The organism is Microcoleus sp. Pol14D4, from assembly GCF_036701245.1.
Classification (GTDB): domain Bacteria; phylum Cyanobacteriota; class Cyanobacteriia; order Cyanobacteriales; family Microcoleaceae; genus Microcoleus.
On record NZ_JAUBQM010000010.1, the window covers coordinates 1 to 57,148 of the forward strand.

The 57,148-nt window shown below is 46.3% G+C and carries 54 protein-coding genes and 1 pseudogene (1 of these 55 cut by a window edge); 31 read left to right on the plus strand and 24 right to left on the minus strand.

All coding sequences use genetic code 11. The features are described 5' to 3' along the window. The first annotated feature begins 761 nt into the window (after positions 1–761). Together QUA33_RS06555 and QUA33_RS06560 are read left to right on the plus strand one after the other, a co-directional pair. Complete coding sequence (locus tag QUA33_RS06555) at positions 762–1,301, plus strand: group 1 truncated hemoglobin (protein ID WP_333147457.1); 540 nt, start codon at positions 762–764, stop codon at positions 1,299–1,301. 1 nt (position 1,302) lies between these two features. After that, positions 1,303–1,644, plus strand: a complete 342-nt coding sequence (locus QUA33_RS06560; protein ID WP_333147459.1) for a hypothetical protein — start codon at positions 1,303–1,305, stop codon at positions 1,642–1,644. A gap of 84 nt (positions 1,645–1,728) precedes the next feature. Here the strand turns inward: QUA33_RS06560 and QUA33_RS06565 are convergent, their stop codons facing one another. Next, positions 1,729–1,923, minus strand: a complete 195-nt coding sequence (locus tag QUA33_RS06565) for a hypothetical protein (protein WP_172190590.1) — start codon at positions 1,921–1,923, stop codon at positions 1,729–1,731. A gap of 232 nt (positions 1,924–2,155) precedes the next feature. After that, positions 2,156–2,368, minus strand: a complete 213-nt coding sequence (locus tag QUA33_RS06570; RefSeq protein ID WP_006631306.1) for a helix-turn-helix domain-containing protein — start codon at positions 2,366–2,368, stop codon at positions 2,156–2,158. Positions 2,369–2,551: 183 nt separating this feature from the next. Here QUA33_RS06570 and QUA33_RS06575 point away from each other — a divergent pair, with 183 nt between their 5' ends. The 3 genes and pseudogenes from QUA33_RS06575 to QUA33_RS06585 all read left to right on the plus strand — a co-directional run bounded on the left by QUA33_RS06575 (position 2,552) and on the right by QUA33_RS06585 (position 3,558). Then, on the plus strand, positions 2,552–3,022 hold the full coding sequence (locus tag QUA33_RS06575; protein WP_333147462.1) for a hypothetical protein: 471 nt from the start codon (positions 2,552–2,554) through the stop codon (positions 3,020–3,022). A 98-nt stretch (positions 3,023–3,120) separates the two neighbouring features. Then, positions 3,121–3,219 (plus strand): annotated as a pseudogene (locus QUA33_RS06580) (type II toxin-antitoxin system HicA family toxin); the annotation flags it as partial. A gap of 120 nt (positions 3,220–3,339) precedes the next feature. Then, the gene (locus QUA33_RS06585) at positions 3,340–3,558 is read left to right on the plus strand and encodes a type II toxin-antitoxin system HicB family antitoxin (RefSeq protein WP_333078499.1); all 219 of its coding nucleotides are present in this window, start codon (positions 3,340–3,342) and stop codon (positions 3,556–3,558) included. Here QUA33_RS06585 and QUA33_RS06590 read toward each other — a convergent pair. The 8 genes from QUA33_RS06590 to QUA33_RS06625 form a co-directional block, all read right to left on the minus strand. Then, positions 3,555–3,761 carry a hypothetical protein gene (locus QUA33_RS06590; RefSeq protein ID WP_333037052.1) on the minus strand — a complete coding sequence of 69 codons (207 nt, stop codon included), beginning with the start codon at positions 3,759–3,761 and terminating at the stop codon, positions 3,555–3,557. The two genes, QUA33_RS06585 and QUA33_RS06590, sit on opposite strands and share 4 nt — an antisense overlap. Before the next feature lie 272 nt (positions 3,762–4,033). Continuing rightward, positions 4,034–5,356 carry a CO2 hydration protein gene (locus QUA33_RS06595; protein ID WP_333096761.1) on the minus strand — a complete coding sequence of 441 codons (1,323 nt, stop codon included), beginning with the start codon at positions 5,354–5,356 and terminating at the stop codon, positions 4,034–4,036. A gap of 177 nt (positions 5,357–5,533) precedes the next feature. Then, positions 5,534–7,090, minus strand: coding sequence for an NADH-quinone oxidoreductase subunit M (locus QUA33_RS06600; protein ID WP_333147464.1), 1,557 nt, complete (start codon positions 7,088–7,090; stop codon positions 5,534–5,536). A gap of 115 nt (positions 7,091–7,205) precedes the next feature. Continuing rightward, complete coding sequence (locus tag QUA33_RS06605; protein ID WP_333147466.1) at positions 7,206–7,922, minus strand: carbonic anhydrase; 717 nt, start codon at positions 7,920–7,922, stop codon at positions 7,206–7,208. Positions 7,923–8,026: 104 nt separating this feature from the next. Beyond that, positions 8,027–9,886 carry an NAD(P)H-quinone oxidoreductase subunit F gene (locus QUA33_RS06610; protein WP_333147467.1) on the minus strand — a complete coding sequence of 620 codons (1,860 nt, stop codon included), beginning with the start codon at positions 9,884–9,886 and terminating at the stop codon, positions 8,027–8,029. A gap of 324 nt (positions 9,887–10,210) precedes the next feature. After that, entirely contained in the window at positions 10,211–11,215 is a 1,005-nt protein-coding gene (locus tag QUA33_RS06615) for a glycosyltransferase (protein WP_333147469.1), read from the minus strand. 339 nt (positions 11,216–11,554) lie between these two features. Then, a complete protein-coding gene (mraY, locus tag QUA33_RS06620; protein WP_333147471.1) occupies positions 11,555–12,670 on the minus strand; it encodes a phospho-N-acetylmuramoyl-pentapeptide-transferase in 1,116 nt (371 codons plus the stop codon). A gap of 130 nt (positions 12,671–12,800) precedes the next feature. Further along, positions 12,801–13,040 (minus strand): DUF3134 domain-containing protein, encoded by a 240-nt coding sequence (locus QUA33_RS06625; RefSeq protein ID WP_006631296.1) that lies wholly within the window; start codon positions 13,038–13,040, stop codon positions 12,801–12,803. 411 nt (positions 13,041–13,451) lie between these two features. On the opposite strand from QUA33_RS06625, the gene QUA33_RS06630 reads away from it, so the two are divergent. Together QUA33_RS06630 and QUA33_RS06635 are read left to right on the plus strand one after the other, a co-directional pair. Continuing rightward, the gene (locus tag QUA33_RS06630; RefSeq protein WP_333147473.1) at positions 13,452–15,128 is read left to right on the plus strand and encodes a glycosyltransferase family 4 protein; all 1,677 of its coding nucleotides are present in this window, start codon (positions 13,452–13,454) and stop codon (positions 15,126–15,128) included. Positions 15,129–15,191: 63 nt separating this feature from the next. Continuing rightward, the gene (locus tag QUA33_RS06635; protein ID WP_333147475.1) at positions 15,192–15,776 is read left to right on the plus strand and encodes a PAP/fibrillin family protein; all 585 of its coding nucleotides are present in this window, start codon (positions 15,192–15,194) and stop codon (positions 15,774–15,776) included. A 118-nt stretch (positions 15,777–15,894) separates the two neighbouring features. Here the strand turns inward: QUA33_RS06635 and QUA33_RS06640 are convergent, their stop codons facing one another. Further along, positions 15,895–16,134 carry a helix-turn-helix transcriptional regulator gene (locus QUA33_RS06640; RefSeq protein ID WP_333147477.1) on the minus strand — a complete coding sequence of 80 codons (240 nt, stop codon included), beginning with the start codon at positions 16,132–16,134 and terminating at the stop codon, positions 15,895–15,897. A 164-nt stretch (positions 16,135–16,298) separates the two neighbouring features. Between QUA33_RS06640 and QUA33_RS06645 the strand changes: the two genes are divergently transcribed. The 7 genes from QUA33_RS06645 (at position 16,299) to QUA33_RS06675 (ending at position 25,838) form a co-directional block, all read left to right on the plus strand. After that, on the plus strand, positions 16,299–16,523 hold the full coding sequence (locus tag QUA33_RS06645; protein ID WP_333147478.1) for a hypothetical protein: 225 nt from the start codon (positions 16,299–16,301) through the stop codon (positions 16,521–16,523). Between the two features lie 312 nt (positions 16,524–16,835). Next, the gene (locus QUA33_RS06650; RefSeq protein WP_333147480.1) at positions 16,836–17,096 is read left to right on the plus strand and encodes a type II toxin-antitoxin system ParD family antitoxin; all 261 of its coding nucleotides are present in this window, start codon (positions 16,836–16,838) and stop codon (positions 17,094–17,096) included. Between the two features lie 26 nt (positions 17,097–17,122). After that, positions 17,123–17,365, plus strand: a complete 243-nt coding sequence (locus tag QUA33_RS06655; RefSeq protein ID WP_333147482.1) for a type II toxin-antitoxin system RelE/ParE family toxin — start codon at positions 17,123–17,125, stop codon at positions 17,363–17,365. Positions 17,366–17,539: 174 nt separating this feature from the next. Next, positions 17,540–18,355, plus strand: coding sequence for a PD-(D/E)XK nuclease family protein (locus tag QUA33_RS06660; protein WP_333147484.1), 816 nt, complete (start codon positions 17,540–17,542; stop codon positions 18,353–18,355). 219 nt (positions 18,356–18,574) lie between these two features. After that, complete coding sequence (locus QUA33_RS06665; RefSeq protein WP_333147486.1) at positions 18,575–21,130, plus strand: DHH family phosphoesterase; 2,556 nt, start codon at positions 18,575–18,577, stop codon at positions 21,128–21,130. Between the two features lie 350 nt (positions 21,131–21,480). Further along, positions 21,481–23,784: a serine/threonine phosphatase gene (locus QUA33_RS06670; protein WP_333147488.1), complete on the plus strand. Its 2,304-nt coding sequence runs from the start codon at positions 21,481–21,483 to the stop codon at positions 23,782–23,784. Between the two features lie 812 nt (positions 23,785–24,596). Beyond that, positions 24,597–25,838: a protein kinase domain-containing protein gene (locus QUA33_RS06675; protein ID WP_333147490.1), complete on the plus strand. Its 1,242-nt coding sequence runs from the start codon at positions 24,597–24,599 to the stop codon at positions 25,836–25,838. A gap of 158 nt (positions 25,839–25,996) precedes the next feature. Here QUA33_RS06675 and QUA33_RS06680 read toward each other — a convergent pair whose 3' ends face one another. Next, positions 25,997–26,215 carry a DUF4327 family protein gene (locus tag QUA33_RS06680; protein WP_006631282.1) on the minus strand — a complete coding sequence of 73 codons (219 nt, stop codon included), beginning with the start codon at positions 26,213–26,215 and terminating at the stop codon, positions 25,997–25,999. A 643-nt stretch (positions 26,216–26,858) separates the two neighbouring features. Between QUA33_RS06680 and QUA33_RS06685 the strand changes: the two genes are divergently transcribed. Further along, the gene (locus QUA33_RS06685) at positions 26,859–27,839 is read left to right on the plus strand and encodes an aspartate carbamoyltransferase catalytic subunit (RefSeq protein WP_333037021.1); all 981 of its coding nucleotides are present in this window, start codon (positions 26,859–26,861) and stop codon (positions 27,837–27,839) included. Positions 27,840–27,976: 137 nt separating this feature from the next. Here the strand turns inward: QUA33_RS06685 and QUA33_RS06690 are convergent, their stop codons facing one another. Further along, a complete protein-coding gene (locus QUA33_RS06690; RefSeq protein ID WP_333096793.1) occupies positions 27,977–28,369 on the minus strand; it encodes an SH3 domain-containing protein in 393 nt (130 codons plus the stop codon). A 636-nt stretch (positions 28,370–29,005) separates the two neighbouring features. On the opposite strand from QUA33_RS06690, the gene QUA33_RS06695 reads away from it, so the two are divergent. From QUA33_RS06695 to QUA33_RS06705, 3 genes are all read left to right on the plus strand, one after another. After that, complete coding sequence (locus tag QUA33_RS06695; RefSeq protein WP_333147569.1) at positions 29,006–29,497, plus strand: molybdenum cofactor biosynthesis protein MoaE; 492 nt, start codon at positions 29,006–29,008, stop codon at positions 29,495–29,497. A gap of 123 nt (positions 29,498–29,620) precedes the next feature. Then, a complete protein-coding gene (locus QUA33_RS06700; protein WP_006631278.1) occupies positions 29,621–30,280 on the plus strand; it encodes a sigma-70 family RNA polymerase sigma factor in 660 nt (219 codons plus the stop codon). Between the two features lie 139 nt (positions 30,281–30,419). Next, the gene (locus QUA33_RS06705) at positions 30,420–31,025 is read left to right on the plus strand and encodes a zf-HC2 domain-containing protein (RefSeq protein WP_333147492.1); all 606 of its coding nucleotides are present in this window, start codon (positions 30,420–30,422) and stop codon (positions 31,023–31,025) included. Between the two features lie 166 nt (positions 31,026–31,191). Here the strand turns inward: QUA33_RS06705 and QUA33_RS06710 are convergent, their stop codons facing one another. Continuing rightward, positions 31,192–33,720: an NACHT domain-containing NTPase gene (locus QUA33_RS06710; protein WP_333147494.1), complete on the minus strand. Its 2,529-nt coding sequence runs from the start codon at positions 33,718–33,720 to the stop codon at positions 31,192–31,194. A 222-nt stretch (positions 33,721–33,942) separates the two neighbouring features. Between QUA33_RS06710 and QUA33_RS06715 the strand changes: the two genes are divergently transcribed. Then, a complete protein-coding gene (locus tag QUA33_RS06715; RefSeq protein ID WP_333147497.1) occupies positions 33,943–34,533 on the plus strand; it encodes an ATP-binding protein in 591 nt (196 codons plus the stop codon). 52 nt (positions 34,534–34,585) lie between these two features. After that, positions 34,586–35,305 (plus strand): response regulator transcription factor, encoded by a 720-nt coding sequence (locus tag QUA33_RS06720; protein WP_333147499.1) that lies wholly within the window; start codon positions 34,586–34,588, stop codon positions 35,303–35,305. A gap of 20 nt (positions 35,306–35,325) precedes the next feature. Here QUA33_RS06720 and QUA33_RS06725 read toward each other — a convergent pair whose 3' ends face one another. Beyond that, a complete protein-coding gene (locus QUA33_RS06725; RefSeq protein WP_190740133.1) occupies positions 35,326–35,730 on the minus strand; it encodes a gamma-glutamylcyclotransferase family protein in 405 nt (134 codons plus the stop codon). 120 nt (positions 35,731–35,850) lie between these two features. On the opposite strand from QUA33_RS06725, the gene QUA33_RS06730 reads away from it, so the two are divergent. Further along, positions 35,851–36,450 carry a glyoxalase-like domain protein gene (locus QUA33_RS06730; RefSeq protein ID WP_333066237.1) on the plus strand — a complete coding sequence of 200 codons (600 nt, stop codon included), beginning with the start codon at positions 35,851–35,853 and terminating at the stop codon, positions 36,448–36,450. 129 nt (positions 36,451–36,579) lie between these two features. Here QUA33_RS06730 and QUA33_RS06735 read toward each other — a convergent pair whose 3' ends face one another. The 3 genes from QUA33_RS06735 to QUA33_RS06745 form a co-directional block, all read right to left on the minus strand. Next, positions 36,580–37,857, minus strand: coding sequence for a bifunctional sterol desaturase/short chain dehydrogenase (locus tag QUA33_RS06735; RefSeq protein WP_333147503.1), 1,278 nt, complete (start codon positions 37,855–37,857; stop codon positions 36,580–36,582). A gap of 73 nt (positions 37,858–37,930) precedes the next feature. After that, complete coding sequence (locus QUA33_RS06740; protein WP_333147506.1) at positions 37,931–38,554, minus strand: restriction endonuclease subunit R; 624 nt, start codon at positions 38,552–38,554, stop codon at positions 37,931–37,933. 122 nt (positions 38,555–38,676) lie between these two features. Continuing rightward, positions 38,677–39,576: a polysaccharide deacetylase family protein gene (locus QUA33_RS06745; RefSeq protein ID WP_333147508.1), complete on the minus strand. Its 900-nt coding sequence runs from the start codon at positions 39,574–39,576 to the stop codon at positions 38,677–38,679. Positions 39,577–39,677: 101 nt separating this feature from the next. Between QUA33_RS06745 and QUA33_RS06750 the strand changes: the two genes are divergently transcribed. Beyond that, positions 39,678–40,382, plus strand: a complete 705-nt coding sequence (locus QUA33_RS06750; protein ID WP_333147510.1) for a Uma2 family endonuclease — start codon at positions 39,678–39,680, stop codon at positions 40,380–40,382. A gap of 38 nt (positions 40,383–40,420) precedes the next feature. On the opposite strand, the gene QUA33_RS06755 is transcribed toward QUA33_RS06750, so the two are convergent. The 4 genes from QUA33_RS06755 to QUA33_RS06770 all read right to left on the minus strand — a co-directional run bounded on the left by QUA33_RS06755 (position 40,421) and on the right by QUA33_RS06770 (position 47,578). Then, positions 40,421–42,064 carry a family 10 glycosylhydrolase gene (locus QUA33_RS06755; RefSeq protein WP_333147512.1) on the minus strand — a complete coding sequence of 548 codons (1,644 nt, stop codon included), beginning with the start codon at positions 42,062–42,064 and terminating at the stop codon, positions 40,421–40,423. A 474-nt stretch (positions 42,065–42,538) separates the two neighbouring features. After that, positions 42,539–42,937, minus strand: a complete 399-nt coding sequence (psb27, locus tag QUA33_RS06760; RefSeq protein WP_333147513.1) for a photosystem II protein Psb27 — start codon at positions 42,935–42,937, stop codon at positions 42,539–42,541. 147 nt (positions 42,938–43,084) lie between these two features. Further along, complete coding sequence (locus QUA33_RS06765; protein ID WP_333147571.1) at positions 43,085–44,338, minus strand: DNA replication/repair protein RecF; 1,254 nt, start codon at positions 44,336–44,338, stop codon at positions 43,085–43,087. A 417-nt stretch (positions 44,339–44,755) separates the two neighbouring features. Then, the gene (locus tag QUA33_RS06770) at positions 44,756–47,578 is read right to left on the minus strand and encodes a cation-transporting P-type ATPase (protein WP_333147515.1); all 2,823 of its coding nucleotides are present in this window, start codon (positions 47,576–47,578) and stop codon (positions 44,756–44,758) included. 688 nt (positions 47,579–48,266) lie between these two features. Between QUA33_RS06770 and QUA33_RS06775 the strand changes: the two genes are divergently transcribed. From QUA33_RS06775 to QUA33_RS06815, 9 genes are all read left to right on the plus strand, one after another. Beyond that, positions 48,267–48,623, plus strand: a complete 357-nt coding sequence (locus QUA33_RS06775; protein WP_333147517.1) for a hypothetical protein — start codon at positions 48,267–48,269, stop codon at positions 48,621–48,623. Between the two features lie 327 nt (positions 48,624–48,950). After that, complete coding sequence (locus tag QUA33_RS06780) at positions 48,951–49,469, plus strand: phycocyanin subunit beta (RefSeq protein ID WP_332948147.1); 519 nt, start codon at positions 48,951–48,953, stop codon at positions 49,467–49,469. Positions 49,470–49,573: 104 nt separating this feature from the next. Next, positions 49,574–50,062: a phycocyanin subunit alpha gene (cpcA, locus tag QUA33_RS06785; protein WP_015175793.1), complete on the plus strand. Its 489-nt coding sequence runs from the start codon at positions 49,574–49,576 to the stop codon at positions 50,060–50,062. A 148-nt stretch (positions 50,063–50,210) separates the two neighbouring features. After that, positions 50,211–51,026: a phycobilisome linker polypeptide gene (locus QUA33_RS06790; protein ID WP_333099157.1), complete on the plus strand. Its 816-nt coding sequence runs from the start codon at positions 50,211–50,213 to the stop codon at positions 51,024–51,026. 193 nt (positions 51,027–51,219) lie between these two features. Continuing rightward, positions 51,220–52,089, plus strand: coding sequence for a phycobilisome linker polypeptide (locus tag QUA33_RS06795; RefSeq protein ID WP_333099158.1), 870 nt, complete (start codon positions 51,220–51,222; stop codon positions 52,087–52,089). A 108-nt stretch (positions 52,090–52,197) separates the two neighbouring features. Then, a complete protein-coding gene (locus QUA33_RS06800) occupies positions 52,198–52,470 on the plus strand; it encodes a phycobilisome linker polypeptide (protein WP_333066256.1) in 273 nt (90 codons plus the stop codon). 236 nt (positions 52,471–52,706) lie between these two features. Then, on the plus strand, positions 52,707–53,546 hold the full coding sequence (locus QUA33_RS06805) for a HEAT repeat domain-containing protein (protein ID WP_333147519.1): 840 nt from the start codon (positions 52,707–52,709) through the stop codon (positions 53,544–53,546). Positions 53,547–53,945: 399 nt separating this feature from the next. Continuing rightward, entirely contained in the window at positions 53,946–55,796 is a 1,851-nt protein-coding gene (locus tag QUA33_RS06810) for a hypothetical protein (RefSeq protein WP_333147521.1), read from the plus strand. Between the two features lie 194 nt (positions 55,797–55,990). After that, positions 55,991–56,617, plus strand: coding sequence for a HEAT repeat domain-containing protein (locus tag QUA33_RS06815; protein ID WP_333147523.1), 627 nt, complete (start codon positions 55,991–55,993; stop codon positions 56,615–56,617). On the opposite strand, the gene QUA33_RS06820 is transcribed toward QUA33_RS06815, so the two are convergent. Together QUA33_RS06820 and QUA33_RS06825 are read right to left on the minus strand one after the other, a co-directional pair. Further along, on the minus strand, positions 56,606–56,899 hold the full coding sequence (locus tag QUA33_RS06820; protein ID WP_190661665.1) for a DUF2103 domain-containing protein: 294 nt from the start codon (positions 56,897–56,899) through the stop codon (positions 56,606–56,608). The two genes, QUA33_RS06815 and QUA33_RS06820, sit on opposite strands and share 12 nt — an antisense overlap. Positions 56,900–56,999: 100 nt before the next feature. Next, a protein-coding gene (locus QUA33_RS06825; RefSeq protein WP_333147525.1) for a response regulator transcription factor crosses the window boundary here: on the minus strand, positions 57,000–57,148 show its end. 319 nt of this gene lie beyond the right edge of the window; 149 of the gene's 468 nt are visible here — the last part of the coding sequence; the start codon falls outside the window, past its right edge; it ends in the stop codon at positions 57,000–57,002.

Here is a 57,148-nt window from a genome sequence, read left to right on the forward strand (position 1 = left end):
GAGTACATTTGGTGTTGGCTTAGATGGAGAAAAGTGGGTTAATTATCTCGAACAATATTCTTGGGAGGTGGAACAGTAAACGCCAGTTAACTCGAAATAAACGTCGCTTTTATCAACAAGGTATGCGGGCTGCAAACCTTATTCGGTCTATCTCCTAAACCTCTTTGTCACCCCCTCAGCCTTTTCACTCTACCAAAAGGGCGATCGCCCTTATCCCCTCAAATCTCCCCATTCACGTGCATCTGATGCACCCGATCACCCAATTCTTGCAAGCGCTTTTCGTCTAGCTTGTCAATCGCCAGCATCCCGACATAGATGATTTCCTTGAGGGTTAGTCGGGTTGCTAGCGCCTTTTTCTACACAATATCCTTGATAATGGGGCTGACTCCAACGGCTGTACGGGTTCTCGTCACAAAACTAACCGGAGATTAATAACTTCGATTAAATCTTAGGACTTTTAACCTGAGTTTTTAGCTGCGATGAAACTTGTTTAAGCGCGTTTTGACAAAATGCAACACAATGTGAAGTCCATCAATCAGCAAATGCTGAGTTATCTAAGAAATATTACAAAATCTACCGTAAGATGATTTGATGGTAAAGTTATCAATTGATGTGGAGAGCGATCGCTCTCCATCATCGCACCGAGCTAGAGACAAAGTTGAGTTTAGCTTAGACATCGGCTGCCGGCTTCTTAACCCTATGTCTCTGTAAATGAGCGAGTGCTGACGATTCAATTTACCATCACAATTAGAGATTTTTCAATGAAACTCAGTAAATCTTTGGCAATGTTGTTGACATTAATTTGTATCACAGTCATAGTAGTGACTACTTTCAGATTAAGCCCTAGTTTCGCTCGTTCTACGCCGGTGATGTCAGCACAAGAATCAGCAGAAAAAGTAACTACAGATCTGATTGCACAAGTTCCCGGAGGAAATTCTCTCTACACTAGGCTGGGAGGCTACAACGCGATCGCCAAAGTCATTGATGATTCAGCAACTTTCATATTCGCTGACGCACTAATTGGTAAATACTTTATTGGCTTGGGCACAAACTCACAACAGAGGCTGCGTCAGTTGTTAGTGGATCAATTCTGCCAAGCGGCAGGGGGGCCTTGTGTTTATACAGGGCGGACTATGAAGCTTTCCCATAGTGGAATGGATGGAGGTTTGACGGACAGTGAATTTAATGCTTTTGCTAATGATATATCCCAAGCTCTCGATAAAAATAGGGTCAATCCACCCGATAAAGCCGAAGTGCTGGGATTTGTCAATAGTCTGAGAAGCAAGATTGTCGAAAAGTAATATGAAACACTCGAATCTCCTCCTGCTTTCGGTGGCATTTCTGCTACTGTCAGGAATGGTAACAGCCGACGCAGCCGATGCAAAACCGTCACAGGAAACCACCGAGATGAAAGTTCCAGTATCCCCCATGCCGAGGCAGTCTTCTGAGCGCTTTTCCATGCCTGCTATTTTTGCTCCACCCCATGCTCAATCCAACGATCGACCTTTTTGTTTTTATCAGCGCTCCGATAGCACGATAGTTGATTTGAGCAGACTGTGTGGGGCTAAGATCACCGAAACGGGTACAAATACTAGATCGGAGAACGCTCCTGTTGAGGAGAAGAAAACCCCAATTTATTGGTAGAAAAATGAGAATTTGTTTCAGTAGACGAATTCCATAGGAGCGCCCTTGCCTTACTTCACCCGAAGTGAGATCGCCCTCATCCCCTCAAATTTCACCATTCACCTGCATCTGATGCACCTTATCTGCCAACTCTTGCAGGCGCTTTTCGTCCAAATCGTCAATCGCCAGCATCCCGACATAGATAATTTCCTTCAGCGTTAGTCGGGTTGCTAGCGCCTTTTTCTGCACAATTTCCTTGATGATGGGGCTCACCCCGATGGCGGTACTGGCTCTAGTCATCCAATTTTAGATTTTAGATTTTAGATTTTAGATTTTAGATCGATCCGACAGATGAATCCGAGGCCCCGAACCAAATTGCTTGATTGTCGCAAAGGTAACGGGAGATTAATAACTTGGATTAAATCTTAGCACCTTTAAGCTGAGCTTTTAGCTGCGATGCAAAATGCTTAAGCGCGTCTTGACAAGACGCAACAAAAAAGTTTATAGTAGAAACATGGAAAGGCAGATCGACCTATTCCTCCAAAACCTCAACCAAATCCTCAATCATCACATCAAAAGTCCGAGCTAATTTCAGCAGCAAAGTAAAGTCAACCGTTGTCAGCCCGGGACAGCGGGCATAATGCTTGACAGTGTTGTACACCACTCCAGAACGTTCTGAAACTTCCTTGAATGTCCAACCTTTCTCTGCGGCTAGTTCTCTGACTTTAATTCTTACTAAACCCATGCTTGACAATGGGTGCTATAACACCTTACAATAAATTCATCTAAAAAGCCGATCGCCCCCCGGCCTGGAAAACTAAAGGGCGATCGTCTGTAAAACCTAATCTGGATAGATTATTTCTTTCTATCAAAAAGTGCATTTGCCATATCCAGAAGTCTACTAACCATATCCAGAGGTGTACTAGCCATGATATCAGAAACTCCGGCAAAATCGCGGACGATCGCAGAATCGAGAATAATTCATAAATCTCCCATCCTGCATCCGCTGGCGAGATTTGTCACAGAAGAAACAGTTGCACTCCTGTTTAATATCGCAGCAGACGAGATTTACCGCATCGAATGCTGTCGTTACATGGTGTACGTTCACGCCAAAGGCATCAGTCGGTTTGTCAGCTACGCCGATTTTCCCCCGATTTTAGCAGTAAAGCCGATCGCTCCTCAAGATTTTGGCAGATGGTACAAACGCTGGAAAAGCAAGCAAGCACCGGCATTTTGGACGAAATTCTACACCCACAAGTTCAAAAAAGCTGTTTCAGTTGACAGATTGCTGGAGTGGGGACAACTGGTGGCTACTGTTAAATCGGTCATTTCTGGGGCCGCGCTGCAACAGCTACGAGATGTCTATGCCCAAGAAAAAGATTTGATGGAGAAATTTTAAAGTGCGATCGCCCCGACGAGCAACTGCGAGAATGGGCAAAGGAAAAATTAAAATAAATGGCTAAGTGAGAAAATGGAGGTAGAAAATGGACAATCACCATGCCTAGAAAAATTCGCGAGTTAAAAGCTCAGATTACCCGTGAGGGCTTTATTTATTTGCCAAAACGCGGAAAAGGCAGCCATGAAAGATGGCAGCACCCTTTGATTGGGAAGACATTAACAATTCCAGGCAAAGACGGAGATGATGTGCCACGCTATGAGAGAGAAGCAGTTGGCAATATTGTTAGCCGAACTAGACAAGTTAAAGGAGGAAGATTCATGAACCGATACAGTATGATCGTCCAATGGTCTGACGAGGATCAACTTTTCCTCGTGACAATTCCAGAGTTTGCCGAGCGCGTTGTCATGCCATGTACCCACGGCCAAACCCGCGAAGAAGCCATCCGACATGGCGAAGAAGTGCTCGAAATGTATCTAGAAGCTTGGCAGGAAGAAGGTGAACCCATCCCCGCACCTAGCATTCTTCAAATCGCCTAGAAAACCTCATCCTCGATTCCCAGCCACCATTCCCCCAGATTCATTAAATCTTTGTGAAGGTCAGTAAGTTCTGTCATATACTCTTCAGCAGAAATCTCCGATCGCCTTTCTTGCAATTTTTTCAGCCGCAGTTGCACCAACAGCCAAGGTTTGGAAATCCCGTCCTTTGCTTCGATATATTTGGCTAGATCGTTACTGTCCATAGTTATTGGTTATTTGTTATTGGTTAGATCGTTTCCGGTTGTATGGGAATGATTAAACCGCAGAGAACGCAGAGAACTCAGAGGAAAAGAAGAGAGAGAGGAATAATTATGACGCCAAGTAGCTTAATATTATAGGACTTTTGAAACGATTTAAAAAAGCTTTCATTTTTCCCAGTCGGTTTCAACCGACTCGCAGCTCTGAGCCAGGGGTTTAAACCCCTGGCTAACGGACTGGCGAACTTTTCAGCTAAGATGCCTCCCACAAACATCCTTTACCTGTAATCCGAAGTCTGAATATTCTTGAGCTTCGCAGCATATTTCATGCCGTATTCCGGGCGACAGAAGCGATCGATCTGAGACTCAAAGAAAGCCCGATTTGCCTTCAAATGCTTCGGATTCGGGTCATCTAAAGGATACAAAAGAGCAGTACGCAAAGCTTGAATCACCGCCGAAGTTACGCAGTACATCGATCGCTGAAATGTCACCCCAATTTGATTCAGAATATCATCTTCGCCGCGACAGCGCTGTTTGTAGAAATCCATCAAATAAGGCGGCAGGAAATGCAGCATATCTTGTGCTAGCAAAGTCGGCGGAATCCCCGCCGTACCTACAGGGAATTTGTCTGCATAAAGCACTCCGAAGTGAAAGTCTTTTTGGTCGTCAGGAACTTCCTTAGCTTGAGCGTTGTAAGATTTGGTGCCACGGAACGGGGAAGTGCGGTAAAATACAGCTTCCACGTAAGGCAGCGCTGCTTCGTAAAGCCAAGTGAAACCTTTAGATTTCGGGATGATTTCGTAGGTTTCACCGTCAATTTGAACGTGGTGGTAAATCGGGCGACCGGCGATCGCAAATATGCCATTTACTAGGAAATCCATCGCCTGCGGGACTGTGGTAACTTTCCCTTCGTCGTACAAGTCGGAAACCTCAAAAAACACCGGCGCCATGACTTCCCAGAATAAACCGAGATTGCTGTAATAAGACATTTGGCGGCACTGTTCTAAAAACATTTCTGGAAATGCTTTGTGCAGTGCCAGCATGAACGGGTCTTTTTTGAAGTAAGCTTTAATTGCCCGATCGGCATTAGCCTTATATTCGTCACTGTCCAAATAAGGATCGAATTGATTGGTCGGCACGTACAAGCCACGGTGCCAAAGCATTGACCTCATGCACTCTTCCGCAAATTCCATGTTAATGCGATCGTGCCACAAATGGTGAAAAAGCCGTGGCAATTTGCCTGTTTCTCCCTTCTCCATGAACTCCAAAAGTTCGGGGTGAACGCTTCCAGTCCCGCGCCATATCCGCAAATCTGCACCGTCGCCTGCATAGTGATTTTGTAAATCTAAATACTCTTGGGGTAAAAAGTATTTAAAGAAGGGAAGTGGGTGCAAAAATACTCGTTCGGCGATGTAAAGCAAATCGCGCCAGTAAAAGTCCATCGGCACTGCGTAAGCTTTCCAAATAGCGATGATTTGCATCAGATTTTCCGGCGTATCTGGAATCATCGCGCCGCCAGCTTCCAGCCTGTGAATTACTTCCGCAAATTCGTGCTTGGAAGGAGGTAGTTTAGTTGCTGGTTTATTAGGGGTTTGTACCATTGTTTTTTCCTTTGATTGACTGAATCTAAATATTTTGAATTATTGCAAAAAGGTGCAATTCTTTAACTGGTTCTCCGGCTTTGCTTGGGAACCGATATCCATGCCAGAACTGGAAAATAGGAGGCTTAGCCTCCGGATTTGCGTTACCAGGCAGAGCCTGGTAACAAGTAGATTCTCTTAGTTAGCGTCGGCGGACTTTGTTTGTTGTGTAGACGCGATGGAAATCGCCAAATGTTCACCGGGATAGCTAATAGCTACTTGGGCATTTCTGTCCGCCGGCAGAGTAGCGACGATTGCATTTGTGGTAGATTCGCTCCACTTGAGCAGCCAAGCAGGTTGAATTCCCAACACAAAAATGATGCCCGCCAAAACCAGCGCCGGCATATTTTCAGCAAACGTAACTGGAGGGTAGTAAGCCGTAGCATTGTCCAACTTCCCAAAACAGGTGCGGTTGAGCAGAATTACAAAGTAAACTGCTGTTAACCCGGAGGCTAAAATGCACAGTAAAGTTGGAATTGGAAATGCTGAAAAACTACCTTGAAATACTAAAAATTCGGCAATAAAACCCACTAAGCCGGGAATTCCGGCGCTTGCCATACCGCCCAAAACTAACAGGGAACTGGCAGTGGGTAAGCCCCGCATCGGGTTCATCAAACCGTTGAGGACATCCAAATCCCGCGTGCCAACTTTGGTTTCGATGATACCTACCAAGTAAAACAGCAAAGCTAAAATCAAGCCGTGGCTTACCATTTGCCCGACAGCACCGATTAATGCCAGCTTCGTACCCGCCGCGCAGGCAACGAGGATGTAGCCCATGTGTCCGATCGAACTATAGGCTACCATGCGCTTGATGTCTTTTTGGGCGATCGCGCTCAAAGCACCGTACATCACGCTCACAGTCCCGATAATCGCTAAAACCGGAGCTATAATCGACCAAGTTTCGGGAAACATCTGTAAGCCGAACCGTACTAAACCGTAAGTTCCCAACTTCGCCAGAATCCCTCCCAGCAAAATTGCTGTTGCTGGCGAAGCTTCGACGTAAGCATCCGGTAGCCAAGTGTGCAGCGGCACCAAGGGAATTTTAATTCCCAACCCAATTAGCAAAATTGTTAGCAGGATTAACTGCAAATTTCTCGGCAATTCTTGAGTGGTAATCGCACTGTAATCGAAATTTAAAGACCCACTCAGCCAAGCCACACCTAAAAATGCTGCCAGCACTAAAAGTCCCGAAACTGCCGTGTAGATCAAAAACTTCATGGCAGCGTATTCCCGCTGCTTTCCGCCCCAAATCGCAATCAACAGGTAAAAAGGAATTAATTCTACTTCGTAAAACAGTACAAACAGCAGCAAATTTTGAGACATCAAAGCTCCGGCAATACCAGCATTGATCAGCAAAATCAAAGCATAGTAAAGCTGGGGGCGCTCCATCTTTTCGCCAGTGCCGTAAATGACTAATAGCGTCAGCAAAGCGCTTAAAACCAGCAGCGGCAAGGACAAGCCGTCAATGCCCAAGTTGTAGCTCAAACCTAATTGTGGAATCCAAGGCAAATATTCTTGAAATTGCAGTCCCGAATTGGCTGGATCGAATTGAGTCAACAGCCAGATATTTAAAATGAAAATAGCTGCTGCAAAAGCCGAGGCTATTGAACGCAGACGCATTCCATTGATATTTCCGGGCAGGAACCCGACTACCGCAGCGCCCAACGCGGGCAACCAGAGCAAGGCACTAAGCATAATGTGTGAAGTGAAGAGTGAAGAGTGAACAATCAATTTTGCAGCCTCTTGTCTTTGATAATTTGAGAGTTTAGATGTTAAACTTTACCCCAATTATCAATTCCAAATTCCCTCACTACTCAGGAATAATAGTGACCGTCCCCGTATCTAAATCGTAGTATCCACCAACAACTTTCAGTTTATTCTCTTGAATTAACTTAGAGATAACTGGAGAGGCTTTCAACCTGTTAGCTTGCAGCATAACATTCGCTTTGACGGCATTTTCTAGACTATCGCCCGGTTGGTTTTTCGAGCTTGCTACAGCCGGCTTAATGGCGTCGATCAAACTGCCAATTTGACCGGGAACTTGAGATCCTTTGATGGTTGCGTCTACCGCACCGCACCTTTCATGCCCGACTACCACAAGCACTTTTGCTCCCAGTACCAGCGCCCCAAATTCCAGGCTGCCAATTTCTTCTGGGGTAGCAACATTTCCTGCCACGCGACAGACAAATAAATCTCCAAATCCTTGATCGAAGATAATTTCCGAAGGAAAGCGGGAATCTGCACAGCCGAGAATAGCAGCAAAGGGTTTTTGAGATTTGGCCACTTCGGTGATGCGCCCAAAGTCTTGGTGGGGATTTAGGCGTTTTCTGTCAACAAACCGTTTGTTCCCGTCCATTAACTGTTTTAGAGCCGCATCGGGAGTCAAGTCATTTTGAGCAATTGCCGGTTCGGGTGCAGCCAAATCAGCGCCTGCTCCTGCTGCGAGTATCCCTGTACCAATAGCACCTGCGACAAATTTAAGCGAATTGCGTCGGGAAAGATTGAATTGTCTGTTGTTTGAGTTCATCTATGCTGCCTTGTTGTCTCTAGTTTGAAATCTTTGTTCAAGACTTCATGTTTTTAAGATTTTAGATTAAAACTGTCACCTAAAATCTTCAACCTTATATTTCTTTACCCGCCCACAATTAGCGACAATCGAGCTAGCAAAGGCCAGCTTACCAGCAGTCCCAAAACTGCTACTCCCAACAGAATTGTCAGGGCGTAAAACTGAGTTTGACCCGTAACGTTGTATTTGAGGCTCTGCCCGCCGAAAACCGTTGCAAAACCGATTAAGTTCACAAATCCGTCAACAATATTGCGATCGACCCAGGAGATGATTTGCGAAACCAAACCAACTGCAAATATCACTGTCACGCGGTAAAGTTTGGCGGTGTAAAAGTCGTAAGCAAAAAAGTCTTGCAGGGCTTGAGAACCGATTCGCACGGGTTTTTCCCATTTCTCGTTCAGGTAAACAAATGCTCCTGCACCGATGCCGATCGCCGTTGACAAAACTAGCAGTCCAGTGGCGGTATAATTAAAGCTCGCCCCAGGCAATAACTGCCACGTTGCCAGCACGTGCGGAACGTGCAAAGTAAAGCCCATTAAAACAGTCATCGGCAAGATGAAAGGCCAGTGAACTTCTGGCGAACGTTCGGTCATTTGCTTTGGTTTGCCGCCAAAAACTAAACCGAAGACGCGCACCAAGCCAAAAGCAGTGACGCCGTTTACAAACAGCACTATTCCTAACAAGAAAGGGTGAGTTTCCCAAAGCCCGGATGTGAAGTCTTCTAAAGCCCAGAAACAGCCGAAGGGCGGCAGTCCCACCAATCCAGCGCTACCGACAATAAACGATATGGCCGATATTGGCCGCTTTCCCCACAAACCGCCGAGAGCTCGGACATCCTGAGTGACGCTGTTCCAAACTACCGAACCGATGCTCATCACCAGCAAACCCATTGCGAAGGTGTAGGCAAATATCAATGTCAGGGCTGTCTGGGCTTGTCCGGTGCCGACGGCGATAAATACTAAGCCCATGTAAGCGCTGACTATATAAGAAAGCGTGCGCTTGATGTCAATTTGGGCGATCGCAATTAATGAAGCACCAACCGCCGTCGCAGCGCCTACAATAATAGTTGTCTTCAGTCCGATCGGCGACAAAGCAATCACCGGTTGCAACTTAATCAATATCCAAGCACCAGTTTCGACAACTACGGTGTTCCGCAAAATCGTCGCCGGTAGCGGGCCTTCCATCGCCTCATCCAGCCACAGGTGCAAGGGAAACTGAGCACATTTACCCATCGGACCGGCAATCAAAGCTAAAGTCAGCAACGTCGCTACAGTCGGGTCAAGCTTTGCAGTCTGGGCCCAAACAGCCAACTCGTCAAAATTCCAAGTTCCAGCCAGCGGCAGAATTGCGACTACTCCCATCAGCAGGAATAAGTCACCCACCCGCTTGGTTAAGAAAGCGTCGCGGGCTCCTGTCACCACCAAAGACTGATTGAACCACAGCCCGACTAGCAGGTAAGTACCCAAAGTCAGAACTTCCAAAATCATGTAGCTGAAGAACAGGGAATTGCACAGTACCAAGCCGCACATCCCAGCTTCAAACAGCCCCATCAGAGAAAAGAACCGAGCCCAGCCCCAGTCCATTTCCATGTAACCGAAAGCATAAATCTGCGCCAGCAAGTTCAGTCCGGTAATCAAAACTGTCGCCCCGACGGTGACAGCAGAGATTTCAACGGGAATGGTTAAGTCTAAACCTGCTACATTCAGCCAAGGAATCAACTGGTGTTGCGCCGGTTGGTTCCAGATAGCTGTTAGGGCTATGACCCCGTGTAAGAAAGCGAACAAGGTTAATATGGCGTTCACGTAACCGGATGGTCTTGGTCCCGTGCGGCGGGTAACTGCTGGAAACCACAGCATTGACAGAACTCCGCCGATGAGTGGATAGCAAGGTATAAACCAAACGGTCTGGACTAAGATTTGATCCATTGGCATTACTTGTAAAGGTTACAAAAATTTAAAAATCTGAGAATAATTCCGCTCGCGCTGACGACAGCAGTGAAAAGCCCGAAGGCAGAAGTAAAGAAAATTTAGGGGTTTGCCTCTGAGTTTCTTCGCCTCGTCAAACCGAGCGCTTCAGAATAGACTTATTAATTTTATATTAAGTATTGCGTGAAATTTTCATATTTCTGATTCAGCATATTTATCTGTACCTATAAACTATACTTATACGTATATAGAGGGGCGGATTGCATGCAAAGGAATATTTGTCGATCGCCAGTGCGATCGAACAATCATTAATTGTCTAAAATATTAAAACCGCTCAATGTCCCAAGCTGCTAAAGGAAGTTTGGCTTGGCGCTGCCCCATCGACCTTGCCCTAACATTCAAAAGACCGATCGGCGTATTAAACAAATCTACCAGCTCGGCTGGGGCGATCCTCTTCAAGGGCTTCGCTAACACACTTTTGGCAGCAGCCACAGGCAATTCCTTGAACAGCCATCTAGCTAGGCGATAACAATATTCCCCTGTTGTGAATTCTCGCATCAAATCGACACCGTGGAGTTCGTGCAAATATTTATTAGATTCGCCGTACCGATACCATTGACTTTGCAACTGTTTTATTGTAGAACGGTGGCGGTGTCGGACGATCGCATTTTCCGCAAAATACATTTTATAGGATGTTTCCCGCAAAATCCGCCAACACAAGTCAGCATCGCCACCACTGGTAAGGTAAGGGCGAAATAATCCTATTTGTTCTAAAACTAGCCTCCGTAAAGCTAAGTTGGCGGTTTGACCGTAGGGACAAAAAGGGTGAGCGAGAGTATGTTTTTGAGATAAAATATTTTGGCGATCGGCGTGTTGTTCTAAGATAGTTTTACCGGGCAATGCGAGTATTTCCCCAGCGCTAATTCCTATTTGTAAGTCAACGAATGGCTTAACTAAATTTTCCAGCCAGTCAGATTTTGGGCGACAGTCTGCATCGGTAAATGCAATGATTTCACCTGTGGATGAGCGAATTCCTTGATTGCGGGCGGCGTAGGAACTTTGAATCTGATTTTCGGTGAGGTGGCGAATGGTTATTTGATTGAAATTGCTTTCTCCCCTTACCAAAGGGGGGACTGAGGGGGAGTTAAAGGCTGCTGTTTGGAGGATGGTTGAAGTGCGATCGCGGCTGTTGTTGTCTACTAATAGATATTCTACTCTGTGTGGCGGATAAGTTTGCGATCGCAGGCACTCGATTAACTCCGGCAAATCCATCTCGCCGTTGTAAACAGGCACAACCACCGAAACCTCCGGTAAAAACGTTTTAGTCATTCACAAACAACCGTAAACGATAGCATAACTAATATTGAGTAAGATTAAACGAACCGCGAAGGCGCTAAGGAGGCTAAGGAAGATAAATAAGCAAATGTAGTTCTTCCTTTGTGCTATAAGCCTCTTCCCGGTTCTTCAAATAATTAAAAAGCGTTACTAAGTTCCCTTGCATTAACGGGGATATATATTGTCAAAATTATAACTTCCGAGCCTTAAACAGGCAAGATGCCTGTTCCACAACTGCCTTCGGTTCTTGTGGAACAGGCATCTTGCCTGTTTCTTTCAAATAGTAGAAAATATCTCTTACATCCCCTGTGCAATCCGTCACGCAGTCCCTTCTCAACTGTTTCTTGTCAACATCAGAATCATTAACACTAACGCCCCATTAGTTAAATAAAAAATGCCAACAACCTGAGTTTCCAACCAGCCGCACAACTCTAAATGATGGTGCAGTGGAGCCATTCTTAACAGACGCTTGCCGATGCCATCAGGCCCTTTTGTAGCTTTGTAATAACCTACTTGAGCAATTACTGACAGCGTTTCTACAAAGAAAATTCCGCTGATAATTAATAATATCCAAAGGCTATTTGTTAATAAAGCTACCGCACCCAACGCACCGCCCAAAGCTAAAGCACCTGTATCGCCCATAAACACCTTGGCTGGATTGCGGTTGTGTGCTAAGAAACCGAAACAACTGCCGCTGATGCAAGCGCAAAATATCATTAATTCTGGCGAAGTTGAGGCTACAGATGCGCCCAATCCCAAAAGTGCGATCGCGCCCAAACCGCCCATCAATCCATCAACACCATCAGTAAGATTAGTAGCATTGCTTTCGGCAACTAGAACAAAACCAGCCAGTGGCCAAAACAGCAAACCTAATGGCAATACCCAACCGAAAGGCAAAGCAACATTTGTAGAAATAGCAGGTTGATGAAACATCAGCCACAGACAAAATAGAGCAGCAAAACTTATTTGCAAAGCCAATTTCATCCGAGGGGAAATACCTTTGTTCGACTTACGTCGCAGAATTTGCCAGTCATCGATCCAGCCAATGAAACCGTAAGCTAAAGTTAAAGCCGATACGGCAACAACATCTGAGTTAAATTTAGACCAAAGTAAAGCGACTGCTACCCCTGCCGGTACAAAAAAGATGCCTCCCATTGTCGGCGTTCCCGCTTTTTTCAAGTGGGCTTGGGGGCCATCTTCGCGAATTATCTGTCCTGCTTTTAGTTGCTGGAGTACGGGCACAACTGCATAGCCCAACCCCGACGCAACTAAAGCACAAACAACTAGCGGGATAAATAGCGATGCAGGTAAGTTCAAAAATCTACCCGCTGCTACATCTAAACCGATCGCTAAAATGCCGAGCCCCAAACCCAGCAGCAGGAATAAATTCTTGCCTGTAAGTTTGAAAGGCAGACTAAAAGGGATTTTCTCATCCAAAAAGTTATCCATAACACTCCTCACCACACACTATTTGAGAATAAGCAATTGACAATGGGGGAATAGGGTGCGATACAGGAGATTGAGAAATCTCTTAGTTTTTCTTCCCTGTTTCCGGTTGATTTCTTCACCCTTCTACCCGTTATTCTTCGCCTACACTCACATCCTCTTCTACTTCCTCTTCTAAATCATCGTAAGGACTGTCGTCAACTGCCATAAGTTCAGAAATTTCTTCTTCGTGCAGATAGTCGGGTTCTTGGACATCCCTTGCTAACAGGCGATTGTTAGATTCCAACCAGTCTAAAAGAGAAGATTGCTGTTTTAATGGAATTACATCCGCAGGTAAGTGGCGAGGAATTTGACGCAGAGATGGGTTGTACATGATTATCGGTTTTTAAAGACAAAGACGCGATCGAGTGAGGTAACGTTTTGCCGACGAACTGCTGCTTTGATCGAGCACTTGCAAATCGGGCATTTAGCAAGGCTAAAGCATTATACCACAGGCACTGTTTGGTTCCGGATCGGATAAGATGGGAGACCCAAAAGGCGATCGCCCCCAAGCATGGGCCTCAGAATAGCACTAAAATCCGGTCTTGCCAATCCTTCTTTAGCCGTAAGTATTGTAATCTAAGACGATCGTCTTTAAGATATCGCGGGACGCGCGGCGATCCTATTCTGCAAGCTTCGCTAACGGCAAGGCGTTGATTCACAACAGTCTCCTGGTTTTTCATCAAAGCCTGAACCCGCATGCCCTCTGGCTTCTTCAGTCAACTCTCAAGCAATAAATCTCAGAATGGATACAACGGCAGCAGTTTTATACAGCAAAGAGGGTTACCACACTGGAGGCAAAAAACTTCTGGGGCGTCATTCAGCCGGAGAAGGGTTTCTCAAAAGCTTAGTACAACACGGAACCGCCGACTCTCTCTACTGTTGCGCCGATAGCGAAACAACCTTTAAAGAGTTTTGTTCGCACATCCAACCTTGGCTGCAAACACCTCGGAAAGTCCGCTGGATTCCCATGGAACGACCGGATTTGCTATCTCAACCGGGGACAATTTACCGACCCGATCCGGTTCTATCGCAGATGGTTTGGGCCCGCAGATTTGTCGATCAGCGGGCCTACAGCGTTTGCGGCGTTACTCACACGATCGGTACAAAATACATCATGGGGGCGATCGGCGATTTGATCACCGCACCCATGCAGCCTTGGGACGCCCTGATCTGCACCTCTGCCGCCGTGAAAACAGCAGTAGAAGGAGTTATGACCGAGTGGTCTGAATATTTAGCCCAGCGCAACGGCGGTAAACCGGAGATTTTGGTTAAATTCCCCGTTATTCCCCTAGGAGTCGATTGCAGCGCGTTTCCGCAGGGTGTGGAAGCCGTTAATAGTCGCCGCCAACTGCGACAAGAACTCGGCATTTCTCCCGAAGATATTGTCGTGTTATTTGTCGGTCGATTGACTTTTTCTGCAAAAGCTCATCCGGTACCCATGTACATCGCCCTAGAACGGGCATCACAACACACAAAAGCCAAGATCCACTTAATTCAAGCCGGTTGGATCGAAGATCCGAGAGAAGAACCCGACTTTAAAAATAGCGCACAAATATTTTGTCCGTCGGTGAATGCTATTTTTTTAGATGGGAGACAGCCCGAAATTAGAATAAATATTTGGTCTGCAGCCGACATTTTCATTTCGCTTTCCGACAACATTCAAGAATCCTTCGGACTGACACCAATAGAAGCCATGGCGAACGGACTGCCTGCAATAGTCTCCGATTGGAACGGATACAAAGAATCTGTACGCCACGAAATAGACGGCTTCCGCATTCCCACACTCATCCCGCCCCCAGAATCTTGTTTAGATTTAGCCCTAAATTATCTTGACGGCAGCTTAAATTGGCCGACTTACATGGGTCACACTTCCCTCGCCACAGCAGTTGACATTGATGCTTGCACCCTGGCGTTGTGCCAATTAATTGAAAACCCCGAATTGAGAAAGCGGATGGGGGAAAATGCCAGACAAAGGGCGAGGGAAATTTATGATTGGAAAGTAGTAATTGCTGCTTACGAACAATTGTGGCGGGAATTAGCAGAAATTCGCCTTGCGGCACCGGAGTCAGCACCTTTAAAACCTGGGAAGCCGCCTTATCCCCTAGGCGACGATCCGTTTCGGGTATTGGGTAATTATGCGACTAGAAGTTTAAGCAATGAGATGATGCTGAGTCTGGGTGCGATCGCCACACCAGAACTTTTAAAGCAGGTACAGACAATTAGGTTTACCAGTTTTGGTGAGGATAGGAGAAGATCTGTTAGCATTCAGATGGAGATCTTGGATACAATTAAGCAGGAAGGTGCGATCGGCGTGGGGGAAGTTATCCGGCGCTACGTTAAAAACGAGCAAGAATTAGCCTACCTGTATCGGACTTTGCTTTATTTGGTGAAATTTGATATTTTAGTGATTACTGATTAGTTATTGGTTATTTGTTATTTGTAGCAGTCAACAGTCAACAGTCAACAGTCAACCAACAAAACTATGCTTAGAAAATCTGCACTATTAGAGATAATTGCTGGTAAGAATCGAGGTTTGCTGGCTACGGCTAGCGACAAGCAAGCGATTTTAAGTGCGATCGCCCAATTGGAAGATTACAACCCCACACCGCGCCCTATCGAAGCCGCAGAGCTTTTAAATGGTGACTGGCGGTTATTGTACACCACCAGCCGCGACCTGCTGAATCTTGACAGTTTTCCCTTGGTGAAATTGGGTCAAATTTATCAATCTATCCGCGTCAAAGAATCTAAAATTTATAACATTGGCGAACTTTACGGCTTGCCTTATTTGGAAGGAATTGTCAGTGTAGCTGCGAGATTTGAGCCAACTTCCGAACGGCGAGTGCAAGTGAAGTTTGAGCGGTCTATAGTAGGTTTAAGCAGGTTGATTGGCTATGAATCTCCGGGGAAGTTTATCAATGAGATTGAGTCGGGTAAAAAGTTCGCTGCTGTAGATTTCGGGCTGGATACTCGCGAACAGCAGGGATGGCTGGATATCACTTATTTGGATAAAGATTTGCGGATTGGACGGGGGAATAAAGACAGCGTATTTGTATTGACAAAAGAGTGATTTTGTGATGTGTGATTAAGTGCGATCGCACTTTCATCCGCGTTTATCCGCGTTCATCTGCGGTTAAAAATCAAAAATATATCACTTCTGCAAACAATTCAAGGCTTCATCAGTATTCTTACTCCGTCGGTTTTTCCTGTTCTTTTTTTTCCACCGGCATTGACTTTCTGACAGCTAGCACTAACTCCGCTTCGGTACATCGATACAAGTCCCGCATTCGGAATACTTGCCAAACTTCCATTTTTGGCAATGTTCGACCCTTTTCCCAGTTGCGAATTGAAGATTCCGCACATTCTAGTATATGTGCTACGTCTATAATTTTCAGCCCTGCACGTTCTCTTAAGGCTCTCAGATCCATAGCTGACAGAACCTTTTGATGGACAAAACGTTAAGTTTTACCGTCAATAGTTGACGGATATGACCTATTTGGTGTTTAATCATAGTAGTAGAGGCGTTAGTCGATTTCCGGCAAGAGACTTACTAACGCCCTTTCCTGTAGTCCATAGAGGATACTAAACCATCATGCCACAAAACGGTTATCAACAGGGATTGGCAGCGAATCCTGGGGCGATCGCGTACCAAAAACGCCTTTACCCTTGGGCGATCGCCAAACTCATGCCCAGTATGCAGCGGGCGATTGTGGGGCGATTTCGCAGTCGATCGGATGCTGACGGGCACTTGCTGTGTCTGCGTCAACTGATGCCTCAAGCAACGCTTGTCGTAGTCTTTGACTTGCAACCGGACTAAAAGTAGGATGAATCCCCCGTGGTTGCCCCTCTAAGAGTAAGGTAGACACGGGGGCATTACCCATGCAAGTTGTTCACAATTCATACAGGATTGCTATATATATTTAAGTTAGTTACTCATTATCAGATATTTGGTTTTCCCAAGCTTCACAGTTATGGTAAATTCTCACAAATCATATAGTCTTGCTATAGGATTTGTGAGTAAATTAAGATCGCCCGTTAATCCAAAACAATATAACTGAAGTACGCACGAGCGCAGCTATCCCGTAGGGAAGCGCCTACAATAGAATCAACACTTATACTCTCAAGCGCCATGCAAATTGTTTTGTCACCTGAAGTCGAAGCCCTCGTGCAGCGTCAACTCACGACTGGCAAATACAAAAGTGCGATCGAAGTCATCCTCGCAGCCATTCAACTCCTGGAACAAAAAGAAGACATTTATCAAGGACGACTGCAAGAACTTCAACGAGACGCAGTGATTGGCCAGCAAGCATCCCAACGCAATCAAGTTGTAGACGGTGCAATCGCAATCGCACAAATTCGCACCAGCCTGCGTAGGCGTAGCCAGCCGTAGGCATCGCGCTACAGTTCATCAGAAGCATGACTCCCAAATTTCGCCTCACCGAACCCGGAATTCAAGACATCGAGCAAATTGTAGACTACATCCCTCGTCAATCGGGACTCGATATAGCCGATCGCTTTTTAAGCAAGATCGACGCAAAATTTGCCAAAATTGCTCACTTTCCCAACCTGAACGACAACGAGACGAAATTTTATCAGGTCTACGCAGTCTCCCGATGGATAACTATCTTATACTCTATATGCGGATCGGACAGGATATAGAAATCTTTCGAGTTGTGAGTGGTTATCGAGATTTATCAGCCCTGTTCACCGATGTTGATGATTGAATTAAATTCATCTGAGAACAAGATATAGTTTGGGCGCACAAACTGTTACAAATTTTTCATAAAAAGTATAACAAAACCATACCAAAAACCAACAACATCACACCCGAAAATGCTCCGACTTTCCCAAACCCAACTCAAAATCCTCGAAGAATGCCCCCGCAAATTCCAACACAGCTACCTCGAACTACTCGCCACCACCGCCTCCCCAGAACACAAAGAAAAACTCACATGGGGAAGCCACTTTCACCTATTAATGCAGCAGCGAGAACTCGGACTTCCCCTTGAATTTATCATTCAACAAGACCCCGAACTGGGACGCTGTGTGGCAGCATTTATCAACACCGCACCCGAACTTTTCGCCAATTCAGAAAATAGCGATCGAATTTTCCGCCAAGCCGAACACCCCCGCACCCTAATTTTCCAAGACTACCTATTCACTGTTATCTATGACTTGCTAATAGCCGAACCAAACGCCGCCCAAATTCTCGACTGGAAAACCTATCCCCGCCCTCAAAAATCAAAATGGATAGCCGAAAGTTGGCAAACTCGCCTTTATTTATACGTCTTAGTAGAAACCAGCGACTATTCCCCCGAACAAGTTTCCATGACATACTGGTTCGTACAACTGCAAGGAGAAGAACCGCCGCAAAAACTCACATTTTCTTACAACCAAACAGAGCACGATCGCACAAAACAAGATTTAGCCCACCTATTGCAGCAGCTAACCGACTGGCGACAGCGCTATACCGAAGGCGGCGAATTCTTACCCCAAGTAGAAATTAGTTCCAATCTTTGCGATTCCTGTCAATTTGCCACTCGCTGCAACCGCACACCAGACACAAAAACTCCCTCACCATATCTTCTCGCAGAAACTCCCACAGATTGGCTACCAAATCTTGCTATAATCGACGAAATATTTATTTAATATATAAACAAGCCCCCATATTTTACTCGTTACTAGGCTCTGCCTGGTAACGCCTATACGGAGGCTCTGCCTCCAATTTTCCCGATATTAAGCGAGGCAGAGCCTCTGGAAATCGGTTCCCCGGCTCTGCCTGGGAAACAGTGACTCGCTTAAGTTTTATTTAACATACAAAAAAGCCCTCGGATTCATCTGGGGTCACAATCTAAAATCTAAAATCGAATGGCAGAAATACCTCAAAACTGGCAAAATCAACTCTTACCCCAACCCCCAGCTTGGCTGATCGAAGCTGTCAGAAACCACGCACCAGAACTCCCCGGAAACTATGCCGCCGCACTTCTGTGGTATAGAGGAATTCACAATCCCGAACAAATACCCGGTTTCTTAAATCCCAAACTTTATCAACCTGCAAGTCCCTTTGAATTCGGACTAGAAATGAACTGGGCGATAGAAAGAATCCAGCAAGCACGAAACAGCGGTGAAAAAGTCGCAATTTGGGGAGACTTCGACGCCGACGGTATTACCTCAACTTCCGTACTTTGGGACGGACTGGGAGAATTTTTTGCTCAAAACAACCAACTAATTTATTATATTCCCAACCGTTTAACCGAATCTCACGGACTCAACATCCCGGGAATAGATGCCTTAGCCCAATCTGGAATTAGCTTAATTATTACCTGTGATACTGGCAGTACAAACATCGCCGAAATCGAATACGCCACCAGCTTAAATATCGATACAATTATCACCGACCATCATACATTACCTGACCATCGCCCGCCAGCTACAGCCATTATCAATCCCCGCTATTTCCCCCCAAACCACCAACTATTTAACCTTTCAGGAGTTGGAGTAGCTTACAAATTAGTTGAAGCCTTATATCACACATTACCGGATATTCCGCAGCGCCCGCTCATAGATTTATTAGAATTAGTAGCGATCGGGTTAATTGCCGATTTAGTCCAACTTACAGGAGACAGCCGCTATCTAGCACAAATCGGCATCCAACAACTGCAAAAACAAATCGCAAATCCCACCCGCCCAGGAGTTGCAAAATTGCTCGAATTGTGCAAAAGATCGGGCGATCGCCCAACCGACATTTCCTTCGGCCTCGGCCCCCGCATCAACGCCGTCAGCCGCATTCAAGGCGATGCCAGCTTCTGCGTAGAACTCCTCACCAGCCGCGACAAAAAACGCTGCGAAGAACTAGCAAATTTAACCGAAATTGCCAACTCCCGGCGCAAATCTTTACAAAAAGATGTTGCCAAAGATGCCGCCAACAAATTAGCCAAACTCGACCTCTCAACTACTAGCGTCATCGTCCTCAGCGACCCCCAATGGCCCGTAGGAGTATTAGGATTAGTAGCGGGACAAATCGCCCAAGAATACGGCCGCCCCGTGATTTTATTCAGCACAGAAGGAAGCGAAAAAATTAATGAAAATGCCCCAGAAATGCAATTTACCTCCTTCTTAGATTCAGAATCACCAACACTTTCCCCATCCAAAATTGCCAGGGGTTCCGCACGTTCCGCCAATCAAATCGACCTTTACCAATTAGTCAAAGATCAAGCGCATTTATTGCACAGATTTGGCGGTCATCCTTTCGCCGCCGGATTGAGTCTCCCTGTTGAAAATATCCCCCTATTTACCGATGCGATAAATCAGCAACTGCGACAACAATACAGTACAGATAGTTTAACAGCCGCCCCCGTTCAAGCAGACCTAAAAATTACTGTCTCCGAATTAGGAAAGGACTTATTTCAAGAATTAAAATTGCTCGAACCTTGCGGCATGGGCAACCCCGCCCCCAAATTGCTGATTGAAAACTGCTGGTTTGACAATCTGTGGAATCAAAAAATCAAGGACTTGAAAGGGCAAAAAGTAGAATATATCAAAACAGAATTTACAATTAGGGATGAATCTAGCGATACGGGATTTCCCGGCATTTGGTGGGGACACAATCAAAATGAAGTTCCCCAAGGCCGGTGCGATGTCACCGTTGAACTCGATTTTAATACTTACAAATCGCGGTATGAAGTGCGCCTCGTATCAGTGCAAGAACGCACGGAAGACAACAAAATAAATTCCCAGACTAAAATAGATTGGATCGTAGACTGGCGCAATAGAAATAACGATGAAGAGTTGTTAGCAGCCAGCACAAACTTACAATCTCAAATGCCGATCGACAATCTAGCTTACAATTCCGAAATGGTCGATCGCGAAAACTCGCTCGTCCTCAAAGAATGCCCCGCAAGCTGGGACGAATTGCGGATTTGGTTTCGGCAAGCACAGCACACTCAGAAAAAACTCGCGATCGCCTATACATTACCCCCACTCGTACCCCCACAGCAAATCTGCCAACAGTTAATCGGCATCGCCAAATACCTCAGCCGCACCAAAAGACCCGTCACCAGACAGCAACTAACCCAAAAACTCGGCATCAGCGACACATCGCTGCAACTGGGGTTTAAAACCCTAACATCTCTCGGTTTCAAAATCAATTACCGCGATCGAGCTTTCCACATCGCCAGACAACCCGAAACCGCACAGCACCAAGACGCGCCCGATCAAATCCCCAAACCCTTATTAGATAGCCAATCCATTCAATTCTCAGTGCCAAATTCCCCGATTGCCGCCCGTTTTGCAGCGCAATTCCTAGCAGCAGTCTCCGAAGAACAATTCCGGCGGAAATATTTCTGTGAAGTACCCCTCTCCACCATTGTTTCGATCGCGCGAGAAACCGTTTTCCAAGAAGATTCTACAGCAATTCCCTTCTAACTGAGATATTGCACCATTGTTAAGCATAGGCAGGATGCCCCTTGCACTCATGAGATAGCTTTGCTTGTGGGTTACACACGCTGTTACCACTGGTGGGGCTGGCTTTTGGGCCCCAGAAGCGAGAGAAATTTTTGTGGGTCTGGCTTAAGAGGTCTATTCCTGACACGGCGGCAACATCTCAGTTCTAAGAAATATCTTAGTTCTGAATTCATCCCGATAAAATAAGGCATAGGGCAATGCGAGTTATCCGTTGCGAGTCAGGCCCAAAACTCATAACTCCTAACTCACAGCCCAAAACCCAAAACTCCTCACCGCCAAACTCGATCGCCCATCTCCAATTTAAAACCCCTATGCTTCTCTGTCCCCGCTGCCAATTTGAAAATCCCAATCCAAACAAGTTTTGTCAACAATGCGGAAATTCCCTAATTTACAAACCTTGCCACGAATGCGGTGCCCAAGTCGCTTTTAGCGCCGCATTATGTCAGAATTGCGGCGTCGCAACAGGTCAAGTGTGGCGGGCGATTATCTGCGGTCGATCGAATTTTCCAGCAGTCGAGGCAGACGAGTCAACCCTACCCCCAGCCGAGTTTCCCGAAAAACCAGAGAGGGTTCCAGAAACCGCATCGCGCCAAAACTCTCCTGAACCAATCACAGACGCCATTAAAACAGAAATAACCACCCCAGCCGAACCACCAATAGCCGTCGAACCAACTTCTCCACAGCCAAGCGACGGCGAATTCAGCAGCCCAGAAATAGACGCTGTGGTAGCCGTGGGGGCGATCGCACCAGCATCCTTTCAAACAACAGAAAAAAGCTCTACTACCGCACCAGAGCGCGAAATAACCCCATCTGAACAGAATTTTACAACCGCACCACAGCCTAAACAAATCCAGGAAGCAACCGAGAACCCCCACAGCCCAAACATAGCTGACACCTCCCCTCCATCTCCAGAATTCCCCATCCCCAATTCAGAATATTTAATCCCTTCCCAGCCAGCCGGAGCTTATTTAGACACTCAGCAGCGCTACCAACTCCTAGAAACCGTGCCGCCGAGAAAACGCTCAGACACAGTAGCAGTAACAGTATTGGACTGTCAGCCGCTCGAAATGTCACCCCTCAAAGCCATGCTAGCAGCCAACTCTGCTAGCGTCGCCAGACGAACATCCCCCTATACCGCAGCAATCACAGGCGGAGAAAATTCAACCAATTCCGCCTTAGCAGAGCTTTGCCAAGGCATAGCTGAACCTTATCTGGCACTGCGGTGGCAATTCTCTCAAAACCTGCCAGTCATTCACGATAGCTGGTCAGAGAACGAACAGGCAGTGCTGCTGCTAGAAGACTGCTCCCAATGGCCGCTGCTGGTAGAACGCTGGAGTCAACCCGAAACTTCCACCCAGCAAATTTTATATTGGCTACACGAAATGACAGAACTGTGGGCTGCCCTAGAACCCTGGCGCTGTCGGCAAAGCTTGTTGGAACTGACAAATTTGCGAGTCAACCCCGACTCTTCCTTTTCCTTGGCTTCTTTGCGACTGCAATACCTCTATCCCGAACCCGTGGGATCAAACCTGCAACTGGTAGATTTGGGGCAATTGTGGCAGGTGATATTTAGCCAGTCCGATCATCGCACTCAGTTTGGCGCATTGCTCGAACTGCTGCAACAAATGTACAGAGGCGAGATTAGCACAATCGAAGAGTTGCGATCGCGCCTAGAAACTGTTCCCCTCGAACTCCAACCCGCACCTTCACCAAGCTCAACCCCGGCGCGCCGGCCTTTCCGCGGCACCGACGAGTCGCACCCCGACGTTGGCGAAGTATTAACCCAGCCCATGCCACTCCAGATTTACAGCTTAGAAGACGCAGGCCTCACCGATGTTGGCCGCACGCGCGACCACAACGAAGACTTCTTCAGCATCTGGACTCAGCTAAACAAACTCGAAAGTTCCTTCGGTCGTATTTTTCAAACCAAAGGGCTTTACATTCTCTGCGACGGCATGGGCGGACACGACAGCGGAGAAGTAGCCAGTCAACTAGCCGCTGAAACTCTCAGAGAATTCTTTCAAACCCGTTGGGAAAATCAACTACCTCCGGCAGACACCATCCGCGAGGGAGTCCTGCTAGCCAACAAAGCCATCTTTGAAATCAATCAAAAGGACGGACGCTCCGGCAGCGCCCGCATGGGTACAACTCTAGTCGCAGTCTTAGTTCAAGACACCCAATTCGCCGTTGCCCACGTCGGCGACAGCCGCCTCTACCGACTGAGAAAGGGACAAACCCTAGAAAAAATCACCTCCGACCACGAAGTAGGTCAGCGCGAAATTAAGCGCGGGGTTGACCCGGAAACTGCTTATGCCCGTCCCGACGCCTATCAACTAACTCAAGCCCTCGGCCCGCGAGACAGTAATTTTCTCAAGCCCGACGTGCAGTTTTTAGACTTGTGCGAAGATACCTTATTAATTTTGGCTTCCGACGGCCTGACAGATAATGATTTGTTGGAAACTCACTGGCAGAACACTCTCGAACCCCTGTTCAATCCCCAAGCCGATCTCGACCAGGGAGTTGCTCAGTTGATTGAACTGGGCAACAAACGCAACGGTCACGACAATATCACGGCAATTATCATTCGGGCGCAAGTAGGCGCATTTCGATTTTAGAATTTGGATGCTGCCAACTTTTTCAAAGGTGGCACATTCCCCCTGTGACGGCATGGGTTAAACCTGCAACTGTTGCAGAGAAAAAAAACAGATTCTGCCGTTTCCGGGCAACGTTTTACTGCTCGCTCTGTTTTCTAGGTATCCGGTGTTAAAACAGCTTCGGTTTGAGTGTTCAAAAACTGATTACAGACCCATACGATTGCAGAAAAGCTGTGAAGTACCAACCATTTATCCGTAGCCTTAATTTTGAGATTGTGTTCCGGGAATCTACCGGAAAAAGTGGCTTGATAGTAAGTGGATTCATCATAGTTGCAAGAGCTTTCACTTAAAAAAATAGTTAGTATAATGAAAAAAAATTAACTAAAATGAAGTGAGTCAGCAGGCGGGATGATGCAAAATCTGTTTTATACTCGATCGCTATCGTGGCAAGGTGGGCATAGGTGGGAAGTGTCCGCCCTACATATATGTGGGGCTGACATCACAATCTGCTGCTACATCAAATTTACGTAAAAGTTTAGCGATTGTTTACTTAGTTTTTGTTGTTGCAATTGTTAAATCGATCGGCTGTGTTTTAAGGAGCAATCGACCCCTCACAAATTTTATGAATAATTGTTCCCAAAAAACTATTTATAAATTCATGGTTTATGGAATATTTAATCACAATCAGGATATTATAAAGGTTTAGTGAAACTCACCTGTAAAGCTCATAATTAATTTTTAATTTCTAATTTTTCAAAGCCCTACGCCCCTAATCTGTAAATTTCCGCCAACTCTCACTGCCACATCAGGGAGTTCAACCACATCAATCGAAAATGCTGCTGACTCTTTTAGATCCAGACAAACAGACCCCCCTGCAACAGTGGAGTTTCGAGAGCGAATCCATTATTCGCATCGGCCGCTCTCCTGAAAATCACGTTGTGATCCCCAATGCTCTAGTGTCGCGGCAGCATCTGGAATTGCAAAGAGTTAATAGCGGGAGATCCAGCCAGTGGTACTTAGTCAATTCCGGGACAAATGGCACTTTGGTGAACGGTATTCTCATGTCTCAGGGTTGGATATCCGACGGTGCCCTGATTCAGTTGGCGCGGGGCGGCCCAATTCTGCATTTCCAAGTGGTTACTATTGAAGTCGGTGGCAAGATTGAGGCGAACCCCACCGTCAATCTCGTGGCACCGAGGTGTACCCACGCGGGAAACCCGCCGGGGAATTTATTCTGCATCCACTGCGGCGAACCGATTAAAGTCGATCGCACAGTCCGTCACTACCAAGTGCTGCGAACTTTGGGCCAAGGCGGTATGGGGACAACCACTTTAGCCTGGGATCGAGATAAAGCGAAAGCTCAACAACCCGGAAGTTCCCCCGCAGCTTCTCTGGTAGTCCTCAAGGAAATGAATGCTGATATGGCTCAAATAGTCAAAGCTCAAGAACTGTTTGAACGTGAAGCTAAAACTCTCAAGGCCCTCCACCATCCGGGAATTCCTCAGTTTTTTGACTTTTTTGTGGAAGGGGGCAAAAAATACTTGGTGATGGAAATGCTCCACGGCGAGGATTTAGAAAAACGCATCTACAACCGCGGGCCTGTTGCTCCCCAACAAGCAATAGAGTGGATGATCCAAACCTGTGAGGTTTTGGACTACATTCACTCTCAAAAACCCCCGATCGTCCACCGGGATATTAAACCTGCTAATTTGCTGGTGCGCCACCGCGACAATTGCATTACTGTGCTGGATTTTGGTGCCGTTAAAGAAATCGGCACTCCTCCAGGGACTCGCATCGGCGTTGAAGGCTACACCGCACCAGAACAAGACCGGGGACAGCCTCTCCCTCAGTCGGATTTATATGCTATTGGACCTACTTTGATTTTTTTGCTGACGGCCCAAAGCCCTCAAAACTTTTACGGCAAAATAGCTGGAGGTTACGGGTTTAAGCTCGAAAATATTCCGACCATCGCCCCCAAGCTGCGGGAGACCATTTTGCGAACCACGGCAGCTAAGCCTGGGGATCGCTTTCAAACTGCTCAACAATTAGCTCGAGCTTTAGCAGCTTCCCTTTAATAGAAGTCAAAAGTCACAAGTCAAAAATCACAAGTTATTAGGAAGAGGGCAAAGGGAAAAGGGAAGAGGGAAGAAGCTAGCAACGGAAATTTATGAAAGAAAATTTACCCGATCACCTCGAAATTTCTCTCCGACACCCCAGTCCTCCGTCTCCTCTGTTATTCTTCGTCCCAAGCTTCTACAGCTATCAACTCGCTCACGGGGTCTTGCATAGAAAAATCAAACTCTAGCAATTGCTGTTTCCAGTACGGCCATTCGTCGCCGTAAAGCAGAGCTATTTTCCAAATACTGTCTGTCGGTTTGATAATGTCAGACGTGACGAGAGAATGCACCTGACGCTGGAACTTAACCATCGGCTGTATAACCTGCTGGCTCATAATACCTCTTGAATTGTTTAAATCTTGTGTAATTACCACTTCCCAGCTCTCACTTTTTACCGCAGTTTCGCCAAGAACAGTCTCGCCAAGATACGTGTAGATTTTTGTCGGGAAGCTACATATTCAACTTGTATCTTAACAGAGTTCGTTTTGACAAGGGCCTATAAGCAGGACTGAAGAGTCAAGACCGACTTCAAAGAATTAATCATCTTTAAAATGTCCCGCTATATGCTGTCGATCGACAGTGGGAGGTTGGCCGCCTCGATTGTTTCCACATAGTGGTAGATGCAAGGGCTGCGTTCGGGTTGTTCTTGACAAGGCTGAGTTTGCGTAGGAGAAACTGCAACTACTCTTTCGCTGCTAGAGCGTAATTTCCGCTTTCCTGCGGGTAAACCACACCTGTTTCGCCTTCGACGCTGGGTTCGCTGTGAGAGTCGGGTCTGAGCTACATAAACTGATTATAACTCTACTCACCGCAAAAGCGATCGAAAATTGTTGGATACTGTTAATCGCCACCCGTAAATGTCGATCGAACATTCAAAGGCGACTGCTGAGCGGGCGTACCAGCAAGTTCCAAACCCATCATCCGTCCTGATTGAGTCAATCTAAAATCTAAAATCTAAAATCTAAAATCTAAAATTGTATGACTTGGACAAGGCGACACATTCTCACTCTGGCTGATTTTACCTCGGACGAATACGATACGGTGCTGCAAACTGCAGCCAGTTTTCGGGAGGTGCTCGGCCGCCGCACGAAGAAAGTGCCGGCCCTGCAGGGTCAAGTGGTCGCGAATTTGTTTTTTGAACCTTCTACCCGGACTCGCAATAGTTTTGAGTTGGCGGCGAAGCGGCTGTCGGCGGATACGCTAAATTTTACGCCGGGAAGTTCTTCTCTAACGAAGGGGGAGACGATTCTGGATACGGCTAAGACTTATCTGGCGATGGGAACGGATTTGATGGTAATCCGGCACGAACAAGCTGGAGTTCCCAGCACGATTGCTTCGGAAATGGATCGCTTGGGTTCGAGAGTCAGCGTTCTGAATGCTGGAGACGGCCAGCACGAACACCCATCGCAAGGTTTGCTAGACTTATTTACTATTTGTGCTCTGTTAGATACCGAACGTCCGCGGCTGGAACTTTTAGCGGGCAAAAAAATTGCTGTGGTGGGGGATATCTTGCATTCGCGGGTTGCTAGGTCTAATATTTGGAGTTTAACGGCTTCTGGGGCAGAGGTTCATTTGGCCGGGCCGCCAACTTTGCTACCGCTGTTGTTTGCTGAGTGTGGCGATGGTAGGGAAGGCAAGTTATTTTTGCATTGGCAGCTTGAACCTGCTTTGGCCGATGCTGATTTTGTGATGACTTTGCGGCTGCAAAAGGAACGGATGAGCGACCATTTGCTGCCGAGTTTACGAGAGTACCATTCTTTGTACGGGATTACGCGCGATCGGCTGAAACTCTGCAAGCCTGATGTGAAGGTGTTGCACCCAGGTCCGGTTAACCGGGGAGTGGAAATTAGTTCGGATTTGATGGACGATGCCCAGTTTAGCCTGATTTCTCAGCAAGTTACCAGTGGGGTGGCGGTGCGGATGGCATTACTTTATCTAATTGGCGGCGGTAAAGTTTAGGCTGTTAGTTGTTAGTCAGGAATTTCGGATATTCGATTATTTACAGGATCGATCGCCTCTTTAAAATAATCGTTACCCGGTTTTACCGGGTAACGATCGACACTCTTTCTAGAAATGTAAAGTGCTCTAGTTAAGAGTTAGGAAAGCCACGAGGCTTTCACCCAGCCGCCACCTTTGAGTTGAGCCCAGCCGTTTCTGTAACGACCGGTCAATGCCACATTGTCTCCATTGTATAACTTGCCGATGACATGAGAACAGCCATCGGGGCGGTGACGGATATTCAGTCGGCCGCCGTTGGTGGCAACTTCAGCGTAGCTGTGACGGCTGTGACCGCCACAACGGGAGTAGCCGCAACTTGCCTGCGCTTCGCCTGGGACACCCAGAACAGATAGAGCTACTGCCATACCTGCAACGCCTATCCATGCAGAATTAGGAATTTTCAAGCCCAGTTGGTCTAACGACTTGACTTGGAGTTCGGACTCTGGAGATTCATAAGCAACAAAAGAGTGGCTCAATGCTAGTGCTTCCATAGTTTCCTCGTGATTGTTTTTAACATTTATTGGTGCAGACTCAGGTCGAAACCTCAATTAACAGCCCAAACTATTAACTTATGTTTCATAAAAGGCACATAAGGGCGTTACGGTTTTGCTTTTGCCTAGTATCCGCCAATTTGCCTCAACCCTGCACAGGTATATCATGTCATCTAAGTAGCTTTCCGGAACAAAAAAATAAATAAAGTTTACATCTGCTGTTAAAAATTTTGCCGACGCGGATCAGAACTCCGGGCATAATTAAACTTAAGTGTGTCATTAAAAAGGGAAAGAAGTTATCGATTGGGGTAGGGAATTGGTTGTACTGAGTTGCGAATGACACTAATTATTTGGGTGCTTATTTATTGAATTACTACAGCAATATCGGCAGTTAATTTGATCTAACAAGCATCCCGCTCGTCTTCCAGCACAATCTTAATTTGGTTCTGGCCAGTCATAGTGTAGCCGATCGCACTTGTGCAGAAGGTGGGGGCAATGGCGTCGGGTCCTTGCCCGTGCTACGAGATTGGTCTAAAAATTAGTCTCCCTGTGTCCCCGACAAGAATGCAAGACAAATCCATCGCGACTTGATTTGTGTCAAGATCAATTAACTTATCCAGCACCACTTCTTTGGCAATGAACTCTAGCGCTGCACTTTCGATCGGCACAATTCCTCAACGCCATGAATCAGACAGCTTCGCCATTACCTTAGCGCCCTTGTCTGTAGAGGAAATATACGCTTTGGCAGATGACCCCGCGAACGGAGCCGTGGTAATGATGAGCGGTACAGTCCGCAACCAAACTGACGGTCAAGCTGTAATTTCCCTAGAATATCAAGCCTACGAACCGATGGCGGTGCGAGTATTCCAGCAAATAGCTACGGAAATCCGCCGCCAGTGGGTCGATGTCAATCGGGTCGCCATTCACCACCGCGTCGGACACTTGCAGGTGGGCGAAATCAGCGTACTGGTGGCTGTTGGCTGTCCCCACCGGGACTCGGCATTTGCAGCTTGCCAGTACGCCATAGATACGCTCAAACACAATGTACCGATTTGGAAAAAGGAACATTGGGCTGACGGTTCTAGTAGTTGGGTTAGTATTGGAGCGTGCGAGGTTGTCGGGCATTAGTAAGCAGTCAGCAGTCTATTGAGTGTCTGATGACTCAAGCCGATGGCAGTTTCCGAGTGCGGGAACCAATCGGGATCTGCTAGCGTCAAAAAGTGTGGAATGTTCGATGAGCCAATTCCACCGATGAGCGACTTTATTTCCGTGTCCTGGTCTGCGGTTGTGGCGACCGTTCAAAGAGTGCAATTGCCAGCCGAAAAACTCTCTAATTATGACTTGGTGTTGCGTTGTCAGGAAGGAAATCGACCTGAAAGCACTGCCTTTTCAGAACTGTTGAAGCGGTATCAGTCCCACGTAGACAGGGTACTCTATCACTTGGCCCCTGACTGGCAAGACCGAGCAGACTTGGCTCAGGAAGTGTGGATTCGGGTCTACCGCAATATTAACCGCTTGCAAGAGCCTGTTAAATTTCGGGGCTGGCTGAGCCGCATCGCCACTAATTTGTTTTATGACGAGTTGCGGAAGCGCAAACGGGTGCGAACTCCGCTGTCGCTGGACGTACCCCGTGCTCTGGAAGATGGCGAGGTTGATTGGGAAATTCCGGCCGACAGTCCGGGGCCTGATGAAGATTTGACGACTAGAGAATTTTACGACCAGTTGCGGGTGGCGATCGCAGATTTGCCTGAAGTATTCCGCACGACAATTGTTTTAAGAGAAATTGAAGGTTTAGCCTATGAGGAAATAGCCGAAATGACCGGAGTTTCTCTGGGAACTGTCAAGTCGAGAATTGCTAGAGCTCGCCAAAGATTGCAGTTGGAATTGCAAAAATATCTCGATGGTAATTAGCAATAGTGCTTTTAGAGGTCGATCGAGAAGATTTGGTCATGTTTGCTGTCATATCAAAACTTCTCTTTTAAAATATAAATAAGCAGTAAATCATTCTAATAGCCGGGGCATCCTTCCCCAATAAAAGCAACTTTGAAATATGAATTATAACTTTGAATCGGATAAAAATCAGCATCAGCAAGGTATCGGGGATTCACTCGCTGAAAATCAAGCTAAAAACAATTATCCCCAGGGGAATGTAACTACTATGATGCGCGATCGCTTTGAATTGCTGAGTGCTTACCTCGACGGCGAAGTGACGGCTGCAGAACGTCGGCAAGTTGAGGACTGGCTGGCAAATGACCCCACTACAAAACGTTTGTACTCGCGACTGCTGATGATGCAGCAGAGTTTTCAGGCAATGCCGGTGCCTGCTGCGGAACAATCAGCACAGGAGTTGGCGGCGAAGGTTTTGCAGCGGGTGGAACGCAAGCCGAAACGAACTTGGATTTTGGGTGGAGGTGCGATCGCAGCTTTGTTGATTGCGGTGGTGTCTGGTGTCGGTGGCGGCCGCCAATTGTTTGCTCCCGAGTTTGCTCGATCGCCAGTTCCTGCTGAATCTGACGGTTTGATGGTGGCTTTAAACGAGCCTCTGGTGGAGATTGTTAATCCCAACGATTTGATGCTTGGGGTGAATGCACCGATCGTGGATATTCCCAAAGTTGGTGTAGCAAGCCCTCAAAAGTCATTGCCAAAGGCACAATAGGATTTCTGTTTTGAGCATAAATGAAGTTGCTAAGCTCCCTAGATAAGGGGGCTTTTGCGGTTTTTCTCAGTTTTTCAAGTGGATATATCCTTTGACACTTTCCTGGCTTTGAATGACTTATTGTAGGGCGATCGCATCTTAATATCGGAGTAGGTAGCTAGTGGAATTAGAGCGGGCGATCGCACTTGTCACCTGTTTTTTTGATATTTGCGATCGGCAACAGCAATGTCTCCTCTACTTCCTGCCGCACAGCAGGAGATACATTACAACCGCTATTGAGGCAATCTACCAGCAATTTATTAGCATCGTAATAATTCTTCAGCAATGACTTATGCTGTTCGCTAAATTGCCAATCGTGACCTATATTCCGATATTTAATCATCACATTTCTTAATTGCTGAGTCCAATCTTGACCTTTAGCTTTCCACCACTCCCGCTCCATTTTCCACCACGCCTGCATTTTGTAGGTATATGTTGAATCATATAGTTGTTTTTTGAGTTGTTGTAGCGATAGCTTCAATTCAGGTTCCAGATTCAAATTCATAGTAAAGACGAGGATAGAGATCAGATTGCGAGCTGACGCAGCAGCATAAACATAGGAAATATTAAGGTCAAGTGCATAGAGCATTCCAAGATCAAGAAGAATATCAATAGTCAAATCAGAATCGCGTTCATCGTCAGAAGAAGAAGTATTGTCAGAAAAAGAAGAAAAAGTAAAGTCAAATAAAAAAAGTCTCAGAGGTGGTCTAAAGGTATGGTCAATGGCATAACCAAGGCTATGGATCAAACTTATGTCAACCTCCAAGTGAGGACTACGGTTACTAACGCGCTCTACCTCTCTACCCATATAAAAAGCGCGGATAGCTGATCGTTTATAGGGTTCATTAACGGAAATAGATTTATTTCTTATCCACATTAGAAACTGCTGTAACTGCTCATCGTCCGCGACGAGTGCATCAACTTGCTGTTTCATTAACAGCAATAAGTTATCAGCTTTTCGCAACATCCCAGCCGCCAGGAAAAAGACTTCTCGCCAACGCTTCTCGATCAGGTGGCTGACCATTTTTTCCAAAGCTTGTGGCTCGGAATTGTTAACTATTTCTATAACCATGAAATACTCTTGAAATGTTAGATGAGAAAACGAATAAATTCCTCTTGCCCTCTCCACTAATAAGCCATGTTGTGCCTCGATCGCCTTCAGGACAACCTCACTATCCATTTCTAACTGAACGCGGTCAGTTGTGGCATCGGGTAAGTTAGCCAGATAGTCGGCAATCACTTGTTGGATTTGATTTTTTTCAAAAAAGTAATCGCCCCGCTCAAAAGTAATAGCTGCCACAAAAGCAAGTAAATGTTTCTTGCGGCACAAATTCAAATCTCGATAAACTTCATCCCGTTGAATGCCTCTAGTTTCATCCCATTTTCTGAGCATAAGTTCCAGTCCTTCCTCATACAACTTGACTCGGTTGGATGGGAAATCTGCTTTGGCTTGGAATACTAAACAAGTCAGATTAAGCAAAATTGGCGTTATTGCCAGTTCTCGAATTTGCTGATTTTTTTGCAGTGTCAGCGTCTCTACAAATTGAGAGGCTAAAGCTTTCCCTGCCTCCAGATTCTGGGAAAATGCTCCAAACCAATTTTTAGCAAAGGCAGCGGTTTGTTCGCAATTAAAATCCGCTACCTCAACACAGGTAAAGGCTTCGTCGTGAAATCTGTACTTAGAAGCGGCAATTCGACAGGTAATAATAAACTGATTGTTGTAATACTTTTGGACAAACTGACGAATCTGTCTGACGACTGCATCGCTATCTGATTCTGGCACTTCATCTAAGCCGTCCAATAAAATCAAGCCTCTGCCTTGACTGAGTACGAATTCAGTTTGCGATCGCGCCTCAACTCCGCAACTGGCAAATTCGTCGCTGATATATTCTAATAAGTCAAGATTAGCGATTTCAGCAAAGGTTTTCAGAGAGATAAAAATCGGTATTTTGTTGGCTTCAAATTTGGCGCGATCGCACTGAATGGCAATGTGTTTCAAAAAGGTAGTTTTACCGGAACCAGGTTTGCCGAGTACCATCAATTTAGAGTGAGATTTCACCGCATCCAATCCTGGTACTCGTTTCTGGCATACTTTACCTAATCCTAAGCGGTTAAAGTTATCCGCATCTGGGTTGAAGCCTCTGAGTAAATCGCGAATTTCTCCCGGCTGCCAACTGGTAATTTCCTCCAAAATGTTGACTTCAACGTAGAGCTTGCTGACATCAACGGGCTGGGCAATATCCAACAGTTGCATTTTGCTGTAAAGCTGTTGGATTTTGCTGTGGCATTTTTGCCGTATCTCTTCCACTACCGAATCAATATGCTGTTGGCAAAAATCTCTAACCCCCCCAACCCCCCCTTGGTAAGGGGGGGCTAAAGAAGGACGATCGACAATTTCTTCCCAATTCAACTGCAAAACCGTGCAGAAAGCCTTGAAAGCATTAGCTTTAATGGGTTCTCTTCCTCCTAAAAAACGCCTCCAAGTTGGCAGGGAGAGGCCATCGGCATAGGGCCCGGCTTCTGTCCAAGTTCGATCGGGTTCTAATTTTTGACTAGCTTCTACTAACCATTTGGGGTCTTCTATTGTCGAGCCCCTTTCTCTTCTAGCTTGCTTAATTTTTACTAATCCCTCCTCAGAGGCTTTGAGGGTCGTCATTATATAATTTACTTTTCTAATTGTCAATGTCAATTTTAGCTCAGTTTAGCGATCGCAAACTGAGTTTGTCAAGACCCCAGCAACAAAGAGAAAATGATCCTGACAACAACTGCACGGCATACGGGAAAAGTCAGGCATAAATCAGGCAAAATTAACTCTTCAGAATGCCATTCTGTTGTGTCTCTAAAAATTACCTATTAAATAATGAGAAAGGATAGCAACATGAGAAATAGTATAAATGACATTCCCTCCCGGGGAATAGGCATAAAACTTATTAGCAAAATTGCCGACAAGCTAAGCTATACACGCACTTCTGACGAGCGAAACTGTCTGTTAATTGTGAAATATTTTCATCCAGGTATAATACCACCCCAACCTCCGCCTCAATCTGGTTATTTTAAGCGGGTACTTGATTTGTGGAATTCCTTTATTTTGAAGTGGAAAAAGCAACAAAATTACCAATCTTGTCAAACTTATAACCAGCCAATTAAAACAATTCACCTTCAACTCAATACTGACCTCAAGAGTGTTGTTCAAGTTTTATGGTGGGTCGAGCAGTTTTTAGAGTATCTACCCATTCCCGAAGCAGTTTTGCAGCAGTGCCAACTTGCTACGATAGAAGGGTTTACAAATGCTGTTCGACACGCTCACAAAAATCTGCCATTTGAAACTCCGATCGGCCTTGAAATAACCGTATTTAACGAACGTCTAGAAGTCAAAATTTGGGATATGGGAGAGCCTTTTGACCTCCAAGCTAAGTTAATTGAAGAATTGCCAGTTATTTGGAGCGAGCTGGGGTTTATGCTTGACTAAAGCTGTACTGTTATTGCCAAGTTTCAACTGACAATAAAAATTTTTTTTTGTGATGACTACAGATACTGCTCCCAAGATTCTAGTTGTGGATGATGACCCATCCATCCGCACTTTAGTTCATCGTTTTTTAACTCAGAAATATCAAGTAGATTCGGCAGCAGATGGCGAGACGGCTTTAGAATTGTTTGAAAAATTCAAGCCACTGCTAGTAATTCTTGATTGGAATTTGCCGGATACTACAGGCTATCACCTCTGCCAGGAAATGCAGCGCCGTACTAATGTTTTTGTGGTAATGCTAAGCAGCCGTACAGACGAAGCGGATAAAATTAAAGTCCTGTCCGCCGGTGCTGATGATTATATCTGCAAACCCTTTGGTTTGGCCGAGTTGGCAATTCGTATAGAAGTTGTGTTGAGACGGATGAGACCTGTGACTCCATCACGTATTGTATTCGATCAATTCGCGATCGATTCAGCGCGCCGGGAAGCAACACTCAACGATCGCATTATCAAGTTAACAGCCTTGGAATTTAATATTTTGTATTTGTTGGCTAGTCATTCCGGTCAATCTTGGAGTCACCAACAGCTAATCGAAAAAATCTGGGGGTGGAACTGCGACGACACAGGAGAAAAGCAAGTTGTTAGCGTGCATATCGGTCAGATTCGCAAGAAAATGATTCAAGTTGATGCTACGGGGTCGCAGTTTATTAAAACTATTCGGGGTTACGGTTACAGGTTCGAGCCGCCTTCGCCCACTGCAATGGCACTTTCCTAAGCTCATCGGCATTAACCACCTTATTTGGTGAAAAACCTATTTTCCCACCTGCCGTGGGGCAGCCAGATGCCTCCTAGGGAACGAACGCGATCGGGTAACATGAAGTATGCCCAAGCCGTCCCTAGAGGTTTGAGGTGTCGATCGAAGATTTCGATTTCCTGCCGCTGATATTCGTTTTGTGTCGGTTCCCGCAGGGGATGATAATCTTCCAATCGGTCTAAATCGTCCAAAATAGCCGAGTTTGCGAAACAGAGGAGAAAACCGCAGACTGTGCCATCTCCGGCCATCATCGCAGGATAGCCGATCGGCAGGGCAAAAAGTTGACCGCGGGCGATCGCGGGGCAAGCATCCACAACTTTTCCTTCGCAGTAGCGGAGGTAGTTGGACTCCCCCGGTTTGAGTGTGCCGTATACAAAGACTTTCATCGGGTAGGGCTTAACCGCTAGTTTTTGCTAACATAGATGGCTAAGCTAATAGTTTAAGTCTCGCGGGCGATCGCGACTGCAATCTTGATAAATTTCGTTGTTTACCCTTTCTTATAATTCATGACTCTAGCAGTTAGTTTTATTGCTTTTGGACTTGGGCCTTTGTACTTGAGCTCTTTTTTGCCGTCTCTGCCCCTGGACAGCTTGTTTTCCACTCAAGGGATTATGGTGATGCTGCTGGCAGCCTATGCGGGGGCGATGTGGATGTTTCTCACCAGTGCTCCGAAGGTACATACGGTGATGGTATCCGATCTCGGACAAGCGAGGGAGTTCTATGAAGGTATGCTAAACCTGCCCGTAGCAGAAGTGCCGCTGCACTACTACTACAATTACGAGCAAACTTTGGGGACAACTGGTATCGATCCGCTGTATTTGTCGCCGAATGTCGGGAGGGCAACGAGCTCTCAAACCATGGGGAGTCCCGAGGGTTTGTGGTATCAGTTGATGAAAAATACCCAACTGCACATTATTAGCGGCGCTGGTGTAGGAGAAAAAAATCGCCCGCGTCACGTTTGTTTCGATCGCGAATGTTTGGATCAGCTATTGATGAGGGTACAAACTCGCGGCATTAGTTATAAAATTCGCCGGGAAAAGCCACTGAATTTTTTGGTCAAGGATTACGACGGCAGGGTCATTGAAATGGCTGAGGTTAGTAATTAGATAAGACTCGGCTGTTGAAACCCATCGTACACAAAATTTAGTCTCCGCAGAGAGGGACAAAAGAATCAAAGGGGTATTACATCCCAAGTTAGAAACCCGGTTTATGTAAAAAACCGGGTTTCTTGTTGATTAATTAATCTTAGATTCAACGCTAGATTTTTCCGAAACCGCCGCTGCTTTAATCTCTGAAATCGATTTCCGGCTGAAGAGTTGGAAGTAGAGAGAAACAAAAAACTCTTTGACTGGAAAAACGATAAAAGTCAAAGGATTAATTGTCACGATGATGTTGCGCGCATCGGCTTTAGCTTGTTTGACAACTTGCTGCGCTACCCAATCTGGAGACAGAATGCCGATCGGGTTTAAGTTGCTTTTAAACGGCCCTAAAATTAGTTTGCGAACGATGCAGGGTGCGTCTAGCCGGCGCAGGGTGACTAAATCTCCCAGGGCGCGCTTGCTGAGTTCGTACAGGGGACTGACAGCGGGAATTACTTCTGCTTCTGAAGTGTTGATCCAGACTTCTTTGCAAGCAATGTTTTCGTTAGTGCGGACTGTTAAGAAAAAGAGTTCCATCAGCCGCCACGCGGAAAAAGTGTTAATTTCGTAGGAGTTTGCGATCGCCTCTCCTGTTCTTTCTCCGTGTACATTAATCCCGTGATTGATGACGAGAATATCGATTTTTTCTAAAAATAGGGCTAAGTCTGCCTCTTGGCCAGCTTGCCAAGTTATGGTTTTTACAGGTAAACTTTCGCCGTCTAAATTCAAAGTAATTTCTTCATTTCCAGAGGTGAGGGCGATCGCTTTTGCACCAGCTTTGTGAAGGTGTTTGAGAAGCGAACGACCTAAAGTTCCCGATGCACCGGTGACGGCTACAGTTTTGCCTTTGAGAGAAAGTGCTGTACCCATAAGTTTATCTATTAAGGTGAAAGTACCGCAATAGTAAGCATTTTGATTGTCGAAGTGGTGCCGCCAGTGATAAGGTTTATTAACTAACCACTTGCCAGGGGGAGTAAGGAAGTGTCCCGGTTGGTGAGTTATGTCGGTTAATTCGTCTGCACCTTTGATGCCGCACCCGCGGGCGATCGCGCTCAACAAAAAGCCTAAAGTATAAATACAACCCGCTGCTGCGCCCCAGTGATATTCCGGCAGCCCCAAAAAAGCTACAACCCACAGCAACAAGCCTAAAACCATCATCGCTGCAGCTTCGGGCACGTCGTGACGCCAGTGTGCTTGCTTGTAAATTGTCTCGCTGACGGGGGTCAAATTCGGGCGGAAAACGCGGTGATGCCAAGTGTGCAGCTTTTGCAGGGGTGCCCAATAATGGGACACGACGTGATAAAAGTCTCGTATTATTTCTGCCCAGCAGACAGAAGCTATTGCCACACCGCCGACTATCCAGTAATTTACCATGCTCGCACCAGTTTGAAATTTGAGATATTAGATATTGTCTGCTTTGAAAGATAACTCAAAATGGCTTTTATTGCTAGTCTGGAAGTTGACTCAGGCGTTTCAAAATCTGCAAAACGCGGTACAATTCATTGCCGGGATTAGAAACAACAAATTCAGCCGATCGCGCATACTGGGGAGTTTCCCCTCTAACTAACTTGACAAAACTAAAGTTAGCACCTGTAGAAATCATCCCAAAAGTAGGAGTTTCAGGATTGGGATCTGCCAGCATATATGTCAGGAGTTGGGCAAGTGCTTCGTCAGTTGAAAACGAAAGTTGTTTGGATTCAATTACTGTCACCCACAAGTTTGCTTTCATAATTAGGATATCTATTCTGCCTTCGATGATTCTGCCTTCGTCTTCCTCTTGAATGGCGATAGACTTTTCGGCTTTGACTTGAAAAGGAGACTCAAAGAGACCGGCAATAAACAAAATCGGGCTGATGATTGTTAGCTTGACTGCATTTTCCAAGACAGGCGGGGTGTCTACCAAGTTGAAGTATATGTCTTGGACGCGATCGAGCAATTGTTTTTCTGAGTCCGTTATTTCGGGTAAGTTTTCTTGCCATTCTCGGAAAAATTCGCTGTTGCGAACTCGCTGCAAGCCGAAGTTATCGATTAGATAGCGGAGGTTGATATCTCTTGCTTGTAGTTTTTGCATTATGATTAATAAAGGGTTTTATGGTTATTAATAAGTTTAGCATAGTTGGATTTTTAACCGCAGATGAACGCAAATGAACGCAGATGAAATTCTGAGTAAGTTAATTGGGTTCAGAGGTCTGTTCATTGGGATTTTCGATCGGCAATTCGCTGTTTTTGTCCAGCTTGCATTTGCAGCAATTGCGGCACGGTTACAAAACGATATCCCTGCTGTTTGAGTTTGGGAATAATTGCAGATAGTGCCTCGACTGTTTGCTGGCGATTTCCGCCGCCGTCGTGCAACAATACGATCGCCCCCGTTGAAGCTTGGGATAGCACGGTACGGGCGATCGCAGCGGCCGGAGGTTGCAGAAAGTCTTTAGGGTCGATCGACCACATCACGACTACATAATTTTTCTTTTTAGCGTAATCTGCCAAACCGTTATTTAAGCGGCCGCCGGGAGGGCGAAACAAGAAACTTTTTGCCCCAGTCGATCGATAAATATGAACACCAGTATTATCTATTTCATCCGATGCTGTTTTTTCGGTAACATTGTGAGAATAGTGATGCCAAGTATGATTGCCGATCGCATTTCCCGCTTGCACAACTCTTTTCGCAATTTCTGGATACTCCCGCAAATTGGTGCCCAAGCAGAAAAATGTGCCTACAGCTTGATGTTTCTGCAAAATTTCTAATATTTTCAAAGTTTCAGGCGAAGGGCCATCGTCAAATGTCAGGGCGATAACTTTTGAGTTGTTAATACTGGCTTTATAAACAATTTGGCTGCGAAATTGCGCGGGCGGTGCGAAGACTAAAGGTTGTTCGGGAGGTTTGGGAGAGGGAGTTGGGGAGGGAGAATGGGGTGTTTTGAGTTTTCGGGGTTTCAGGAGGTTTGGCGGGGGATTTTCAACGGGTGCGATTTTTTGGGCGAGCGAATGTGAGTTTGCTGTTTGTCGCGTTTCAGAAATAAGGGAAATTAGGGCGATCGATCCGATTAAGAACAAGATTTTTAGCGCCCATTGACTGGCCAATTTGGTACTCATTTGCCACAGCATTTATTTCTGATAATATAACTCTGGCTTACAGGTATGCCTAAAATTAGATAAAATTCAAGATACCGACGCATAACAACAGGAGAAAAGCCATGATTGCTCCCGCAAATCTCAGCCGCATCAGCATCCCTCCTTTGGAAAATGGCGATTTGCTAACCCGTGCCGAATTCGAGCGACGCTATACAGCGATGCCGGGACTCAAAAAAGCAGAATTGATCGAAGGAATTGTTTATATGGCTTCACCCTTACGCTTTGAACCCCACGCCGAACCCCATGCTCGCCTGATGACTTGTCTGGGCTTTTATGCTGCTTTTACCTGTCATACTCGGCTCGGCGATAACCCCACCGTGCGTCTCGACGTGGATAACGAACCCCAGCCCGATGCTGTACTGCTAATTGATTCCCGACGAGGCGGTGCAACTAGCCTCAGCGATGACGGCTACATCGTAGGCGCGCCCGAATTTGTTGCCGAAATTGCTGCTAGTACCGCTACGATCGATCTGCGAGACAAAAAGCGAGTTTACCGCCGCAGCATGGTGAGAGAATATCTCGTTTGGCAAGTAATCGATCGCCGGATTGATTGGTTTTCCTTGCAGGAAGAAGAATATATTTCTCTGCTACCCGATGCAGAAGGAATTATCCGCAGCCGAGTTTTTCCGGGCTTGTGGCTGGCTGTTTCAGCACTATTAGACGGGGATATGCCAAGTGCGATCGCAACTCTTCAAACGGGATTAAACAGTGCCACGCACCAAGAGTTTGTCCAACAGTTAGCTGCTTTCCCAAATCCAGTTTTGTAGAGACGCTACAAATCGCATCTCTACAACAACGAATCCCCCTACAACCGGCAAGTTTGCCGCGCCCTTTCATCCTCCGGTTCTTGCCACCCAAAAGCAAAATGACTCACCGCATTAATTTGCGGCGTAGCCGAGCGAATTGCCTGCATTTGAATCTCCAAAGACGGCCGATTTCTGAGAGGTTTTCCCCAATCTCCAGCAATGGCAGGAATAATTTTTGCTCCCGCAGGCGCTAAACTCACTGTCCGCTGCACCTGTGGAACAATGCAGCTTACATCACCGCAATTTCCGTAAGACATAGCGTGGAATTCCACCGCAGCCGGAAAGCTGTCCCAAGGCTGCAATCTCGAATCATATCCCCCTTGATTTATCGCTTGATTTGCAGTGGGAAAAAACACTGCTCCTACAGGAATTCCCATCCTTTGAGCTGGTTGAATAGCTATTCCAAAAAAATCTAAAATCCCTTGGACTGCGTGAGCAACGCTCAGTTTCCAGAGGTCTTTTTGCAGAATGCCAGTATCGGGAAGTGGCGGTATCGGTTTCGGTGTGGCAGTTGCAGCCTTTGGCTTGTTAGCAGCGGGAGTTGTTGAGGCCGATCTTGATGCGGCATTCTCTTTTCTAGAAGGTGGAGTTGCTACTGACATCGCCTGCGGAATTCGGCCCTGCCAAAGAGGTTCTCGCTCAGTTGGATACTGTTTGACTACTGCTTGAACGTCATTAGGATTGATAAATCCCTTAGTCAAATATCGCTGAATTAAATCTCGCCCTTGCTGATTGCTAGCCCGCTGCAAAAGAACTTGCTGCGATGCTGGGCCGTAAATCCACAAGTCTTGAACTTTGGTAGCAACTGAAGCGGGTCCGACGCCGCGTAGATAGCGAATGTAATCGAATAACATTCCTTGCGGCTTGCGCTTGACTATTTGATTTACTAACAAAGTATAGTCTTGCCTGGCTTGCGGGTTGTACGGATCGATAAAGGCTTGATTGCCCGGAACTTCTCCGAAGTCCTCGTTAATTCCTGCGTCTTGAACTACTGTTAAAGTTGTCTGATTTTTACCGTTGATAGCGAGGGTTTGCTGTCTGTCGGAACGCTGAGAATAAGTATAGCCAAAGTTCATGGTAAACAACCAGGCGTATACTTTTAAACCTCGCTGTTTGCCTTTGGCGATCGCCTTTTCTAACAAGTCGTATTTCTCGTAACCGCGATTTCTCAAAACAGAAGGCCAAGCCGTAGGATTGTCTGCGACTGGTAGCAGCACTTGACCGTCATAAAATGTTTCTATATAGACTTGGTTGTAACCTTTATTCACAACTTTGTCTAATACTCGATCGATTTCTCCGGGTCTGACATCGCAGGGATACAAACGCAGCCAAACTGCTTGGGTTTCGGGCCAAGTTTTTTGGCGGCATTCTGCTATTTCCCGCGCGTGTTTGTTCAAAACAGCAAAATATGCTTGCTGAGATTCCCGTTTTCCCGATAGCGCGGCGCGGCGCAAGTCTTCTTTTTGATTGACTTGTTCTTGGGATAATTGGCAGTAGGCTGATGTTTGGGCAAAAGCTGGTTGATTTCCGATAAACGGCCAAACAAGCTGGCTGATGAAGCTACTGGTTAAAACAGCAGTTACCGCACTTAAAAAGCGTCGCTGGTGTTGAAAATTCGCGATGCGAGTTGGTGCAATTTTCATGGGAGAATGGAATGGGGTTTTCTGGTTTAAATTGGATGGCGATCTCAAAAATGCGATCGCGCTCAACAAGCAGCTACAAATTTTCTACTTTTTTCGGTTGACTTAGTTATGGCACAAGTCGATCGCACAATGCAAATTCTATCTGGCGGCTATTTAAAATTAATAAGGGCGATCGGGTAAGATAAGACTCTGCGATTAAACCGCTGCTATGCTATACAAACTTTCCTCTGCCTAAGTGTTGGCGCGCAGGCACGCGCCTTCGCGGACTCAAAAATAAAGGGGGTAAAAAGCCCGGATTTGATATCATAATCCAGTTCGATTTTTCAGTATTTTTTACCTAAATGCTGCATAAAAAAGCGCCTGGGTACAGTGGGCGCTAAAAGCAGTTGATATTTCTACTAAAAATTGTTAACACTCAAATATCAAGGATGAAGATGAATTGTTAAAATTTATCCTTGATCCTAAATTTTGAGATTAAGCTCCTCGGTTAAGAGCAGCTTCAATCTGCTGAAATTCTGACTCAAGACGCTTTTTCAATTTTTCAGGAACAGGACGGTTGGGATAGGAACTGTAATGTCCAGCCAAAGAGTTTAATGCCGTCCGCATTGTCGTGAAAGAGGCCAGCTTGGTAAGAGAGGGATCGCGGCGGTAGGCAGCAAAAAAATCGTTGATACTTGTGCGAGCCTTGGCTTGAGCGGCTGCTTTTTCCGGCGTGCCCTCTGGCAAAGTGAGCGCTGTTCTCAAGCTGTTCACTAATGCTAATGTGTCTTGGCCATAATCTCCACTCAGAGTGGCCGGAACATTGGTACAGCCCGCTACGCCGATGACAACAACTAATACCAGGGCTAACAGACGGGAAATGTAATGCTTCATAAGGTTTAGAAAAATGGAAGCGAAAGCGGCAATCAAAATTAACCTTTATCCTATCTCGAATAGAGCTAATAATGCCAAATTTTCATTTTTTTTGTACCTTTACCATGAAAAAGAAAATTTGTCAATCTAAAATCTAAAATCTAAAATCTAAAATCGATTGATTTGTCCAGCAACGACGGAGAGAATTTGGGTTTGTCGCAGCCACTGAGCATCAAAAGCGCCTAGGTGAGTTGTAGTAATCAGAGTTTGAAATCGTTCTTGAATTGTTTCTAAAAGTTGATTTTGGCGGCTGAGATCGAGTTCTGCAAGTACGTCGTCGAGCAATAGTAAAGGCGCTTCGCCGACGACTTCTTCAATAAGCTGCAATTCGGCTAATTTTAATGCTAATACCAGAGTTCGCTGCTGACCTTGGGATGCGTATTGACGAGCTGGGGTATTGTTAATTGTAAATGTAATGTCGTCGCGGTGGGGGCCCACTAAAGTGGTTCCTTGAAACTGTTCTGCGATCGCCCTTTTTTGAATTTTCTCTAAAAATGCTTGCCGCACTCCTTCGAGATTGTCTTTAGCGATAAATTCTGAACTTACTTCAATATTAGCATCGTATTTCACATCTAAAACTTCTGCTGAACCGCTAATTGAACGGTGCCAATGTCGAGCTAAAGGCATCAAACGCTCCAATATTCGATCGCGCCTGCGGATGACGCGAGCCCCCGCTGTCGCCAACTGCGCGTCCCACAAAGCTAATTCCGACCGGGGAATTGGGAATTGGGAATTGGGAATTGGGAATTGGGAATTGGGGATGGGTAAGTCTTCTGTATTTTCCGGTTCGGGACTTTCGGGTGTCATAAATCGCATTTTGTCAAAACTGTCGGAAAATTCCGCTTTGCGGATTTCTTTAGAACGTTTCAACAGAGCGTTCCTCTGGCGCAAAATTTGGTTGTACTGGTGCAAAATGTGAGCGTAAATCGGTTCTAATTGGATGACTAGGCGATCGATCCAATTGCGCCTTCCTTCGGGCCCGCCGCGCACTAAGTCCAAATCCAAACAAGAAAATTGCACTACATTTAAGACGCTCAAAAAGTCTAAATGGCGGCGCAGCGGTTCACCGTTGATCTTCAGTGTTCGACGCGCCCCAGAGCGAAGAGTTAAAGCTAAGTCGAGCGGTCCGGCTTGACGTTCGAGTGTAGCATCAATTTGCCCGCTCGGCTTTGAGTCGAGTATTAAATCGCGATCGCGCCCTACCCTGTGGCTTTTTAATGTAGAAAGTAACTCTACCGCTTCTAACAAGTTAGATTTTCCTTGAGCGTTGTTTCCTACTAAAATGGTTTTGGGAGCGTCAAACGCTACCTTTTGATCGAAGTAGTTCCGAAACTGCCGTAGGTGCAGCGTTTTCAAATACATATTATTAATAATTGGTAATTGGTAATTAGTAATACAGTCATCGAGCGGGTGAACGACGGGGGGCACCTTACAGGTTGGCAACCGAGATCCTTTACGATGGCGATTTTCGCCGAGCGTTGCGCTGGCAATCACATTATAACGAAGTAATAAATGTTTAATTGTGACACAATATGTTTAGTCTTCATAGCGATGAATTTGGGTGTGATATCGTTGTTTCCGGTTGCCTCGGAATGATTTAACCACAGAGGGCGCAGAGAACGCAGAGGGAGAGAATACAGAAATGAATAATTCCGATGCTACCGGATTTGATATGAGCCAGGGGTTTCAACCCCTGGCGGATGTGAAGAGAGAATAGTTCCAAATGCGAGGGATCTAGCTAATAATGAAACCTCGCTCAGTATTCGTCAGCCCTTAAGACTATTTTCTAGATTTGTAAAAGCGCAAGAACAGTTTTTCCATTTCGATCCAGACAAACATTAGAGCGCTGAAACCGAAGCAAACTAGCAACTCAAACCCCGTTAAATAATGAGTGCCGAAAAATGCTCTCAGTGGCGGAACATAAATCAGCATCAATTGCAGAATAGTAGTCACAATTACAGCCCCCCACACAAAAACATTAGTGAAGGGATTTAACTCAAGAGTTAGCTGAGTGTTAGACCGAATTGCGATCGCGTGACCCATTTGCGCCAAACAAAGAGTTGTAAACACCATTGTTTTCCAAGCCTCGGGATCTCCAACATGGTTAGGGTTGGTGGTATATCCGTAAGCCCAGGACATCATTGCGATCGTCAAAATTGCAAAAATAATCCCGATCCGAATCATGTAAGAACCCAAACCCCGCGCAAAAATACTTTCTCGCGGACTGAAAGGAGGCCTTTTCATCACGTTCGGTTCCGCCGGTTCCACGGCCAAGGCCAAAGCGGGAACGCCGTCTGTTACTAAATTCATCCACAAAATTTGCAGCGGCGTCAGCGGCACTCCTCCCAAACCCATTAAAGGTGCGGCCGCAATTGTCAAAACTTCGCCGATGTTGCTGCCCAAAATGTACTTAATAAAGCGGCGAATATTGCTATAAACCACTCGCCCTTCTTCAGCGGCGGCGACAATAGTTGCGAAGTTGTCGTCCAGGAGCACCATATCGCTAGCTTCTTTGCTGACATCGGTGCCGGTAATCCCCATGGCGATGCCTATATCGGCTTGTTTCAAGGCGGGGGCGTCGTTAACGCCGTCGCCGGTCATTGCGACAAATTTGCCCCAACTTTGCAAAGCTTGGACAATTCGCAATTTGTGTTCTGGGGAGACGCGGGCGTAAACGCTAACCTGTTCGACTTGCTGTTTGAGTTCTTCTTGGCTGAGCTTTTCTAATTCTTGACCGGTGAGAACTCGATCGCCCTCTCTAGCAATACCTAAATCGTAGGCGATGGCTTTTGCTGTCAACTGGTGGTCTCCTGTAATCATCACCACCCGAATGCCAGCATTGCGGCACTTCCTCACTGCTTCCCGCACTTCCGGGCGCGGGGCGTCCAGCATACTGACGAGTCCCAGCCAAATCATGTCTTGTTCGCTGGTTTCCTCAGAACCTTCGGGCGGCAAGTTTTCCCAGAGTTTGTACGCAAACCCGAGCACTCGCAAACCGCCGCTTGCCATGTTGTTGTTTCCCGCGAGGATGCGATCGCGCATTTCCTGGGTTAAAGGTTGTACTCGATCGCCGACTATAATGCCTTTGCAGCGTTCCAAAGTCAACTCTGGAGAACCTTTGGTCAGCATCAAATAATTCGGCTGCTGTCCTTTTTCAGCGGGAAATCCCGAATTTCCCGATCTGCCGGGCACTTCGCAAATCACGCTCATGCGCTTGCGTTCCGAAGAAAAAGGAAATTCCGCCGTCCGCGGCAGCAATTGAGACTGTTTTTCCTTATAAATGCCTGCTTTTCCCGCTACGCACAGCAGAGCTCCTTCTGTGGGGTCGCCTAAAATCTGCCATTCTTGCTGTTCTTGTTGCAATACTGCGTCGTTGCAAACTGCACAGGCAATTAATAAAGATTCGAGTTCTGGATATTCCTCTAAATTATTAATTTTGGTCGATGTCAGGCGATCGGTAAAATCTCCGATCGGGGCATAGCCGTCGCCTGCGACTGCGACTGTGCAGTCGCCCGTAGACACTAGCTGAACTACCATTTTATTTTGAGTCAGAGTACCTGTTTTGTCAGAACAAATGGTAGTTACCGATCCCAAAGTTTCTACTGCCGGCAGTTTCCGAATCAGGGCGTTTCGCTTCACCATCCGCCTAGTTCCGAGTGCTAGAGTAACTGTCACGACTGCTGCGAGTCCTTCGGGGACCACAGCCACAGCCATGCTCAGAGAAACTTCTAACAAATCTTCCCACCTGCTGGTATCGAACCCGAGGCTGCCGTTTTGGAAGGTAATCATGCCGCCGATGACGACAATTGCGACTAAGGTTAGGGCACCGGAGACTAGAACCTTTCCCAACTGATCCATCCGCTGTTGCAGGGGAGTCGGTTCGTTTTCTACTGACTGAAGCATGGTGGCAATTTTGCCCAGTTCAGTTTGCATTGCGGTGTTGGTGACGATCGCCTTTGCTCGTCCCTGAACAACTTCTGTGCCCTGAAAAATCAGGTTGAGTCGATCGCCCAAGGAAGCATCTTCTGGAAGTTCTAGCTCTGCTTGCTTGGTGACTGCTAGAGCTTCTCCTGTCAAAGCAGATTCTCTGACTTGCAGATTTGATGTTTCGATCAAGCGTGCGTCTGCTGCTATTTTTACCCCAGCCTCTAACAGCATCACGTCTCCGGGTACAAGTTCCTTGGCTGCTATGTCGGAAGTTTTGCCGTCCCGCAGGACTCTGACTAGGGGGGAAGCAAGGTTTTTGAGGGCTGCGAGGGCTTTTTCAGCACTTTGCTCTTGGAAAAAGCCGAGAATGCCGTTGAGTATGACGATCGCAAAAATGGCGATCGCATCTTTGGGAAAAGTATTCGACCTGATGTCCAAAAAAGCCGAAATCACGGCCACACCCATCAGCATCAACAACATGATGTTGGTGAACTGATCGACAAAAATCGACCACGGACTGCGGCCTCCTGTTTCTTCGAGTTCGTTGGGGCCGTATTGCTGCAAGCGTTCTGACACCTGTTGGCTGCTCAAGCCAGCGTCTTTGTTGCTGCTTAGCTGCTGGAGAGTTTGGTCAATTGCTACGGTGTGCCAAGAAGAGGGAGAATTTGAAGACATAAATTACGATCGAGCGTGGGGCATAAAGGTGGTTGCGGCCGGACAGCTACAGCCGATCCATCTGGCTGATTACAGTAAGAGAGTTTTAAGTTTTGAGTTCTGAATAAAAAACTGTTTAACTTGGGAGTGGTTTTGGGCGGTTCGATGCCGGGGAAGCAAAAAGCTTTTAACTTCAATGCGTCTGGCTGCTCGATCGCGCCGTTTGTACGCCTACGGCTGATAGCACCTATCCACCTTACTACTAAAAATTAGCAATTCCTTCGGCTTTTACACAGAAAAGAAGCTGAAAGCAAGAGTGACTTTAGTCGGGGGATGCAAGCGTGCGCTGCAGGTCAAAACCTACCTTAAAACAAACCTAATAAAAGGCGAATATCCTAACTCATCTATCTCGCTGAGTTTTAATGTTAAAAGAAAAATGGCCCTGCCTCGACAGGTCTCGATCGCCTATGTTGGTTTTCTCACCATCAACAATGCTCAGCTTGCCACACCCTTCCGTGCGACTAGCCTGTGGGAAGCAGAACATAGAACAGATAGATGAAGACAGTTTTTTTGCAACCACTGCGGGGACAAACAGTATATAGATGCGGGTTCTGGGGTCAAGTTCAATGACTCCCTGGACCCAGCATCCCCGCGTTATGAAAGACCGGGGCCGGTCTTTCAACTTCCAACGGCTGAGTTTTGTCGCTAAATGCTGATATTTCCGGCAAAAGCTGACGCTGTGGCGATCGGGATCGCAATCTTTTGGATTTTGCCCACACCCAATTCTGCTGCCATCCTGACATGGGGCAGAATTTTTGCTTTTTTCCCTATTCCCCCAGCCTTTTTTACCAAAACTTTAATTTACTTAATACTTCTTAACAATTTGGCTTTTCCAGAGAAAGCCAACAAAGGCGATCGGTCCATGAGATGGTTCGGGGCGCTTCAACCGCAACTGCAGGGTCGAAAAAAGCAAACTCTGCTTTTGTTTGTGCAACACCGCATCTACCGCAGGAAGGAGATTAGCCCGGACTTGCCCAGCCAGACATTTACCTTCTTAGAGAGATAACTTTCTGTAATAATTTGTAATAAACAAAGACGGGCGAGCGTTGTATAAAGATTATCAGAGGGTTGAAACGACAGGCCAAAGTTAACAAAAACACTGATTGACAAGGTTTGTCGCATCTCATAAAAGATGTAAAAAATTCTAAGGTTTCTTAAACGTCCGTTACGATGTAACAATAGTGCAGGTAGCGGAAAGGGAGAACTCGATCGGACCAGCAGATTAGCTGGCATCAAATTTCAACCCTTGCAGGCACTCGTAGCCTGAACAAATTTAACTTAACGGTTTTATACCGCAACCAAACTCAATTAACTCAAGTAGGAGAGTTCTTTCATGTTTGACGCATTTACAAAAGTGGTTTCCCAATCTGACGCTCGGGGCGAATTTCTAGCTCAGGGTCAACTCGATGCTCTCAGCAGCATGGTTTCCGACGCCAACAAGCGGATTGACGCAGTAAACCGCATCACCGGCAACGCATCCAGCATCGTAGCCAATGCAGCTCGCACCTTGTTCGCCGAACAGCCTCAACTGATCGCTCCTGGTGGCAATGCGTACACCAACCGCCGCATGGCAGCTTGCTTGCGCGATATGGAAATCATCTTGCGCTACGTCACCTATGCAACATTTGCAGGCGACGCCAGCGTTTTGGACGACCGCTGCTTGAACGGTCTGCGTGAAACATACCAAGCTCTGGGAGTTCCCGGTGGCTCAGTTGCAGCCGGCGTGCAAAAAATGAAGGAAGCAGCAATTGCGATCGCTAACGACCCCAACGGTGTTACCCGTGGTGATTGCAGCTCGCTAATGTCTGAAATCGGCAGCTACTTCGACCGCGCAGCTAGTGCAGTCGGCTAAAAATAGCCAAGCGAACCTTTCTTGTAAAGAAGCGAGCATCGCATTTTTGCAAACAATCATTTTTGTACACAAAAACAACACAACATTAGGGAGAAACCAGAACAATGAAAACCCCTTTGACTGAAGCAGTAACAGCAGCCGATTCTCAAGGTCGTTTCCTGAGCAGCACTGAACTACAAGTTGCCTTCGGCCGTTTCCGCCAAGCAGCAGCAGGTTTGGAAGCAGCCAAGGCTTTGACCGCCAACTCTCAGCGCTTGATCGACGGTGCAGCTCAAGCTGTGTACAACAAATTTCCGTACACCCAACAAATGCAAGGCCCGAACTACGCTTCTACCCCAACAGGTAAAGCTAAGTGCGCTCGCGACATCGGCTACTACCTCCGCATGGTAACCTACTGCTTAGTTGCAGGCGGCACCGGTCCGATGGACGAGTACCTGATTGCAGGTGTTGACGAAATCAACCGGACATTTGAATTGTCTCCTAGCTGGTACGTTGAAGCCCTCAAGTACATCAAAGGCAACCACGGTCTCAGTGGCGACGCTGCAACTGAAGCGAATTCCTACATCGACTACGCAATCAACGCTCTGAGCTAGATTTGCGTGATGCCCGGGATTGTAAGCTGCTGTTAGCTTAAGTGTTAGCGGTTGTTTACAATTCCGGGCATCTGCGATCCAAGCCTAGTTTTGCAAATACTTTTTTAAGCAGTTTTCAATTTTTACAGCAAAAAAGGAAGAAGCGAAGATGGCGGGACTAGCTGCAGCAGAACGGTTGGGAATAAAAGCATTTGAAGAAGCGGGACGGGTAGAACTGCGCCCCCACTGGACGCAAGAGGATGCGAAAGCAGTAATTCGCGCTGCTTACAGTCAAGTTTTCGGCAACGAGTATTTAATGTCGAGCGAACGACTTACCAGTGCTGAATCTCTGCTGCTGCAAGGGCAGATTTCAGTGAAAGATTTTGTGCGGTCAATTGCACATTCCGAAACCTATCGGAAAAAGTTTTTTTATCCGAACTCGCAAACGCGGTTAATTGAGCTTAATTATAAGCATTTGTTGGGCCGCGCTCCTTACGACGAGTCGGAAATTGCTTTCCACGTTGATTTGTACAATGCAGAAGGCTACGAAGCTGAAATCAATTCTTACATTGACTCAGTTGAGTATCAAGAAAATTTTGGCGAAAGTGTAGTGCCTTACTATCGCGGTTTCGCGACTCAAAGAGGTCAAAAAACCGTCGGTTTTAACCGGATGTTTCAACTGTACCGGGGTTTTGCTTCTAGCGATCGATCGCAAAACCGAACCCAAGCCCGGCTGACTTGGGAAGTAGCGAGAAATATGGCCTCGCCGATATACACGGCCTCCACCGGAAAAGCCCTTGGCGGCACATCCGGCGGTTCTCGCGGTCAACTCTACCGAGTCACCGCAATGCAAGGTTCGGCTAATTTTTCGCCCCAAGTGCGGCGGACTACTACCGAATATCTCGTGCCTTACGAGCAACTTTCGAGCCGCTTGCAGCAAATCAACAAACGTGGCGGCAAAGTGGTAAGTATTACCACAGCTTAAAGTTTGTAAAGACGGTTTTTTTGGAAACGTCTTTAGCAAATTAGGACTAAGGCTAAAAAATTCTTCAATTTTATGTGTATAGGTAAGGTGTGCAGTGCACACCCTACTTTGAGGCATATTATCCTTAGTCCTAAAAATTTCAAGTGCAACCAAGCATTAAACTTTTGTCATTAATAATTTAGGAGAAAATCTGGTGGCGATTACAACAGCAGCGTCCAGACTAGGAACATCCGCATTGAGCGATGCGCCGAAGGTAGAATTGCGCCCGAACTACACCAAAGACGACGTTGAAACTGTGATTCGTGCGGTTTACCGTCAGGTGTTGGGCAACGACTATTTAATGAAATCCGAGCGACTTACAAGTTCCGAGTCTTTGCTGCGGGACGGCAGTTTGAGTGTACGAGAATTTGTACGGGCTGTAGCTAAGTCAGAACTGTACAAAACCAAGTTTTTCTACAACAGTTTCCAAACTCGGACGATCGAACTAAACTACAAACACTTGCTCGGTCGCGCTCCCTACGACGAATCTGAAGTAATTGAGCACTTAGATTTGTACCAAACACAAGGCTACGACTCTGATATTGATTCTTACATCGATTCAGTAGAGTATCAAGAAAACTTCGGCGAAAGTATCGTGCCTTACTACCGCGGCTTTAACACCCAGCGGGGGCAAAAAACCGTCGGTTTTACCCGGATGTTCCGGTTGTATCGCGGCTATGCAAACAGCGATACATCTCAACTAGAAGGCAAAAACTCTCGCTTAGCTGTCGAACTCGGCACTAACACCGCTACGGCTGTAGTTGGGCCCTCTGGCGGTAACGAAGGTTGGGCATATCGGCCTTCTGCCAGAAACGTAACTCCCGCCAGCACTTTCGGCGGCGCGGCAGCTTACGGCAAAGAAGGACGGCTGGTGCGCGTGGAAGTTTCGGGAATTCGCACGGGCGGCTATCCCAGCGTGCGCCGCAGCAGCAAGGCTTTCATCGTACCTGTTGAGGAGTTGTCCTCGCAAATGCAGAAATTTCAACGCCTGGGCGCGAAAATCGCCAGCATTACTCCAATTTAGTCAGTTGGCAGTTGGCAGTTGGCAGTTGGCAGTTACTAACTTTTAGTCAACAGTCAACAGTCAACAGTCAACATTCAACATTCAGAATTACCAATTACCAAGAAGCTTATGCTAGGTCAAATTGTAGCTGGAAAAAGTGGCAATACAGCTTCGGCTGGTCGCTGCTTTCGGTATGAAGTTGTGGGCTTGCGCCAAAGCGATGAAACAAATAATGTGGATTATTCGATTCGATCGAGCGCGAGTACATTTATCAACGTGCCTTACAATCGGATGAATCAAGAAATGCAGCGGATTACTCGCATGGGCGGGAAAATTGTCAGCATTCATCCTTTAAGCGCGAGTGCAGAATCATCCCATGAATCATCGGGCGATCACCAATAGTTTGGTTGCAGGGGCGATTAAAATCGCTCCTACAAAAGCTAGAAGGGACGATGAAAATCGCTGCTAGACAAATAAAGTCCACTGCAAGCGGACTAAAAGTTAATGTAACCCGCCCAGGCGGGTTTTGTCTGTTTAGTAGCCATTTCAATCGCCGAGTTTCCCTAACCGTTGCAGGTTTAGTCTGTGTAGCAGCCATTTCAATCGCCGAATAACTAATAACTAATAACTAATAACTAATGACTATGGATTATTACGAATCTGACTCACCGCCGGCTGGTGTAGCTGAGGGCGAGTCTTTAACTGTTGAACAGGCGATCGCAAATTTGCACTCCCAAGATTACAGTCTCCGGTATTATGCTGCTTGGTGGGTGGGCAGATTTCGAGTCAAGGAACCGGCAGCTATTGCAGCTTTAATTGCCGCATTGGAAGAAGAGTCAGAACAAACAAAAATCGGCGACTATTCCTTGTTACGAAATGCGGCGCGGGCTCTGGGTAAACTGGGTGACAAACAAGCCTTACCGGCCCTAATTCGTTGTTTGGAATGCGCTGATTATTACGTGCGAGAAGCGGCTGCTCAAGCTTTAGAAATGCTGGGCGATATCGATTCTATTGAGCCGCTAATGAAGCTATTGGATGGGGGCGTAGCTGTGGCTGTGCGAGTGCCAGGAAAATCGCACCTCGTGCAACCTTACGACTCGATAATTGAAGCTTTGGGAACGCTGAAAGCGACAGAAGCAATACCGCTAATTTCACCTTTTTTAGAACATTCTGTGGAGCGGGTGCAGTACGCTGCGGCGCGGGCGATGTATCAGTTAACTGGTGAGCGGGTTTACGGAGAGCGGTTGGTAAGTGCTTTGAATGGGGATAATTTGCAGTTGAGGCGATCGGCTTTGATGGACTTGGGGGCGATCGGCTATTTGCCGGGAGCGCAAGCTATTTCTGAGACTTTAGCAGAAAATAGCCTGAAATTAATTGCGCTCAAAGGAGTTTTGGAGTATCACCTCAATCAACAAGAATCACTATCTTTGTCAGATGATGCTATCCAAGTTATGAACTTAATGGATAGTTTACTGTGAAAAAAATTAGTTCACAACTGAAATAGGATTGGTGTAGAGATTCTCAATTGTCTGCCGTAAATTCAGGAGACAGCACATTTCAGGACACAGCGCCGTGCTGTTTCCCTACCGCATATCTGTATTTCAGGGAGTTGAGAACTATTTTATCGGTTTGAGCCTGGTGAATCTATGACCGATTATTTGATGGAATAAGAAACGAGGATTTAGGTACTAATTATTATAAATTTCAGTGCAAATACTGAGGTGGGTAGCTGTTGTTGGCGAAACCGAACCTGTTAAAATAATATTACCATCTGGATGAGTTTTCAGTTAAAAAAGTTTGGGTTTTGACTGCGGGCGATCGCGGAATGCTGGGAGATGGTTGTGTAGCAGCTAGAAGTATAAATCGGGGGATTAATCATGAGCAACGATCCTTGTGAAGTCCAGGTGCAACATTTTGCAGCGCTGAAGTCCAAGTATCAAGCAACAAAATATGAAGATTCATCTCCCTCTAGTCTTCTGTATCTCATTCTACGAAAAGCTGATTTAGACTTTGAGATTAGTAAATTTGAGCGGAAGTGGTTACGAGAGCATGAGCTTTTGGAAACAATAGAAGCTATCGAGCAACAGCCACGACGTAAAGCTGAAGAACGAAGAAAACTAGATGCTAACTTTTCTCAACTCAAGTCTAAGTTTAAAGTAACCAGAGGGCTAAGCATATCCAGTCCTTTGTATCCTATCCTTTGGAAACTTGATTCAGAAAATCAGCTAACTGATTTAGAAGTTAAATATCTCCAAGAAGAGGGGCTGACTCAAACAGTTGCTATCGCTGAAGATATGGCGCGATTTGCTGCACTAAAGGCTAAGTACCAAGCAACTGAAGATCCAAATTGTTCGCTTGATAGCCCCTTGTATCAAATCCTCAAGCAACTGGATGCACGACAAATATTAAGTGATGTAGAGGCTAACTGGCTGTTCAACAACCAACTGATTGATACTCTAGAAATTTTTTGGCAACAAAAAGCTGGACGGGAAGCTGAGTTTGCCCAACTCAAGGATAAGTACAAAGCTAGTGAATACCCAGAAACATCTGTCTCTAATCCGCTCTATCAAATCCTGAAAAAGCTGAAGTGGGATATACAGTTGAGCGAGTCAGAACTTAACTGGCTGGAAGAGCATCAACTGAGCGAAACGCTTAGCATTGTTTTGGAGATTGAACAGAGACGGCACTTTGCTAAACTGAAGGTTAAGTATAAAGCTACTACTTATGAGGATTCATCCCTCTCTAGCCATCTGTATAAAGTTCTCAAGAAAATTGATTTAGACAATCAGCTAGGTGAGCCGGATATTAACTTTCTGAAAAAGCGTAAACTGACTGAGACAATTACTCTTGCGCTTGACAAATATGCTGCTAGTCTCAAGTCCAAAATTCAATCGGGAGAGCAGTTAAGTGAAGCTGATATTGATTGGCTCAAACAGAATGGACGTGAGGATGTAATTACTTTTGTCCAAGAAAAGGAATTTGCTGCTCTGAAGTCTAAGTATGATGTGTCGGACTATAAAGATCAGACACCTTCTAGTCCATTGTACGCAATTCTGCAAAAACTGGATAAAGGAGAGCGACTGGAACCAACAGATGTTGCTTGGCTTGAGGAGAATAAAATTGAAGCATCTCAACCCAGCTATAGCTATTATGGGTGGCAGGAAGAACGCCGATCTCAAGGGCAGAGACTGTTCTCTGGCAAGATTTTTACAGCTTACCACAAAATCGAAGCACTTTTTTATGAACAGGAGTACAAGAATACTGGAAATAAATGGAAGTTGCCTAATGCTAGCAGTCATTGGCGCAAGGCAGGGCAACCGAGAAGTGCATTGAAGCTGACAGAAAATCTGGACTTCGACAAAATAAAAGAAAATAAGCTCAAGTCAGCTTTGCTAACAACTAGGGGCGGTGCTTTTCGAGATATTGATAAATTAGATGATGCTGAAAGATGTGCGCTAAAAGCTATTGAGTATCAGCCTCAGAGTCATCATCCTTACACTTTGATGGGAGCTATTTGTTTTGAGCGGGGTCAATTCTTAGAGGGCGAACGTTGGTTTAACGAGGCAATTAAACGCGGTGCTTCACCCAGAGATCAGGATGCGGAAATGAAGCGGGTTGTCAAAAATGCAAAAAATGGGAAGCGTCGGGAAGTTGTGGAATATCTGCTAAAAAAAGATCCGCAGCGGTATGCTTGGGCTAAGTTTTATCGGAACCGCCAAGACGGTTAGGATGCACAGCGCAAGAATTCCTAGCACGGGTATGGAGTCGAGTTTTTTGCCGATTCGACTCTTTAACCAAGACTGTCCTACTTCGAGTAGGGTAAGCTTTTCAAGTTAATCGCCGCGCCTCACCCACGCCGCAAAAAGTTCGATCGCGCGACCCAACCTACACTTACAATAGTCACAGTAAAGCTTATAAATAAATGGCATTAGAACTAATTCAGGCTGTCGAACAAGCAGATTCTTCCGAAGGCTTGTTAAACGCAGTCAAAGCACTGGCGGCGACTCCCTCAACACAAGCAATTCCTACCTTAATTACAGTGCTCGGTTACAACAACCCAGGCGCCGCTGTTGCCGCCGTTGACGGGCTGATTCAACTCGGAGAAGCTGCCGTGCTGCCACTTCTAGAACAGCTTGACGGCTACAATTACGGGGCGAGAGCTTGGGCTGTTCGGGCTTTGGCGGGAATTGGCGACCCCAGGGGTTTGGAGATTTTGCTCGATGCAGCGGCGAATGACTTTGCTTTGAGCGTGCGGCGGGCAGCCGCTAGGGGTTTGGGGACGATTTGCTGGCAACTAATGCCGGCAGAACAAATTGCAGATGCTCAACTTCGCGCTGTGAAAACGCTACTGCAAGCGTCCCGAGATCCAGAATGGGTGGTTCGCTACGCAGCAGCGGGGGGTTTGCAAGCTTTGGCGGGTGCTGCGACTGTTAAACCGGATTGGTTAGCGGAAGTTTCGGCCAGACTTGAGGAAATCGCCCAAAGCGATGAAACTACTTCAGTTAGGGCTCGGGCTTTGCTTGCTAAGAAAATATTGTCACTTGGCTAGGGTTTGGGCGATCGTCTCTTCCAAGTCCCCTTGACTGAGAGTGGTTAATATAAAGACTTCTTGTACGGTTTTGCCCTGTCTGGCGATGATTTTAAATCCCCCGCGGATGGGTACTGACACTCTTAATGTCATGCGGGGGATGTGTCCTTTAACTTTGTTGATGACGCCCGGAGTGACAGTTTGTATTCCCATTTTTAGGGTGAGGCGCTCTAAAATTGGTATCAAACCGGGAAGGTGGGTAGAGTGATTCCAAACTAGGCGGCCTTTGGGTTGTGCGTGCATAAATATTTAACCAAATTCAACATACCCAGTCTAAGCCACCCCTGGGTGGAACCAATTTGAAATTCCCTCAACTTGTGTATCAATAACGTTACTGTGAGTGTCATTGCCAGCAAACCCAGGCAATCTCAAACCGAGATTTTTGATTCCTGGCGCGCAAGCTAAGATTTGATGCCGCAGAATTGTCCTGTACTTTTTGATGTTGTGGGTTGGTAACTGTCGGTTTTTCAAGTTGAGCGGCGATCGCCGCGA

Excerpts from the sequence above, each read along its gene's own strand:
- psb27 (WP_333147513.1), bottom strand. The coding sequence starts at position 42,937 with ATGAAGCATTACATTTCCCGTCTGTTAGCCCTGGTATTAGTTGTTGTC.
- QUA33_RS06820 (WP_190661665.1), bottom strand. The coding sequence starts at position 56,899 with ATGCACGCACAACCCAAAGGCCGCCTAGTTTGGAATCACTCTACCCAC.
- QUA33_RS06725 (WP_190740133.1), bottom strand. The coding sequence starts at position 35,730 with ATGAAAGTCTTTGTATACGGCACACTCAAACCGGGGGAGTCCAACTAC.
- QUA33_RS06685 (WP_333037021.1), top strand. The coding sequence starts at position 26,859 with ATGACTTGGACAAGGCGACACATTCTCACTCTGGCTGATTTTACCTCG.
- QUA33_RS06745 (WP_333147508.1), bottom strand. The coding sequence starts at position 39,576 with ATGAGTACCAAATTGGCCAGTCAATGGGCGCTAAAAATCTTGTTCTTA.
- QUA33_RS06810 (WP_333147521.1), top strand. The coding sequence starts at position 53,946 with ATGAGCAACGATCCTTGTGAAGTCCAGGTGCAACATTTTGCAGCGCTG.
- QUA33_RS06755 (WP_333147512.1), bottom strand. The coding sequence starts at position 42,064 with ATGAAAATTGCACCAACTCGCATCGCGAATTTTCAACACCAGCGACGC.
- QUA33_RS06790 (WP_333099157.1), top strand. The coding sequence starts at position 50,211 with ATGGCGGGACTAGCTGCAGCAGAACGGTTGGGAATAAAAGCATTTGAA.
- QUA33_RS06730 (WP_333066237.1), top strand. The coding sequence starts at position 35,851 with ATGACTCTAGCAGTTAGTTTTATTGCTTTTGGACTTGGGCCTTTGTAC.
- QUA33_RS06635 (WP_333147475.1), top strand. The coding sequence starts at position 15,192 with ATGCTTAGAAAATCTGCACTATTAGAGATAATTGCTGGTAAGAATCGA.
- QUA33_RS06765 (WP_333147571.1), bottom strand. The coding sequence starts at position 44,338 with ATGTATTTGAAAACGCTGCACCTACGGCAGTTTCGGAACTACTTCGAT.
- QUA33_RS06565 (WP_172190590.1), bottom strand. The coding sequence starts at position 1,923 with ATGACTAGAGCCAGTACCGCCATCGGGGTGAGCCCCATCATCAAGGAA.
- QUA33_RS06740 (WP_333147506.1), bottom strand. The coding sequence starts at position 38,554 with ATGCAAAAACTACAAGCAAGAGATATCAACCTCCGCTATCTAATCGAT.
- QUA33_RS06640 (WP_333147477.1), bottom strand. The coding sequence starts at position 16,134 with ATGGATCTGAGAGCCTTAAGAGAACGTGCAGGGCTGAAAATTATAGAC.
- QUA33_RS06770 (WP_333147515.1), bottom strand. The coding sequence starts at position 47,578 with ATGTCTTCAAATTCTCCCTCTTCTTGGCACACCGTAGCAATTGACCAA.
- QUA33_RS06650 (WP_333147480.1), top strand. The coding sequence starts at position 16,836 with ATGCAAATTGTTTTGTCACCTGAAGTCGAAGCCCTCGTGCAGCGTCAA.
- QUA33_RS06735 (WP_333147503.1), bottom strand. The coding sequence starts at position 37,857 with ATGGTAAATTACTGGATAGTCGGCGGTGTGGCAATAGCTTCTGTCTGC.
- QUA33_RS06670 (WP_333147488.1), top strand. The coding sequence starts at position 21,481 with ATGCTTCTCTGTCCCCGCTGCCAATTTGAAAATCCCAATCCAAACAAG.
- QUA33_RS06570 (WP_006631306.1), bottom strand. The coding sequence starts at position 2,368 with ATGGGTTTAGTAAGAATTAAAGTCAGAGAACTAGCCGCAGAGAAAGGT.
- mraY (WP_333147471.1), bottom strand. The coding sequence starts at position 12,670 with ATGGATAACTTTTTGGATGAGAAAATCCCTTTTAGTCTGCCTTTCAAA.
- QUA33_RS06800 (WP_333066256.1), top strand. The coding sequence starts at position 52,198 with ATGCTAGGTCAAATTGTAGCTGGAAAAAGTGGCAATACAGCTTCGGCT.
- QUA33_RS06630 (WP_333147473.1), top strand. The coding sequence starts at position 13,452 with ATGGATACAACGGCAGCAGTTTTATACAGCAAAGAGGGTTACCACACT.
- cpcA (WP_015175793.1), top strand. The coding sequence starts at position 49,574 with ATGAAAACCCCTTTGACTGAAGCAGTAACAGCAGCCGATTCTCAAGGT.
- QUA33_RS06715 (WP_333147497.1), top strand. The coding sequence starts at position 33,943 with ATGAGAAATAGTATAAATGACATTCCCTCCCGGGGAATAGGCATAAAA.
- QUA33_RS06690 (WP_333096793.1), bottom strand. The coding sequence starts at position 28,369 with ATGGAAGCACTAGCATTGAGCCACTCTTTTGTTGCTTATGAATCTCCA.
- QUA33_RS06680 (WP_006631282.1), bottom strand. The coding sequence starts at position 26,215 with ATGAGCCAGCAGGTTATACAGCCGATGGTTAAGTTCCAGCGTCAGGTG.
- QUA33_RS06700 (WP_006631278.1), top strand. The coding sequence starts at position 29,621 with ATGAGCGACTTTATTTCCGTGTCCTGGTCTGCGGTTGTGGCGACCGTT.
- QUA33_RS06575 (WP_333147462.1), top strand. The coding sequence starts at position 2,552 with ATGATATCAGAAACTCCGGCAAAATCGCGGACGATCGCAGAATCGAGA.
- QUA33_RS06720 (WP_333147499.1), top strand. The coding sequence starts at position 34,586 with ATGACTACAGATACTGCTCCCAAGATTCTAGTTGTGGATGATGACCCA.
- QUA33_RS06655 (WP_333147482.1), top strand. The coding sequence starts at position 17,123 with ATGACTCCCAAATTTCGCCTCACCGAACCCGGAATTCAAGACATCGAG.
- QUA33_RS06815 (WP_333147523.1), top strand. The coding sequence starts at position 55,991 with ATGGCATTAGAACTAATTCAGGCTGTCGAACAAGCAGATTCTTCCGAA.
- QUA33_RS06645 (WP_333147478.1), top strand. The coding sequence starts at position 16,299 with ATGCCACAAAACGGTTATCAACAGGGATTGGCAGCGAATCCTGGGGCG.
- QUA33_RS06775 (WP_333147517.1), top strand. The coding sequence starts at position 48,267 with ATGCTGATATTTCCGGCAAAAGCTGACGCTGTGGCGATCGGGATCGCA.
- QUA33_RS06675 (WP_333147490.1), top strand. The coding sequence starts at position 24,597 with ATGCTGCTGACTCTTTTAGATCCAGACAAACAGACCCCCCTGCAACAG.
- QUA33_RS06605 (WP_333147466.1), bottom strand. The coding sequence starts at position 7,922 with ATGAACTCAAACAACAGACAATTCAATCTTTCCCGACGCAATTCGCTT.
- QUA33_RS06595 (WP_333096761.1), bottom strand. The coding sequence starts at position 5,356 with ATGGTACAAACCCCTAATAAACCAGCAACTAAACTACCTCCTTCCAAG.
- QUA33_RS06590 (WP_333037052.1), bottom strand. The coding sequence starts at position 3,761 with ATGGACAGTAACGATCTAGCCAAATATATCGAAGCAAAGGACGGGATT.
- QUA33_RS06555 (WP_333147457.1), top strand. The coding sequence starts at position 762 with ATGAAACTCAGTAAATCTTTGGCAATGTTGTTGACATTAATTTGTATC.
- QUA33_RS06805 (WP_333147519.1), top strand. The coding sequence starts at position 52,707 with ATGACTATGGATTATTACGAATCTGACTCACCGCCGGCTGGTGTAGCT.
- QUA33_RS06585 (WP_333078499.1), top strand. The coding sequence starts at position 3,340 with ATGAACCGATACAGTATGATCGTCCAATGGTCTGACGAGGATCAACTT.
- QUA33_RS06750 (WP_333147510.1), top strand. The coding sequence starts at position 39,678 with ATGATTGCTCCCGCAAATCTCAGCCGCATCAGCATCCCTCCTTTGGAA.
- QUA33_RS06660 (WP_333147484.1), top strand. The coding sequence starts at position 17,540 with ATGCTCCGACTTTCCCAAACCCAACTCAAAATCCTCGAAGAATGCCCC.
- QUA33_RS06710 (WP_333147494.1), bottom strand. The coding sequence starts at position 33,720 with ATGACGACCCTCAAAGCCTCTGAGGAGGGATTAGTAAAAATTAAGCAA.
- QUA33_RS06600 (WP_333147464.1), bottom strand. The coding sequence starts at position 7,090 with ATGCTTAGTGCCTTGCTCTGGTTGCCCGCGTTGGGCGCTGCGGTAGTC.
- QUA33_RS06610 (WP_333147467.1), bottom strand. The coding sequence starts at position 9,886 with ATGGATCAAATCTTAGTCCAGACCGTTTGGTTTATACCTTGCTATCCA.
- QUA33_RS06615 (WP_333147469.1), bottom strand. The coding sequence starts at position 11,215 with ATGACTAAAACGTTTTTACCGGAGGTTTCGGTGGTTGTGCCTGTTTAC.
- QUA33_RS06625 (WP_006631296.1), bottom strand. The coding sequence starts at position 13,040 with ATGTACAACCCATCTCTGCGTCAAATTCCTCGCCACTTACCTGCGGAT.
- QUA33_RS06780 (WP_332948147.1), top strand. The coding sequence starts at position 48,951 with ATGTTTGACGCATTTACAAAAGTGGTTTCCCAATCTGACGCTCGGGGC.
- QUA33_RS06665 (WP_333147486.1), top strand. The coding sequence starts at position 18,575 with ATGGCAGAAATACCTCAAAACTGGCAAAATCAACTCTTACCCCAACCC.
- QUA33_RS06560 (WP_333147459.1), top strand. The coding sequence starts at position 1,303 with ATGAAACACTCGAATCTCCTCCTGCTTTCGGTGGCATTTCTGCTACTG.
- QUA33_RS06705 (WP_333147492.1), top strand. The coding sequence starts at position 30,420 with ATGAATTATAACTTTGAATCGGATAAAAATCAGCATCAGCAAGGTATC.
- QUA33_RS06695 (WP_333147569.1), top strand. The coding sequence starts at position 29,006 with ATGAACTCTAGCGCTGCACTTTCGATCGGCACAATTCCTCAACGCCAT.